The organism is Halostella limicola (assembly GCF_003675875.1).
GTDB classification, from domain to species: domain Archaea; phylum Halobacteriota; class Halobacteria; order Halobacteriales; family Natronoarchaeaceae; genus Halostella; species Halostella limicola.
Map to the genome: position 1 here is coordinate 1 of NZ_RCDI01000008.1, position 53952 is coordinate 53952.

A 53952-nucleotide genomic window follows, 5' to 3' on the forward strand; every position below is an offset into this window, starting at 1 on the left:
CGAGACCGAGGAACTCCGCGACCGGATCATCGAGGGCGTCGAGGACGCCATCGGCCCGATCGCTCGTCCCGAACAGGTGATCTTCACGCCCGAACTCCCCAAGACCCGCTCGGGCAAGATCATGCGCCGGCTGCTGGAGGACATCGCCAACGAGGACGAACTCGGCGACACCTCCACCCTCCGCAACCCCGACGTCGTCAGCGACATCCAGAACAAGGTCCAGAGCGACTGACCGGCCGCGACGACCGCGGAACCGCGGTCCACCCTCCGTCCGGTCAAGCGTCCGGATAGCGGTCCGAGACCAACGCCATGAGAAGCAGGATGACTCCGAGCGAGAGGCCGACCATGACGGCGCCGTAGACGGCGAAGTTCAGTGGTGTGATCTCGAAGACGAACGGGCCGAACCCGGCGTTGTCCGGAACGCCCTCTTTCACCGGTAAGACGAGGCCGACCATCGCGCCGAACAGGGCGGCCAGTCCGACGATGGCGGCGTAGAGACCGAGCACCATCCGACGACCGCCGATGCGACCGCGCACGGACGTTTCCATGGCCGGCGCTAGGGCGGGGAACGGTTAGGCTTTTGCGCTCTCCGTCCGAAACGCGCCCATGAGCGAGAAGGAACTCCTCGGGATCGTGCTCGGCGTGATCGCCGTACTGATGTTCGCGATGGGGATCATCCTGGTCCTCGGCTGACCCGCGCTCGAACCGGTCGAGCGCGCTGGCGGTGCCTCGGCGAAAAAAGCGGCGGTGCCCGACGGCCCGCGGCGCCGTCAGCGCTGCAGGACGAACGAGACGTCGACGGTCGTCCTGTAACTCTGGATCTGTCCGTCCTCTACCTCGGCCGTCTGCGAGGTGATCTCGATGCCGCTTATCTCCTCGAGCGTCTCGTCCGCGTCGTCCAGTGCGCTCTGCGCCGCGTCCTCCCACGACTCGGTCGAGTTACCGACCAGTTCGATGACCTTGACTGTGTCTCCCATGGTGCCCGCGGAGGTTCAACGTTGGTCGTGATGTATCTACGGTCCCCTCCGTCAGCTGACCTCTCGGGTTGCGTCAGCGGTCCCGTTCGTCGTTCTCGTCGCCGCCCTCCGACGCCCGGGGAAAATGGTCAGCGAGGAACGTTCGCACTGTCCGGGTGAAGAACTCGGGGTTGTCGAGGTTGGAGGCGTGCCCCGCGTCCGGCACCGTTCGGAGGACGGCATCGGGGATCTCGTCGCGCAATTTCTCCGCGTGTCGGCGGAGAAACGGCGCTTCGTGCTCGCCGCGGAGGACCAGCGTCGGCACCGCGACGGCGGACAGGTCGACCTCCGTCTCGTGAAAGGCGGCGACCGCGCGGATCACCTTGGCGAACTCGTCGGTCTCCATCTTCGGACCCTCGGCCCGGAGCCGCTCGATCTCTCCGTAATCGCCGCTGACGCCCCGCCCCGAGATACGCTCCTGAAGCCACACCATGGCTTTCTCGACCCGCTCGTACCCGACGAGTCGCACCGGCGGGATCGCGGCTCGCAGCATGACTACCCGCTGCAACCACTCCCGCCGGTCGAGCAGTTCCGGCGCGAAGGTGTCGGCGAGGACGAGGCCGGCGAGCCGGTCGGAGTGGCGGGCCGCGTACGCCTGCGCGATGCACCCGCCGGTCGAGAGCCCGCAGAGGACGAACCGGTCGAGGTCGAGGGCGTCGACGAGCGCGGCGAGGTCGTCAGCGAACAGGTCGACCGAGTAGGCCTCCCTGGCGGAGCCGCCGGTCCGGCCGTGCCCGCGAACGTCGTAGGCGATCGCGGTGTAGTCGTCGCTCAGAGCGTCCACCTGCGGCCGCCACTGTGAGTGATCGAGGACAGCGCCGTGGGCGAACACGACCGGCGGACCGGTGCCGCGTCGCTCGTAGTACGTGTCGATGTCGTTCGTTCGGACGGTCGGCATGCGTCGCCTACGCGCCCGGAGAGGATAACGTCACCCGTGTGTGAAAGGAGCGAATCGCGCGGAGAGAAACTACGCGGGGAGAACTAGTTCTCGTCGGCGTCGGAGCGGACCTCGCCGCCGTCAGTCAGCGCTTCCTCCTCCTCGCCGCCGTCGGTGGCGATGGAGGTCTCCAGCTTCCGTTCGAACCAGTCCCACTCGCGACCCTTCATACCGTCCTCTTCGAGGTTCCACGGGTCGCCGGTCTCGACTTTCGGCCCGTCGTAGTAGGAACTGGCCATGTTCCAGAGCCAGATGACCTGTCCGACCAGCAGCAGGACCGCGCCGGCGGTGGCGGCCTGGTGTAGCAGGGTGATGACCTCGACCGGACCGACCGAGAGCCCGCTGTAGGTGGCGTAGCGCCGGGTGAAGCCGGCGTAGCCGAGCAGGATCATGGCGAAGAACGTGACGTTCGTGCCGATCATCGAGAGCCAGAAGTGCCACTTCGCGAGCGTCCGCTGGTACCAGCGGCCGGCGTACATCGGGTACCAGTAGTAGAGGCCGGCGAAGCCGGCGAACGCGATGGCGCCCATGACGATGTAGTGGAAGTGCCCGACGACGTAGTAGGTGTCGTGGAGCACGAGGTCGACGGGGATGGCGGCGAGGAACACGCCGGTGACGCCGCCGATGATGAAGTTCGAGACGAACCCGATGCAGAACAGCATCGGCGTGGTGAGCCTGAGGTTGCCGTTCCACATCGTCGTGATCCAATTGAACGTCTTCACGGCGCTCGGGATGGCGATGGCCAGCGAGACGGCCATGAAGCTGGCGCGGAGCCGCGGGTCGATGCCCGTCGTGAACATGTGGTGGGCCCAGACGCCGAAGCTCAGCACGCCGATGGCCAGCGTCGAGTAGACGACGAACTTGAACCCGAACAGCTTCCGGCCCGCGAAGCGCGGCAGGACGTAGCTGATGATCCCCATCGGCGGGAGGACGAGGATGTACACCTCGGGGTGGCCGAAGAACCAGAACAGGTGCTGCCAGAGGATGGTGCCCCCGCCCTCCGCGGCGAAGAAGGTCGTCCCGAAGTTCCGGTCCAGCAGCAGCATGATGATCGCGCTACCCAGCAGCGGGAACGCGAAGAGGATGAGCCCCGACTGGGTGAGGATCGTCCACGAGAAGATGTCGAGGTTGCTCCAGCCGACGTCCTCGCCGCGCTCGGTGAAGATGGTCGCGATGAAGTTGATCGCGCCCATCGTCGCCGAGACGCCGGTGAGGTGCAGACCGAGCAGCATCAGGTCGTTCGCGGGGTTCGTCTGCTCGGCCGACAGCGGCGGGTACATCGTCCAGCTCATCGCGGAGCCGCCCGTGATGGCGTCGGCGAAGGGCGCGAGGAAAAAGCCCGCCCAGATGAGCAGCGCGCCGGGCGGCAGCAGCCAGAACGCGATGGCGTTGATCCGCGGGAACGCCATGTCGTCCGCGTCGATGAACAGCGGGACGAAGTAGTTCGCGAACGCCGCGAGGATCGGCGTCCCGAACAGGAACAGCATCGTGATGCCGTGACTCGTCAGCAGGGCGTTGTACGTCTGCGTGCCCGGGAGGACGGCGATGTCCGCCGTCACGAGCTCGGCTCGCATCAGGAACGCGGCGAGGCCACCCCAAGCGAACGCGATGACGGCGTAGGTGCCGTAGAGAATGCCGATGTCCTTGTGGTCGACGGTCGTGAACCAGCGGATGATCCCCCCTGGTTTCTCGTGGTGTGCGTGTCCAGTTTCGTCGCCGACGGCTCCGCCGCCCGCGAGCGGCGTGTACGAGCGCCAGTCCTCGAGGCGCGTGAGCCACACGGCGACCCCGAGAAGCAAGGCGCCCATCAGCACCGTCAGCGCTATCTGCCCTTCCATTGCCATAAGCGACCGTGAGGCTTCGAGGATTAAGAAAGGGTCGGTTCCACCTTTGGCGGGCGATTAGTCTCCAACCGTTACGAGTGTCTTCCCGTACACGTTCGGTCGCCGCGAGCGGCGGAGTCGGACGTCGCTTCGGACCGCCTGTGGCGATTCAGAATCGGAGAGCCTCGGACTGACTGGGGTACCGTCGTAAAACGATAGACGCGAACGCGAGCCGAAACGCAGCGCTACGAAGAGGAACGAAGGGAGGAAAGGAGTGCTACGACCGGCCGTCGTCGGGAGTCACTCGCCGTGCTCGTCGCCTTCGCGCTCCAGCTCGTCGGTCGCGATGAGCTTGCCCGAGTAGTACGTCAGGAAGGACAGGCTCACCATCATCGTGACGACGATGCCGAGCTGGAGCAGCGAGTAGGTGCTGTCCCAGCCGAAGGGGTTGAAAAGCGTGAACGCGCCGAGGAAGAACACGAGGATGCCGAGGGGGATCACGTTCACGGTCAGGTCGAGGATCGTCTCCCGGTCGAAGACGTTGCGTGACATGTTGCCGGACGTTCGAGTCCGAGCGCAAATAGATTATCGATCTAATACCGGGGATCGGCGTTCGCGGTGGTCCAGTACTTGCCGACCACGGCGCCGACCACGGCGAGCCCGCCGGCGATGGCGATCGAGACGCCGCGCAGTCCGATGCTCCCGGCCGAACGCGTGCTCTCCGCGACGCTGTTGAGCGCGAACGCGCCGCCGCTGTACGAGAAGAGGGCCGCGCCGATGAGCACGAGCGCGACGCCGAACCCCGCGAGCAGCGGCCAGGGGCTCTCGACGTACCCCGTTTCGCGGATGATTCCGACGAGGCTCCCGACGAGCAGGAGCAGGCCGCCGACGGCGACGGGCGCGAGCGGCCAGAAGATACCCACTTCGGCGATGGCGATGCCGAACGCGACGAGCATCGGCCACGGGCTCGACATCCGATACTGGTCGCTGAGACCGGGCTGTTCGTCCATGGCGGCAGTAAGGCGCGGCCCTTTAGAAACCCCACGGAACGGGTCGCGGGCGGCAGCCTTTACCCGCTCCGTCGTCTATGAATTTCCATGACAGAAGTACGAGTGGCCGGCGTCGGCGTCACCGAGTTCGGGACCGTTCCCGAGCGAACGGGGAGAGACCTGTTCGGGGCCGCGAGCGACGAGGCGTTCGCGGACGCGGACGTTTCCCGGTCCGACGTGGAGTCGCTCCGATACGGGAACTTCATGGGCGAACTCGCGGAACGACAGGGACATCAGGGACCGCTGATGGCCGAAGCGGCCGGGGTGAGGGCGCCGGCAACCCGATACGAGAGCGCCTGCGCGTCCTCCAGCGCGGCGCTCCGGTCGGCGGTACGCGATATCCGGAACGGCGAGGAGGACGTGGTCCTCGTCGGCGGCGCGGAGCGAATGACGAACCTCGGGACGGCGGGCGCGACGGAGGCGCTCGCCATCGCGGCCGACGAGCTGTGGGAGGTCCGGCAGGGCGTGACGTTCCCCGGCGCGTACGCGCTGATGGCGCAGGCCTACTTCGACGAGTACGGCGGCGACCGGGAGGACCTGGCGCACGTCGCGGTGAAGAACCACGACCACGCCGTCGGCAACGAACTCGCGCACTACCAGGACCCGATCGACGTCGAGGACGTGCTGGAGGCGCCGCCGGTGTCGGAGCCGCTGGGACTGTACGACTCCTGTCCGATCAGCGACGGCGCGAGCGCGCTGGTGCTCGTCAGCGAGGACTACGCCGAGGCGAACGGCGTGGACGCCCCCGTCGCGATCACCGGGTCGGGGCAGGGCGGCGACGACATGGCCCTGCAGGACCGCGAGTACCTCGCCCGAACGCCGGCGACCGACCGCGCCGCCGAGGAGGCGTACGACGACGCGGGGATCACGGCCGACGACGTGGACTTCGTCGAGGTCCACGACTGCTTCACCATCGCCGAGGTGCTCGCGCTGGAGTCGCTCGGCTTCTACGAGGTCGGCGAGGGCATCGGCGCGGCGCGGCGCGGCGAGACGACCGCGGACGGCGACCTCCCCGTCAACCTCTCGGGCGGCCTGAAGGCGAAGGGCCACCCCGTCGGCGCGACGGGCACCGCGCAGGTGGCCGAGATAACGAAACTCCTCCGGGGCGATCACGTCAACAGCGATGCCGTGGCAGGCGGCTCCGTCGGCCTCGCGCACAACGCGGGCGGCACGGTGGCGAGCTGTCTTGTTCACGTCGTCGAGGAGGTCGGAGCATGAGCGCCGACCCCACTGGCGCGCGCGACGAGGGGTTCGACGACTTCGTCGACGCCGTCGCGGCGGGCGAGGGCTACTACCTGCAGTGCGAGAACGGCCACGGGTCGGTGCCGCCGCGGCAGGTCTGTCCCGACTGCGGGAGTTCGGCCCTGTCGGAGACGCCGCTGCCCGATGCCGGCGAACTACAGACCTACACCGTCACGCACGTCGCCACGCCGGCGTTCAGCGAGGACACGCCGTACGTCACGGCCATCGCGTCGTTCGGTCCGGTCCGGATCACCGGGCAGTTGCGGGACGCCGAACCGGAGGAACTGGAGCGCGGGATGCCGGTCGAGCTGACGACCGCGCAGTCGGCGACGACGGGGCGGCGTCTACTCGCGTTCGATCCGCGGTAGCGCCGCCCGGACGGCGTCGAGGAACTGGTCGGGGTGCTCGGCGTGGGGCAGCAGGCGCGCGTAGTCGACCACGACGAGCCGGGCGTCCGCGGCCTCTGCGAGGTCGCGTCCCGCCGAGAGCGGGTTGACCTCCGCCTCCCGCCCCCAGACGAGCGTCACGGGGACGTCGAGGGCGGCGAGTTCGGCTTCGAGGTCCATCTCGGGACCGAGGAAGCCGCTGAGGAACGACGCCGGCGCGTAGCGCGCCCCCGGCTGGTGGGCGCTCTGCCACTGGTACTCGATCTCCTCCTCGGGGACGTTCGACGCGTCGTAGTAGCCGTGGTCGGCGCCGAAGTACCGTATCGAGGGCTTGCTCGCGAGGAGGTTGAACGCGGCGGTGCCGACGAGCGGCAGCCGGAAGAGCAAGCGCCGACCCGCGTCGCGGTCGCCCATCGAGTCCGCGCTGGGGCAGACGAGCACGAGCCGGGAGACGTCTGTCCGACCGGCGGCGCGGACGGCGTACGCCCCGGTCAGCGACGAGGCGACGACCGTCGCGTCCGCGGTCAGGTCCGCGAGGAAGTCGGCGACGAACGACTCGTACAGCGACGCCGAGTAAAGCAGCGGCGGGCGGTCGGACCGGCCGAACCCTGGCAGGTCGGGCGCGAGGACGTGGTGGTTCTCGGCGAGGCGGTCGAAGACGGCGTCGAACTCCCTGCTCGACCCGGCGAGGTTGACGCCGTGGAAAAGCGCCACGTCGGGGTCCTCGGGGTCTCCCGCCTCCGTGTAGGCCACGTCGATACCCCGCCAGCGGTAGGTGCCCTGGTCACCCGGAAGCGGCGGATCGAGCGGGTCGGCCCGCCGGGCGAGCGCTGCGTTCGCGAGAGCCGTCGCGCCAAGACCGCCCGCGGCAGCCGCGGCGAGTCGTCGGAGCTTCATACGCTGTCATACTACTGCCAGAAACTTAAGCGGACGCTCACCGGCGCTCGTCGAGACAGTCCTCGATGGGAGCGACGACGTCGTCGGCGATGGCGTACGGGTCCGTCTCGCCGGCGCGGACGGACTCGACCAGCGCGTCGATGCCGCCGCGGCGGTCGAGTTCGCGTTCGAGCAGGCCGCTTGCGTCCTCCCGCAGGAGCAGCCGGATCTCCTCGGCGGTGCGCGTGCGCGCCTTCTCGTCCAGACGACCGCTCTCGGACATGTACTCGCGGTGAGCGGCGAGCGCGTCGATCAGGTCGTCGACGCCCGTCGCGTCCGTGGCGACCGTCTCGACGACGCTCGGCGTCCAACCGGCCTCGTCGTCCTCATCGTCGTCGGCTCCGGCCTCCGCGTCGCCGAGCGCGTGCTGGTCGGGGCCGTGGTGGCCGCCCCCGCTCGCCGGCGACCCCGTGTCGCCAGCTAGCTGGATCATCTCCTTCAGCTCCTGCACCGTGCGGTCCGACCCGGGCAGGTCGGCCTTGTTCACGACGAACACGTCGCCGATCTCCAGGATGCCGGCCTTCAGCGTCTGGACCTCGTCGCCGGAGCCGGGCGGGACGAGGACGGCGACGGTGTCGGCGGTCCGGACGATGTCGATCTCGTTCTGTCCGGCCCCGACCGTCTCGACGATGATCTTGTCCTTGCCGAACGCGTCGAGCGCCTTGACGGCGTCCGCGGTCGCCGTGGAGATGCCGCCGAGGTTGCCGCGGGCGCTCATCGACCGGAAGAACACGTCCATGTCGCCGACGTTCGACGCCATGCGGATGCGGTCGCCGAGCACCGCGCCGCCGGTGTACGGCGAGGACGGGTCGACGGCGATGACGCCGACGGTGTGGCCGCGGTCCCGATACGTCTCGGTCAGCTTGTCGACGAGCGTCGACTTCCCGGCGCCGGGACTGCCGGTGACGCCGATCACCTCGGCGTTCCCGGTGTGTTCGTACAGCGCGGAGACGAGGTCCCGGTAGCCGGGCTCGCGGTTCTCGATCTTCGTGATGGTGCGCGCCAGCGCCCGCTGGTGCCCGTCCAGCAGGTCGTCGACGAGTCCGCGTACGTCGGCGCTCATCGTTCGGGGACGTTTTCGCGGACGAACTGGATAGTCTCTTCCATCTTCGTGCCGGGACCGAACACCTCCGCGACGCCCATCTCCTTGAGATCCGCCTTGTCCTCGTCCGGGATGACGCCGCCGACGAGGATCAGGGTGTCCTCGAACGCGTCGTACTCCTTCAGCCCCTCGATCACCTTGGGGACGAGCGTGTTGTGCGCCCCCGAGAGGATGGAGATGCCGAGGACGTCGACGTCCTCCTGAACCGCCGCCTGCACGATGTCCTCGGGCGCCTTGTGGAGCCCGGAGTAGATCACTTCGAAGCCGGCGTCGCGGAACGCCCGCGCGATGACGTGCGCGCCGCGGTCGTGACCGTCGAGACCGACTTTGGCGACGAGACATCGGATGGACCGCTGCGTCTGGTCGACGCTCATGGGCGTGGCTTCCACGCCCGACAGTTTGACTCTAACGGTAATTCCTGATGGACGTTTGCCCGGCCTCGTTCTCTCCGCGTCCGCGGATCGACGCGTCGTGAAAACGGGAGGTGATCGTGCTTCACGCGTCCGTTCCGGGGTGAACCTCTCATCAACCATTAACGAACGCGGTCGGCGAAACAGTCACTGTTATTACTGTGTGGTCGCTGCAGTCCGGTAAGCGCGGGGATCCGACGGAAGGGTGGTACGCGGACGGTCGCCGCCGAATCGCGCGACGGAGAAAACCATGTCAACCGAAGCCACAACGGAGTTGATCTCCGAGGCAAGTGAAGTCGCGGCGGGAGTCGCCGACGAGACCGTGCTGTACGAAGTTCTCAGCGATCCCCAGCGGCGCCACGCGCTGGCGGCGCTGCGAAGGTGCGGCGGAACGCTCGCCCTCGCGGACCTCGCGATGGAGGTCGCTCGGATGGAGGCAGACGACGAGACGGCGTTCTCGAAGGAGTACGCCCAGCGTGTCGAGATAGCGCTGTATCACAACCACGTTCCGCGGATGACCGACGCCGGGGTCGTGGAGTTCGACGAGGAGCGACGCGTCGTGCGCCTGCACGAGGACGTGCTGGCGTAGCCCTTTTTCAGTCCGTCCGCGGGATCGCGTACGCGCCGACGACGAAGCTGACCAGCGCGAGCGCCGCGAGTATGGCCGTGTCGGTCGCGGGCGAGGCGCCCGAGAACGTCGCCGCGCGGACGCCGCGCGAGAAGTACGTCAGCGGTAGGAGGTCGATCAGCGGCAGCGCGTACGACGGCAGGAGGTCGGGGGTGACGAACGTCTCGGCGAGAAACAGCATCGGGAGCGCGATGGTGTTGCTCGCGGCGACGACGCCGTCCTGCGAGTCGGCGGCGCGGCCGAGCATCGCGCCGATGCCGCAAAACAGCGCCACGCCGAGCGCGACCAGCGGGACGAGCCACGGCGAGAGGGCGAACTCGGCGTCGGTGATGAGCGCGATGACGCCCAGAAGCAGCGCGCTCGCGATGCCGATGATGACCGCGTTGACCAGCGTGTGCGCGGCGAGCCACTCCGCGCGGGTCAGCGGCGTCGTGGCGAGCTTCTCGAAGCGGTTGCCCTCGCGGTGGCGCGCGACGGTGCTCCCGACCCTGGAAAGCGGCGTGAACAGCACGACGACGGCGAGGTAGCCCGGCACGTAGTAGCCCGCCGGCTCGGTGAACAGGCCGGCGCCGGTCGGGTCGGTCCGCACGAGCGCGCCGAAGATGACGATGAGGATAACGGGGAAGAAGAAGGTGAAGAACACGGCGGTGCGCCGGCGGACGAACGAGCGCCACGCGGCTCCCGCCTCGGCGCCGACCCGCGCGAGCGCCCCCATCAGCGCTCACCTCCGGTCTCCGCCGCCGCTTCGCGGTCGGTCGCCGCCTCCGCTCTCGTTCCGCTCGCCGCCTCCGCGGGCGCGGCTCCGGGCCGGCGCGCGTACCGGTCGCCGGTGAGTTCGAGGTACACGTCCTCCAGGTCGGGCTGGGTCCACGTGAGTTCGCTGTAGCCGACGCCGGCCTCGTCCAGCGCGCGCACGACGCCGCCGATGTCGGCCGGCTCGACGCCGCGGACGACGAGTTCGCCGTCGCGGGACTCCGTCCGGAAATCGATGCCGGAGAGCGCGTCGGCGCCCGCGTCCGTCGCGATCACGAGGCGGCGCTCGCCGCCGTGCTCCCGGACGAGGTCGGTGGGGGTCCCGACGGCGACGAGTTCGCCGTCCGCGAGAAAGCCCACGCGGTCGGCGACGCGCTCCGCCTCGGTCATGTCGTGGGTCGTGAGAAACACCGTCGCGCCGCCGGCGGCCAGGTCGCCGATCTGCTCCTGGACGGTGCGCCGGCCCGCGGGGTCGATGCCGGTCGTCGGCTCGTCGAGGAACAGCGCGTCGGGGTCGTTGACCAGCGCGACGCCGAGGCAGGTCCGGCGCTGCTGGCCGCCGGAGAGGTTCTCGTACCACGCGTCGGCGTCGTCGACCATCCCGACGGTTTCGAGCACGTCGTCGGTGGCGCGGGCGTCGTCGTAGAGGCCGGCGTAGTAGTCGACGAGCTCCCGCGCGGTCAGGCGGGCGGGCGGCGAGAACGACTGCGGGAGCACGCCGAGCCGGGACTCGTCGACCGCCGCGGGCGACTCGCCGAACACCGACGCCTCACCCGCGTCCGGTCGGGTCGTGCCGGTGAGCGCGCGGACGAGCGTCGTCTTCCCCGCGCCGTTCGGCCCGACGAGCGCGAACACCTCCCCCTCGGCCACCGACAGCGAGACGCCGCGCAGCGCGGCGGTCTCGCCGTACCGTTTCTCCACGTCGTCAGCGACGAGCGCGTCCATACCCGGAGGCTGTTCCGGACCGGAAGTAAGCGGTTCGATCGCCGGATGCGAGGCGGCGGGAGCACGGCCGACGCTCGCCGCGTCACTCGGCGCGGTCGTCGGCGCCATTGCCGTCGAGATCCGGGTCGAAGAGGTCCTCGACGCGGCAGTCGAAGTAGTCGGCGAGTTCGAACGCCAGTTCGAGCGACGGGTCGTACCGGTCGCGCTCGATGGCGTTGATGGTCTGGCGGGAGACGCCGACGGCCGCCGCGAGGTCGGCCTGGCTCATGTCGGCGCGGTCCCGCCGGTCGCGGAGGTCGTTGTTCATGGTCGGTATCGCACCCAGAGGTACGCGACGGCGAAGGCGGCGAACAGCCCGACGTACCCGTAGAGCGCGCCCCAGACGACCGTCGGGACGGCGTACGACGTTGCTTCCGTGAGGAGCCTCGCGGCCGACGCGCCGAGGACCAGGACGACCGCGGCCACGGTGAGGGTGAGCTGGCTCGCTCGCCGTTCGAGCGCCCGGTCCCGTTCGTCGAACAGCGAGACCGGGGAGCCCCACCAGACCGCGAGGAAGGCGAGGATGCCGACCCAGTACACCCCCTCGCTGAGGAGCGGGTAGCCGAGGTTTCTGAGCGCGAGCGCGGAAACGACCGCGGCGGCGATACTACCGAACATCAGCCGCCGGTAGCGGCGGCGGCTGGAGAGCCGATCCGTCGTCGGGGATTCCGTGGACGTCATGGGTGATGTAAAGCGTGGTTTCCGGAAAGGACGCTTTACAGTAAAGGATGCTTTACGATCTCACTTAATTCTTTCCCCGGTCTGCAGCGAGGAGAGAACCCCGAACGCCCGGCCTCACGCCAGCCCGGCGTCGCGGAGCAGGTCGGCGACGACGTGGACGTAGAGCACGACGGCGGTGAACAGCCCGACCGGCACCGACGCCGCCGCAAGCCCCGCGGTCAGCGCGCCCCCGATCAGGGCGTGGCTCAGCAGTCGCTCGGTCCGGATCTGCCCCTCGGGGACGCCAGCGAACACCTCGTCCTGCTCGGTGAACGCGAACACCGGGTCGCGGACGCAGGCCCGCAGGTGCGACCAGTCGCCCGCGTGTCGGCGCGCGACGACGAAGTGGTCGAGGTCGATGAACACCGAGAGCAACACGCCGTAGGCGAACAGCGCGGCGAGCGCGGGAAGCGAGAACGTCCCCCGGAGGGCGGCGACGCCGATGGCGGAGACGACTGCGCCGAGGAGCGCGTGTTCCCGTGAGTACATCCTACCGGCCGAACGGACGCCAGTGCAATAACGCGACCGTGGCGACGAACACCACGGTCGACAGTTCGTGGGACCACGTCGTCACCGCGAGCGCGAGCGCGGAGGAGCCGCCGAGCAGGCCCGTCGCCAGCGACGCCAGCACCGGCCAGGTGCAGCTCACGCAGGAGAGCAGGCCGAGGACGCCGGAGACGGCCGCGCCCGCCGCGTCCAGCACCGTCGCGTACACGAGGTACGCGAGCGCGAGGTAGCCGACCACCCGGTACGGCAGGAGCGCGACGGTGACGAGGTCGCCGACGTACGTCACCGCGGGGCCCCACCCGGGGATCAGCCAGGCGATCCGCGGGCCGGTCGCCGGGAGATCGACCGGGCTGAACAGGTCGCCGACGGACACCAGGCCGCCGACGGCGGCCAGCAGGACGAAGTAGCCCGCGGCGACGCCCAGCGCGATCCGCCGCTGGCGAGGCGACGCGGGCGGCGGGTCAGTGCGCAGGATCGCCCACGCGCCGACGTTGATCCAGATCAGGGCGTACGCGACGTTGAGCCATCCGTCGAGCGTGAGCCGCTGGATCTCCGGGTAGAACAGGATCGCGAGGAACTCCGTGTTCAGCACCAGCGCACCGTAGAGCAGCGTTCTCCCGTCGGGCAGCGCCGGGCGGAGCGTTCGCGTGCTCATAGGGCCAGCGAGTCGACGACGACGGCGAGCAGGAGCAGGCCGAGGTAGGCGTTCGACGCGTGGAACGAGCGCATGGCCGCGGCCTCGGTCCGCTCGCGGTGGAGGCGGATCACCGCCCAGAGGAAGACGGCGCCGAGGGCGACGCTCGTCAGCGCGTACAGCAGGCCGAGGTCGCTCACGGCCGACAGCCCCGTCGCGCCGACGAGCGTCGCGGCGAGGTAGTAGACGATCTGCTTGCGCGTCTCCGCCTCCCCGCGGACGACCGGCATCATCGGGAAGCCGCCGCGGGCGTAGTCCTCCTTGTACGCCAGCGCGAGGTTGTAGAAGTGCGCCGGCGTCCACAGGAAGATGACGCCCGCGAGCGCGAGGCCCGGGACGCCGACGGAGCCGGTCACCGCGGCCCAGCCGATGACCGCCGGCAGCGCGCCGGCCGCGCCGCCGATCACCGTGTTCTGGACCGTGTTCGGCTTCAGCACCAGCGTGTAGACGACGCTGTAGAACATGATCGCTGCGAGGCCGAGCGCGGCCGCGAGCAGGTTCACCTGCAGGAACGCCGCCAGCGAGGCGAGCGTGAGCAGCCCGCCGAACGAGAGCGCGTTCCGGACGGAGACGACGTCGGTCGCCAGCGGCCGGTCGGCGGTGCGGTTCATCTTCCGGTCGATGTCGCGTTCGAGGACGTGGTTGAACGTCCCGCTCGCGCCGATGGAGAGGACGCCTCCGAGGAGCGTCCAGACGACGGTCTCGACGGTGAGCGCCGGGCCGGCGGCCAGCGCCATCCCGGCGGCGGCGACGAGACAGAGCAGCCACATCAGCCGTGGTTTCATCAGGCGCAGGTACGCGCTCCCGTACGCCTTTGCGCGTGCGACGGGGTCGTCGGGGAGCGACGGCCGCCGCGGTTCCGGGACCGGTTCGTCGTCGACGGTCTCGGCGACGTCGACCGGCGTCCGGTCCTCCGGGGTCGCGGTCTGGGCTTCGAGCAGCCACGCGACGGCGACGACGAGGCTCCCGAACAGGGCGGTGCCGAGCAGCAGGTGGACGCCGGACAGGAGCGGCGTCGGTCCGTCGACAGCGGCGACAGCACCGAGGCCGACCTGCACCGGGTAGGCCAGGACGGCGGCGGTCACGGCGGCGCGCACGCGCCGGGGCGGATCGCCCAGCCAGGCCGCGGCGCCCGTCGCGAGCACGAGGACGCCGACGACGAGCGCCGCGAGGCGGTGACCCCAGGCGATGGCCAGGTCCGGGTCGCTCCCGTCAACGACCCACTGGCCGTGACAGGCGGGCCACGTCGAGCAGGCGGCGGCCGCGTCGGTGATGGCGGTCGTCGCGCCGACGATGATGAGCAGGTAGACGCCCATCGCCGTCGCGGCGACGAGGCCGGTGAACCGGTCGCCGGTCCGAACGGGACGGGGGTAGTTCTCTGATTCCACGTCGTGGTCCCTCTCTCCGTGAGTGTTCGTTTCCGCGCACTTAGACCCGCCGTTTCTCCGGCGCGGGCGGTCGTCTCGGCCCCGCCCTCGCCCGGAATTTCAGCAGCTATTTAACCGTGAGTTCCTAAACGTCCGGCTGTCATGAAGAGAAAGCGGATTGCCGCCGTGACGCTTTTCGGGGTGGCGTTGCTGGCGCTGGCCGCCCAGCCCGCCGCGGCCCAGGAGTCCACGACGGACAGGCTGATCAGCAACCTCAACCAGGAACTCCTGTTCGTCGCGGTGCCGATCACGCTTCTGGTCGAGGGGATCCTCATCTACACCGTGGTCCGGTTCAAGGACAACGACGACCCCAAGCCGACGCGGGAGAACCGCCGGCTGGAGATCACGTGGACGATCGCGACGGCAGTCATCCTGCTGTTCGTCGGCGTCGGCGCGTACAACGTCATGGGGGCGCAGGACGTGGTCACGACCGACCAGGCCGAACCGCAACCGGAAGACACGGAGATCAACGTCACCGCCCAGAAGTACTTCTGGACCTTCGAGTACGAGGGCGAGAACGTCACCGTCAACTCCAACCAGGGGCAGCTGGTGATCCCCGCCAACGAGAAGGTGTACTTCGAGATCGGAACGGCCGACTGGCTCCACGCGTTCCACGTGCCGGACCTCGGGCTGAAACAGGACGCCGTGCCCGGACAGCAGAACGTGATCCGGACCGAGGCGACGAACCCCGGTAACACCTATCAGGGGTACTGCGCGGAGTACTGCGGCGAGGGGCACTCCCAGATGATGTTCGAGGTTCAGGTCGTCACGCAGGAAGAGTTCGAGGAGTGGCTGGAAGAGCAGCGCTCCGAGGACTCCTAAGCGCCGCTGCACGCGCCTGAACGCGCAGCGCGCTTTCTTCTCGCTTCTCCGACGCTAGCGCCGCGGCGGCTCCCGGCGGCTCCGACGCAGTTGGATGGATTTTTGGTAGTCCAAACGAAACCTGCCGGGTATGACCGTAGCGGACGATACGACAGAGGATCACGGGCATCACTTGCCGGCAGTGGAGGACTGGCCCCAGGGGTTCGGCGAGGCCAGCTGGTGGCCGTTCGTCACCGCCATCGGCGCCGCCGGGTTCTACGTCGCCGCGGCGCTGTACCTGCTCGCCGGCGACTCGGGGCTCGTCCCCGCGAGCGCCGGCCCGGCCGCGTTCGTCGGGACCACCTTCGTCTTCCTGCTCGGCCTGTACGGCTGGGTGTACCACGCGTTCGTGAAGACGTTCTGGGAGCGCGGGGCCGACCACCAGAGCGAGAGCAAACTCCGCTGGGGGATGATCGCCTTCCTCGGCTCCGAGATCGCGACGTTCGGCGCCGGGTTCGTCTACTACTTCTTCATTCGCGTCGGCGAATGGCCGCCGGGCGAACTCCCGGGCCTGACCGGACTCGTCCTCGCTAACACGATCATCCTGATCGCGAGCAGCGTCACCATCCACTACGCGCACGTCGCCCTGCGGAAGAACAACCGCGGGCGGTTCCTCGGCCTGCTTGGCGCGACGCTCCTGCTCGGCCTGATCTTCATCGGCGGACAGGTGTACGAGTACTACGAGTTCATCGTCGTCGAGGGGCACACGCTGACCGAGAGCATCTACTGGAACGCCTTCTACGGGCTGACGGGCCTGCACGGCCTGCACGTCTCTCTGGGCGCCGTGATGCTCGGCATCGTGTTCGCCCGCGGCCTGACGGGGCAGTACTCCGCCGAGCGCCACGTCTCCGTCAGCACCGTCTCGATGTACTGGCACTTCGTCGACGTCGTCTGGGTGTTCCTCGTCGTCGTCCTGTACGCCGGCGCGACCGTCTGACGGTCGCCCGTCCCCGTTCTCACCATGGATGCAACCACGCGCCGCCGCTACCGGAGCGTCGCGGCGGCGACCGTCGTCGCGCTCGTCGCGTTCTCCGGCCGGGCGCTCGCCCACGGCGGCGCCCTCCGCGAGTCCTCCGGCGACCTGTCCGTCCCGACGTGGCTGTTCCTCGCGACCGGTGGCGGGGCGGTCGGCGCCTCGTTCCTGCTCGCCAGCCTCGTCACCGACCGGGCCCTGATCCGCCGCATCGACGAGTACGGCTCGACGCTCGGCGTCTCCCGATCTCGGGTGCTCTCCGCGCTCGGGAGCGTCGTCGGCGTCGTCGGCCTCACCGCAGTCCTGTGGTTCGGGTTCCGCGGCCCGGTCGACCCGTTTCGCAACCTCGCGGTGCTCGTCGTGTGGGTCGGCTGGTGGGCGGGCTACGTGATGTCCGTCTACCTCGTCGGTGACACCTGGCCGGCGGTGAACCCGTTCCGCACGGTCGTCGAACTCCTGCCGTCGCTCGGTCTGGACTACCCGGAGCGCCTGGGCGCGTGGCCGAGCGTCGCCGGGCTGGTCGCGCTCATCTGGGTCGAGGTCGTGAGCCCGCTTGCAGACGAGCCGCGACTGCTCGCGCGCGTCGTCGCCGCCTATACCGTCGTGACTGTCGTCGGCGGCGTCCTGTTCGGCGCGGAGCGGTGGTTCTCGACGGTCGACCCCGTCTCGCGCGTGTTCGACTACTACGGCCGCGTCGCCCCGGTCGCGCGCACCGACGACGGCCTCGAACTCCGCCTGCCCGGCATGGCCCTGACGGAGGCTCGCGGCGTCACCGGCGCCGACGAGGTGGCGTTCGTCGTCGCCGTCCTGTGGGTGACCACGTACGACGGCCTCGTCACGACACCGGCCTGGGGCGACGCGGCGCGGTGGCTGGTCGAGGCCGGACTCCCGCCGATGGCGGTCTACGTCGTCGCGCTGCTCGGCGGGTTCGGGCTATTCTACGGCAGCTACGTCGCCGCCTCCCGGGCGTCACGGGGGATCGCGGACACGTATCTCACCGCGGGCATGCTCGCCCGGCGGTTCGCCCCGCCGCTGTTGGCCATCGCCGCCGGCTACCACCTCGCGCACTTCCTCGGGTACTTCGTCCGCCTCTCGCTGCCGCTCGCGAGCGCGCTCGCCGCGCCGTTCTCGCCGCCGGACGCGCAGCTGTTCGTCCTGCCGAGCTGGTTCGGCGGCGTCGAACTCGCGTTCGTCCTGATCGGCCACCTCGTCGCCATCTGGGTCGCCCACGCGACCGCCTACGACGTCTTCCCGAGCCGCCTCCAGGCCGTCCGGAGTCAGTACCCCTTCATCCTCGTCATGGTCGTCTACACCATGGTCAGCATGTGGATAGTCGCGGAACCGAGCGCCACGCCCCCGTACCTATGAGCACCGACACGCACCCCGACGCACCGGCCGACGACGCCGACGCGACGACGGCGGTCCCGCCCGGCGAGACCACCCACGACTGCCCGTACTGCGGCCGCCCGTTCAGCGACCCGGAGTACCGGACGCTCCACGTCGGCCTCGACCACCACGAGGAGTGCACCGAGGCGGAGCTGGAGGCGTTTCAGGACGCCTACCGAGAGGAGGGAGAGGAGATACGGCTGTTCAGGCTGAAGGCGATCGGCGCGCTCGTCCTGCTTTACTTCGGGTTCCTGTTCACGTACTCGTTCGTGACGTGACGGCCCGCGCGGACGCTTCGCCCGTCAGTAGCTATTTACCGTCGCTGGCCGCAGGCTCTGCACGATGAGGGGCGCGCCCGATCACTGCACGTCCTGCGGCGGGGCGCTCTCCGGCGTCGACCCGCCGACCGTCTTCCGGTGCGACGCCTGCGGGGAGTACGCGTTCCGCAACCCCACGCCGAACGCCCGGGTCGTCGTCCTCGACGGCGACAGCGTCCTGCTCGTCGAGATAGCCGACGAGGCACGCATCGAGGACCCGCCGTACGACGCCGAGAGCGAGTGGATGACCCCGGGCGGCGCGGTGGAGGTCGGTGAGCACCCCGACGAGGCGGCCGCGCGGGAACTGGCCGAGGAGACGGGACTGGTCGCCGACCCGGACGCGCTGGAACTGTTCGACGCCGTCACCCGAGAGGTGGTCGAGGACACACACGCGCTGGTGCTCCTGTACGCTGCGGACCGCGCGGACGTCGCCGGGACGCCCGCCGCAGCCTCGGACGCCGCCGACGCCTGGTTCTGGCACCCGGACGAACTCGCGGCCGCGGACGCGACGTTCCGCGACCTCCACGACGAACCACGTCGCTACCGGGATCTGGAAGGGTTCGTCGCGGCGGCACGGGCGGCGTTAGAGGCCGACGAGTGACGAACGAAAACGGCCGGGAGCGCGGCGCGAGGCCGAGCGCCGAGCGCCGTGCGACTCGGGGAAGGGCAGGTGCGCTGCAAGCAGTGTACCCGCGAGTGAGCGGAGCGAACGAGCGTTCGAAAATCGCTCCGCGATTTTCGCAGCCCACGAGAAGTGCTCCGCACTTCTCGGGACGGTCCGAGGAACCCTCGAAGGAGCGAAGCGACTGAGGGGGTGACGACACGTCTTCACGAGCGAAGCGAGTGAAGGCTCGGAAGGCGCTCTCGCCTCCCGGTGATTTTGGTCGAGCTTTTGCCGAGCCTCGCGAGCGTGTCCGCCATCGGCGGACCGCTCGCGTCGCGTGATTCGAGACGGCGAAGCCGTCTCGTCATCTCGGAAGACCTGCGGTCTTCCGACGAGTCCGCAGGAGCGAAGCTCCTGCGAGATCACGGAAATCGCTTCGCGATTTCCGAACGACAGCGCAAAAGCTCGTCTCACATCCCGAGGTCGCCCGCGCCCTCCGGAATCGGCAGGTCGTTCACGCCGACGCCCAGCAGCTCCGCGGCGTGGTCGAGCGCCATGTCGAACCCGTAGTAGCGTTCGAGTTCGTCGCCGTCGGCCTCGGGCCGGACCTTCAGCATGGCGTACCCCTCGACGTTCTGGGCGACGGCAGCGGTCCGCCCGTCGCGCTCGAACTCCAGGACGCGCTCGGTCTCCGTCTCGTAGTAGCGGGCGGTGACGCCGTTCGCGGTCGCCGTCTCGGTCATACCCCCGCTAGGGACCCCCGCCAATCGAAACTATCGGTTTCGGTCACGCGGGGGCGCGGTCTTTGGGAACCGTTTTCTCCTGCGCGTTCCGTCGCGTCCGTATGAGCAAGTGGTTGCAAAGCGGGATGCGACGAGACCTGTGCGTGCTGCTGTACGGGGAGAGGCGGCGCGGCCAGCAGCTGAAGGCCGACGTCGAAGCGCACTACGACGGCCGGCTGGACCCCGACCGGTTCTACGGGGCGATGCAGAAGCTCGTCAGGGCGGGGTACGTGGAAAAGGGACGGGAGGGACTTCACGACGTGTACGCGCTCACCGACGCGGGCGAGCGGGCCGTCGAGGACCACGCGGCGTGGATCCGTGACGAGGTCGCGTAGCTCAGTCGAGCAGCTGGTCGCCGATGGTGTTTCGCAGCACCTCGCTGGTGCCTTCGTAGATCTCGTTGAGCTTCGCGTCCCGGTAGAACCGCTCGGCGGGGAAGTCCTTCGTGTAGCCGTAGCCGCCGTGGATCTGGATGCCCTCGTTCGCGACTTCGCGGCTGATCTCGCTGGCGTACAGCTTCGCCTGCGCGGCCTCCTTGACGAAGTTCTCGCCGCGGATCTTCTTGTCCGCCGCCTTGTGCATGAGCATCTTCGCGGCCTGGAGCTTGGTGTCCATGTCCGCGAGCTTGTGCTTTATCGACTGGAACTCCGCGATGGGCTGGTCGAACTGCTCGCGCTGCTGGGCGTAGTCGAGCGCCTCGTCGAGCGCGGCGCGGGCGATGCCGACGCCGCGGGCCGCGATGGTGATGCGGCCGCCGTTGAGCGTCTTGAGCGCGTGGACGAACCCCTCGCCCTCCTCGCCGAGCAGGCGGTCCTCTGGGATCCGCAGGTCGTCGAAGCGGAGTTCGGCGGTGGGACAGCCCTTGTCGCCGAGCTTCTCCTCCGTCCCCTCGACGACGAACCCGTCGTCCTCCTCCGGGCGGACGATGAAGGAGGAGATGCCCTTGTTCCCGGCTTCGGGATCCGTCTTGGCGAACACGGTGACGGTCTCGGCGACGGAACCGTTCGAGATCCAGAGCTTGCCGCCGTTCAGCACGTACTCGTCGCCCTCCTTCTCCGCGGTCGTCTCCATCGCGGGCACGTCGCTGCCCGCGCCGGGCTCCGAGAGTGCGAACGCGCCGACGTCCTCGCCGGCGGCGAGCGGCGTCAGGTACTCCTCTTTCTGGTCCTCGTCGCCGAAGGCGTACAGCATGTTGCCGGCGAGGCTGGTGTGAGCGGCGACGATCGTGCCGAGGCCGCCGCTCCCGCGGCTGATCTGTTCGAGCCCGATCGCGTAGGAGTGGTAGTCAAGCCCCGCGCCGCCGTACTCCTCGGGGAAGGGCATCCCCATCAGCCCGAGGTCGGCCATCTCGTCCACGAGGTCGGCCGGGAACTCGTCCTCGTGGTCGATCTCGGCGGCCCGCGGCGCGATCTCCTCGTCGACGAACTCGGCGACCATGTCGCGGATCTGCCTCTGTTCCGCTGACAGGCTGAAATCCATACCGTGATCTTTGAGGGTCGTTGCTTTAGTTTTCCTCATTCCCGCGCGGGTGCGCCGCTCGGGTCCGTCCCCGGGTGCTTTTACTACGGCGGTCCCTTATGAGGATCGAGTGGAATGCATTCGGGCCGTAGCACGCGGACGGTGACCGAGGACCTCGAATGGTGTCACGACGCCGTTCAGGGGGTTTCCCGGACGTTCGCGATCACGATCGACGCGCTAGAAGAGCCAATGGCCTCGCGGATCTGCGTCGGCTACCTGCTGTGCCGGATCGCCGATACCGTCGAGGACGCCGGCCACATCCCGGCGGACGAGAAAGCAGCGCTGCTGCGTCGGTACGACCGTGCGCTCGACCCTGACGACGCGACGACCGTTCAGGAGTTCCGCGACGCGGTCGGGCCCTGGATCCCTGACGAGCCCAACGACGACTGGGACGTCGTCGCCGCGACGCCGCGCGTCACGGGGACGTTCGCCGCCCTCCCGGCGCCCACCCGGACCGCGCTTCTGGGGCCGGTGAGCGAGCTGGTCACGGGGATGGCGACGTTCGTCGACAGGTACGCCGACGTCGGCGGACTCCGCATCGAGTCGATCGAGGAACTGGAGGAGTACTGCTGGTACGCCGCAGGGACGGTCGGGAACCTAATCACGAACCTGCTCACGGAGGAGACGGGGCCGGAGCGGACCGAGCGACTGGAGTCGAACGCCCGCTCGTTCGCCCTGCTGCTCCAGCTCGTCAACGTGGCGAAAGATGTCGCCGCCGACTACCGCGAGGAGGACAACGTCTACCTGCCGGCGACGTGGCTCGCCGACGAGGGGCTGACGGCCGAGGACGTGGCGGACCCCGAGCGCGCCGGGGACGTGGCCCGCGTCGTCGAGCGCGTTACCGACCACGCCGCGGGCTACCTCGACGACGCGCAGGAGTACCTGGAGGCGTTGCCGGAGACGCAGGGCAACACGCTCGCCGCGTGGGCCATCCCCTACCTGCTCGCGGTGGCGACCATCCGCGAACTCCGCGACCGACCGCGGGACGTGGTGACGGAGGGGTCCGTGAAGGTGCCCCGGAGCGAGGTGTTCGCGCTCATCGGGCGCTTCGAGGAGGGCGTCGACCGGTCGGCGATCGGCGACTTGCGCGTCCGGATGGCCGAGCGGCCGCTCGACTAGTCGTACTCGTAGAACCCGTTTCCGGACTTCTTCCCGAGGTCGCCCGCGTCGACCTTCCGCTTCAGGAGATACGCGGGCTTGTACCGGTCGCCCAGTTCCTCGTGGAGCGTCTCGGTCGCGTCGAGACAGACGTCCAGCCCGATGTGGTCCGCGAGTTCGAGCGGCCCCATCGGGACGTTCGTCCCGAGTTTCATCCCGCGGTCGATGTCCTCCTTCGTCGCGACGCCCTCGTCGAACGCGCGGATCCCCTCGTTGATCCACGGCATCAGGATGCGGTTGGAGACGAACCCGGGCTTGTCGTCGGACTCCCAGGTCGTCTTGCCGAGCGATTCGGCGAAGTCGTGGGCGAGTTCGACCGCGGCGTCCGCCGTCTTCTCGCCGGTGACGACCTCGACGCCTTCCATCACCGGCACCGGGTTCATGAAGTGGACGCCGACGACCTGCTCGGGCCGCTCCGTCGCGCTCGCGATGGTCGTGATCGAGAGCGTCGACGTGTTCGTCCCCAGCACGACGTCCTCGTCGGTGACCTCGTCGAGGTCCGCGAAGATGTCCTGCTTGATCTCCATGTCCTCGATAGCGGCCTCGACGATGAGGTCACAGTCGGCGAGGTCGTCGAGGTCGGTGGTGCCGGTGACCCGTTCGCGGACCTCGTCGGCCTCGCTCTCGTCCATCTTTCCCTTCCCCACGATCCGCCCGAGGCTGTCGTCGATCGAGTCGAACCCGCGTTCGACGAAGTCCTCCTCCACGTCGCGCATCACGACGTCGTACCCGGCGGTCGCGGCGACCTGTGCGATGCCGCTGCCCATCGTCCCCGCGCCGACGACGCCGACGCGCTCGATCGAGTCGAGTTCGCGTACCATGGGAGGCAATTCTTGCGACCCCAACCTAAGTTTGCCGACTCGCTGCGTCGCGGCGCCGAGACGCACGTTGATGAAAGCGCAGTTATCAATCGGGTGGACGGGGCACCGAACAGTCCGCAAACTGGGAAGTACAGCGCGCCGGCGATCGAACGACGATCGCGGTCGGATGCCGCTTTAAGCGGTGACCGGCCGAGCGCCCTCCCGGAACGTACCAGCTGGTCAACCGCTGTCGGACATTGGTACAACGACCGAGCGGTCAGCAACAACCTTCAAGAGGGCCGGGTGACAGGTACGGATAGAGCGGTGAGGGCACGTGACTGAGCACGAAAACCCGGCCGACGAGGCCGATACGGACGATCTGACGGACCTGCAGTTCATCGGCGACGCGACGGCGTCGGTGCTCGAAGAGATGGGCGTGACCGCGACGGACGTCAGACGGAAGACGGTGTCGTACCGACAGCTCGTCGACGCCGGGGTCAACCCCGGCGTGGCGACGAAGATACGCCGGGAACACTCCCTCTCCTGGAACCTGGACGGCGGCGGGAAGGACCTGGACAACCGGTCGAACACCGTCCGGGGGCTCCGCGACGGCGAGCGGAGCTGGGTCGCCGCGAGCCAGAGCGACTGGCAGGACGACGGGGACGACTCGCCGGTGCGGGACGGCGACTGGACGCCGACTAGCGGCGAGGGCTCGGAAGCCGACGGCGAGGCGGCGGACGAGGCCGACGGCACTCCTGTACGGAACGGCGACTGGTCGCCGTCCGCGACCGACGATGACGGCGCGGTCACCGCCGAGGCCGACGGGAGCGGCACCGCGGCCGCAGCGGAGTCCGCGTGGCGCGACCGCAGTCGCCCGGACCCGGTGACCGACCTGGACTGCGTCGACGAGGCCGACGCCGAACTCCTCGCGGACGCCGGCGTCACGTCCGTCCGACGTCTCGCAACGTCCGACCCGTACCACGTGGCGGACGTCCTGCTCATCGATGAGGAGCGGGTCGTCGAGTGGCGCGACGCCGCCGCCGACCGGATCGCGGACTGAATTTACTATCTCAGTAGTAAGTATTCTTCCCCACCGGTTCGGCGTTTCACTGTCGCTATAGGTTTTCTAAAACCATCTCGACGCGTCGCTTCGGATTGCGTCCTATCCGCTAACTATATATGTGAGTTCATGGGAACTCGTAATAGATGATCCCGCTGACCGATTCAGATATCACCCGGGACGGGAACGTACTCATTCTGGCGATGGACCACGGCCTCGAGCACGGGCCGACCGACTTCGAGGCCGTGCCGGAGTCGCTCGATCCGGAGACGGTGTTCGACATCGCGACGCACGACGCGGTGACGGCGATGGCCGTCCAGAAGGGGGTCGCGGAGACGTACTACCCGTCGTACGACGACGAGGTGAACCTGCTCGCGAAGCTGAACGGGACGAGCAACCTCTGGATGGGCGAGCCGTACTCGCCGAAGAACTGGACGGTCGACAACGCCCTCGAACTGGGCGCGAGCGCGGTCGGGTACACCGTCTACTCCGGGTCGAATCACGAGCCCAAGATGTACGAGGACTTCCGTGACGTACAGGAGGCGGCCCACGACGAGGACCTGCCGGTCGTCATGTGGTCGTACCCGCGCGGACAGGGCCTCAAGAACGACACGAAAGACGAGGTGATCGCCTACGGCTCCCGCATCGCGCTGGAGCTCGGCGCCGACGTGGCGAAGGTGAAATACCCCGGCAGCAAGGAGGCGATGGAGTGGGCCGTCGACGCCGCCGGCGACCTGAAAGTCGTCATGAGCGGCGGCTCGAAGGTGTCGGACTACGAGTTCCTCTCCAGCGTCGAGGCTGTCATGGACGCCGGCGGCTCGGGACTCGCGGTCGGCCGAAACGTCTGGCAGCGCGACGACCCCGAGGAGATCCTCGACGCGCTCGAACAGGTCATCTACGAGGGAGCCACCGCCGACGCCGCCCTGGACCGATGAGCACCGTCCAGCGCGAGGACGTCGCGGAGGCGGTGTTCGACGCGGTCGCCGCGACCGCGCCGGAGATCCGCGACGGCCTCCGCGGGCGGCGCGAGACGGTCGGGTCGGAGAACGCGAGCGGCGAGGAGCAACTCGCCGCGGACCTGTGGGCCGACAAGGTGCTCGCCCACACTATCACCGGCATCGACGGCGTCGGCCAGTTCGTCAGCGAGGAGCGCGACGAGGTCGAGGACTGCGGTACGGGCCTCTCGGTGGCGCTCGACCCGCTCGACGGCTCCTCGAACCTGGAGACGAACAACCTGATGGGGACCATCGTCGGCGTGTACGACGCCGACCTCCCCGCGAAGGGGCGCGACATGGTCGCCGCGGCGTACGTCCTCTACGGACCGATCTCGACGATGGTGACCGCCGTCGAGGGGACCGTCACGGAGTACGAGATCGTCGACGGCGAGCGCCAGCCGATCGAGCGGGACCTGACGCTGCCCGAGGACCCAATCGTGTACGGCTTCGGCGGCGGCGTCGACAAGTGGACGGACGCGTTCGAGTCGTTCGCCGAGGAGATCGCGGAGGAGCTGAAGCTGCGCTACGGCGGCGCGCTGGTCGGCGACGTGAACCAGGTCGTCGGCTACGGCGGGATGTTCTCCTACCCCGCGCTCCAGTCCCGCTCCGAGGGGAAGCTCCGCCTCCAGTTCGAGGGGAACCCCATCGGCTACATCGTCGAGTCCGCGGGCGGACGGTCCTCCGACGGCGAGCGGTCGCTGCTGGACGTGGAGCCGGATCGGCTCCACCAGCGCGTACCGGTCCACGTCGGCAACGTCGAGTTGATCGACCGGCTGGAAGCGGCGCTGGACTGACCGGTCGCCGGAAGCGGCGCCGAACTGACGTTTCCCTTTTATAACGCCGCGGAGGCCTCCGGACAGGTAAACCGCTGGCCCTCGTACGGAGCGTACCTCATGGCGACACCAGACTACGAACTCCGCGAGCGGATCGAGCGGGTCCGGTCGGTCGAGAGCGATCACACCGACCTCCTCACGCTCGCCGTGCCGCCGGAGCGGCCGCTCGGCGAGGTCCGCGAGGAGATAGAGGAGGACCACGCGGAGGCCGAGTACCTCGACGCCGACCACGCGACGCAGGGCGACCGCGACGCGCTCGACAGCGTCCGCCACACCTTGCTCGACTACGAGTCGGTCCCGGAGAACGGCCTCGTCGTCTACGCCGGCGACGTCGACGGGGAGACCGTCTCGTACGTCTTCGACGACCTCCCCCACCCGGTCACGGAGTGGACCTACGAGTTCGACAACGAGTTCGACGCCGACCCCCTTCGGGGGGCCACGGAGGCGGAGACGGTAGACGGTCTGGTCGTCGTCGAGCGCGGCGGGGCGGTGCTCGGACGCCTGCGCGGGGACGACCTCACCGTCGAGGAGACGCTCGACAGCCAGGTGATGGGCAAGACGAAGGCGGGCGGCCAGTCGGCCCAGCGCTTCGAGCGCGAGCGCGAGCGCCAGAAACACGAGTTCTTCGAGGAGGTCGCCGAGGAGGCCGAGCGAGCGTTTCTCGGCGAGAACGAGGTCGACCGGGTCCTCGTCGGCGGGTCGGAGGTCACCGCCGACGAGTTCCTGGAGGAGGAGTACCTCGACCACCGGCTCCGGGACAAGGTCGCGGGCGGCGCGTTTTCGGTCGAGTACGCCTCCGAACAGGGCCTGCGACAGCTGGTCGACCGGGCGGAGCAGGAGCTGCTCGACCCCGACCAGCGCGCGACGCGGGACACCCTCGAAGCGTTCTTCGAGCGGGTGAAGGAGGGCGACGGCGAGGCGGTGTACGGCCGCGAGGCGACCGAGGAGGCGCTCGACTACGGTGCCGTCGACACCCTGATCGTCGCCGAGACGCAGGATGTCGAGGCGATAACCCAACTGGAGGAGGAGACCGACGAGGAGGGCGGCGACGCGGTCGTCGTCTCGACGGACTTCGAGGACGGCCGGCGGTTCGACGAGGCGTTCGGCGGGGTCGGGGCGCTGCTTCGCTTCCCGATCGAGTGACGCGTGCCCGTCTGGCGACGCTCACGGCGGGCGTGTTCCGGTCGCCGCAAATATTGTAAATGGAAAAGCGTTTCAGATGACCCGTCGGAGAAACGATTATGAAGGTCCGAATCGGCGAGGCGGCCAGCGACGAGGAGGCCTCGGCCATCGCGGCGGCGCTCGCTGAACACGTCGGCGACGAGGTGGAGGTGTACGTCGGCCAGAGCGACGAACCGACGGCCACGCACGCCGTCGCGGCCGACGGGAACGCCGCGGCGGCCGAGGACGACCTCGGCCCGACCGAGCGCGAGGAGAAGCTCCGCGAGGAGATCGCGGACATCGAGGCTGGCGGCCCGGAGAAGTACCGCGACCGCCTGAAGGAACAGGGGAAGCTGTTCGTCCGTGACCGCCTCGACCTCTGGTTCGGCGAGGACGGCATCGGGTTCGAGGACGGCAAGTTCGCCAACTTCGACGCCTGGCACCCCGACGGCACGGAGGGGAGCGAGGACGACGGCGAGCGCCTCCCCGGCGACGGCCTGCTGACCGGCGCGGCGGAGTTCGAGGGCCGCGACGTCCACTTCATGGCCAACGACTTCACCGTCAAGGCCGGCAGCATGGCGGAGAAGGGCGTCGAGAAGTTCCTCAGGATGCAGCAGCGCGCCCTGAAGAGCGGCCGTCCAGTGCTGTACCTGATGGACTCCTCGGGCGCCCGCATCGACCAGCAGAGCGGCTTCTTCGCCAACCGCGAGGGGATCGGGAAGTACTACTACAACCACTCAATGCTCTCGGGGCGCGTCCCGCAGATCTGCGTCCTCTACGGCCCCTGCATCGCCGGCGCGGCGTACACCCCCGTCTTCTCCGACTTCACCGTCATGGTCGAGGGGATCAGCGCGATGGCCATCGCCAGCCCCCGGATGGTGAAGATGGTCACCGGTGAGGACATCGACATGCAGGACCTCGGCGGCGCGACGGTCCACGCGGAGCACTCCGGGAGCGCCGACCTCGTCGCCCGCGACGAGGAGCACGCCCGCGAACTCGTCGCGCAGCTGATCACGTACCTGCCGGACAGCGCCGACGACGACCCGCCGCGGGGCGAGCCGCGTGCCCCCGCGAAGTCGCCCGAAGGCATCGACGCCGTCGTCCCCGAGAGCCCGAACAAGGGGTACGACATGGCGGACCTGATCGAGCGCGTCGTCGACGCGGGGTCGTACTTCCCGCTGCAGGAACGCTACGGTCCGGAGATCATCACCGCCTTCGCGCGGATCGACGGCCGGCCGATCGGCATCGTCGCCAACCAGCCGGCCCAGCGCGCCGGCGCGATCTTCCCGGACGCGGCCGAGAAGGCGGCGGAGTTCATCTGGAAGTGCGACGCCTACGACATCCCCCTGCTGTATCTCTGCGACACGCCGGGCTTCATGGCCGGCTCGCAGGTCGAGAAGGACGCCATCCTCGAGAAGGGCAAGAAGTTCATCTACGCGACCTCCTCGGCGACCGTGCCGAAACAGACCGTGATCGCCCGGAAGGCCTACGGCGCGGGGATCTACGCGATGGGCGGTCCCGCCTACGACCCCGAGGCCACGATCGCGCTCCCGAGCGGCGAGATCGGCGTCATGGGTCCGGAGGCCGCGATCAACGCGGTCTACCGCCGCAAGATCGACGATATCGATGACGAGGCGGAGCGCGAGCGCTTCGTCGAGGAGAAACGGGAGGAGTACCGCCGCGACATCGATGTCCACCGCATGGCGAGCGAGGTCGTCATCGACGAGATCGTACCGCCGAGCACCCTCCGCGACGAACTGGAAGCGCGCTTCGCGTTCTACGAGGACGTGGAGAAGGACCTGCCCGACAAGAAACACGGCACCATCCTGTAGGCTACTCCGTCGCGCCTCCGTTCTCGGCGCCGTCGCCGCTCCCGTCGGTCGCGCTCTCGACGTCCGCAGTCCCGGCTTCGGCCGACCCGTCGGTCTCGTCCTCCTCGACGGACGACGTGTCGCCCTGAACGTTGACCGTGTCGTGGCGCACGACGAACGGTCCCGCGCCCAGCGTCCGGCGGGCGACGACCGTGCTCCGGATCAGGAAGGAGGTGAACACGATATACGGCGCGAGCGCGACGGTGTAGGCGAAGATGACGTACACTAGCAGCGCGTCGATGCTGAAGATCCGCACGTCCGGGATCTGAGCGGCGTCCAACGCGAGCAGGACGTACGACATGAAGACGATGGCCGGCAGCGAGACGTACAGCAGCGCGGTCGAGAGGTTCGCGAACTCCTGCTCGTAGTACAGCGTCTTGAAGTAGCCCCGACCGGTCGCGAACTGCTTGAGCAGGTCCAGCAGTTCGTCGACGGTCTCCGACGCGGCCGGGGGGAACGCGTCCTCGTGTTCGGCGCGGATCTGACGGATCGCGTACAGCTGCCAGGAGTAGTCGTAGCTCAGCCCCGCGAGCAGGATGTCGGCCGTTCCGGACGCTTCCCCTTCGAGGCGGGTCTCGACCTCGTCCACGTGCGTTTGCACCTTCTGGGCGAACGCGTCGACGTCGGCGCGGAGCGCGTCGTCGGGCACGTCCGAACACGCAGCCTGCAGTTCGTCGACCCGCTCGGAGACGGCGTCCAACAGCACCTCCAGAAACGCCGGGGGCGTCGTCGGCGCGACGCCCTCGCTGACGTACTTCCCGATCGATCGGCGGAACTCCATCGACGACTCGATGCGGCCCTGCTGCTGTTCGATCGACGTGAGTTCCTGCGACAGCACGATGGAGTTGACCGAGACGACGATGGAGACGAGCAGGATGATGCCGGAAAGCAGCGTGGTGAACAGCGTCTGTATGGTCGTGGTCTCGGTCAGCAGCGTCCGCATCTCCAGGGTGCGGACGCTCCCCAGCGCGACCAGCGCGACGGCGACGGCGACGAGCATCGCGAGCGCAACGACCATCCTGTTGCCGGTGACGAGGAACCACTGCCTGGGCCCCCCTTCGCTGAGACGTTCGAACAGCGGCACGTGCTCCTCGACGTCGACGTCGCGTATCACTCGCCGCTCCTCCGCGAACGGTTCGTCGTCCATCGTTACGAGTACGGCTGCCAGCGAGAAAAGCGAGGGGTTCCGAAGCGTCCGCGGCAGTTCAACGGGTTCAAAATTTATAGTGCTGGGCTACGAGTCGGGTTCTATGCGACTCGATGGCAAGACTGTGTTTATCACCGGCGCCGGGTCGGGTATCGGGCAGGCGACCGCCGAGCGCTGTGCCGAGGAGGGCGCGACGGTCGTCGCGACGGACATCGACGGCGACGCCGCCGCGGAGACGGCGGGGGGGATAGAGGACGCCGGCGGCACGGCGGTCTCGTCCGAACTCGACGTGCGCGAGGCGGACGCGTTCACCGCCGCCGTGGACGAGACGGCCGCGGAGTACGGCCTCGACGTCCTGTTCAACAACGCCGGCGTCGGGCACCCGCCCTCCCGCGTCGAGGACACCGACGACACCGCGCTGGAGTACGTGATCGACGTTAACCTGAAGGGGACCTGGTACGGATGTCAGGCGGCCCTGCCGGTCATGCGCGAGCAGGGGTCGGGCGCGATCGTCAACATGGCGTCGCTGGGCGGCCAGATCGGCTTCCCCTACCAGTCGGTGTACTCGCTGACCAAGTCCGCCGTGATCAGCCTCACGCGGACCGTCGCGACCGAGGCGGGCCCCGACGGCGTGCGAGCGAACGCCATCTGCCCCGGGTTCGTCGAGACCCAGCTCGCCGACGCGTTCTTCGCCGGCCACGACGACCCCGAGGAGGCCCGCGAACAGATGGAGGAGGAGTACCCCCTGCGCCGCATCGGGAAGCCCGAGGAGATCGCGGACTGCGTGACCTTCCTCGCCAGCGACGACGCGTCGTTCGTCACCGGCCACGCCCTGACGGCCGACGGCGGCTACTCGACCAGCTGAGTCGCCGCCGACACGTTCTTTATCGCGTCCCGCGTCTCACCGGACGTGCTCTCAGAGGGAGGAACGGCGCCCGACTTCTCGCTCCCGGGCGTCGACGGCCGCGACCCGTCGTACTACGACCTGCACCGGCGGATCGGCGACGTCGACGCGGCGGTGCTCGCGTTCGTCCCGTCGGCCCACGCGCCGGTCTGTCGTGACGACCTGCGCGCGCTCGGCACGTCGGCGTGGGCCGACGACGAGGACGTGCTCGTCTGGCCGATGACCGGCGACACCGTCTTCGCAAACGCCAGCGCGGTCGAGCGCGACGGCCTCCGGACGCCCCTGCTCAGCGACTACCACGCGAGCATCGCGGACGCCTACGGCGTCGCGCTCGACGACTGGCACGCCCACCGGAACATCCCCGGCCGCGCCCTGTTCGTCGTCGACCCGGAGTGGACCGTCCGCCACGCGTGGTCGCCCGCGGACCCGTTCGACGTGCCGGAGGCGTCCCCGTTCGAGGCGGTCGCCGCGGCGCTGTCGGAGTTGGGCGTCGACGCGCCGGCCCCCGACGTAGAGTACCGCGTCTAGCCGTCGGGGCGCTTCTTCGACAGCACGGTCCGCTCGAACTCACAGACCAGCTCGTCGTCCCGGTTGACGGCGAACGCCTCGACGCGCATGGTGACGACGCCCCGCTCGCCGTCGCTGGTCTCGCGCTTGTCCGTCACCGTCGACTGCGCGCGGATCGTGTCGCCGTGAAACACCGGCGACGGGTGCTCGACCTCGTCGTACGAGAGGTTCGCGACGATGGTGCCGTCGGTCGTCTCGGGGATCGTGAGGCCGACGGCGAGGCTCATCGTGTAGAGGCCGTTGGCGAGGCGCTCGCCGAACTGGGTGTCCTCGGCGAACTCGGCGTCGAGGTGGAGCGGCTGCTGGTTCATCGTCATGTCGCAGAACGCCTGGTTGTCGCGTTCGCTCACGGTTCGGCGCTTCTCGTGTTCGATCGTCTCGCCGACCTCGAACTCCTCGTAGTACAGACCGGGCATGCGTGGACCGACACCGACCGGGAAAAAAAGCGCGGCGACTCTCAGTCGGCGGTTATCTCGACGCGGTTGACGCTCATGTGCAGGTGGGTGACTCGGGGGATGGTCTCCTCCGCCGGGAGCGGGTCGACGCCGCGCAGGGCCTCGTCGAAGTGGATGGAGCCCTGGCGGACGCGCGTCGTGCCGCCGACGATCCCGCCGTAGATCTCCGCGTGGCCGTCCACGGTGACGCTGCCCGCGCCGGAGTTAGTGCTGGGAGCGTACACGACGCCTTTGAACACTGCGCTGTTCCCGTTGCCGTTGCCGTCGAACATGACGTCTGTCTCCGGCGTCCCGTACACCCACATCTGGGTGGCGTTGTCGTCCGGGACGTGGACCTGCGCCTGATCGTCCATCGTGAAGTCGTCCAGGATGAAGATCCGTGCGGTGTTGTCCCCCTTTACGGAGATGTTCGCCGACCCGTCCATGTCGATGCCCTCCTGAACCGCGACGTAGACGTTGCCGCCCGTCGTGTCCAGCGTGATGTTCTGGTCGGTGAGCGAGAGGGAGCCGTTGATGTAGTACCTCCCGGCGGGAAGCGTGACGTGGTCGTTGGGACTGCTCGCGCCCCAGGCTATCTGGTCGTCGTCACTGATGTTGTCGGCCGCATCGTTGTCGTTGTTCGAGTCGTTGCCGTAGCGCTCGATGCGCCCCTCGACGTACGCCCGGATCGGCGGCGTACTGTTCACGGAGGCGTTGTTCGCCATCCAGCCGACGATCTCGGCGTTCTGGTGGGTGTCGTTGTTGCGCCCGTACGAGATGTTCCCGCCGACGTACGCCGAGGAGGCCGAGACGTCGATGTCACCGCCCACCTCGATGTTGCCGTTCACCTCGCCGTTGCTCGAAACCTCGATGTTGCCGGCGGTCGCGATCGTCCCGTTGTTGCCGGCATCGGACTGGTTGTACGGCCCCTCCGACGAGTTGTAGCTGTCGGTCGTCGCCGACCCGCCGCCGGCGCCGATGACGAGGTTGGTGTCCGTCCCGGTCTGGAACAGGCCCTGGTGGACGTTCTTCCGGTCGCGCGGCGAGACGAGGACGATACTGACCTCGTTCTCGTCGTGGTCGTACTCGGCGATGCCGCCGGTCAGCTGCTCCAGGTAGTCCCCCCAGGCGAGGTAGTACTCGCTCTGGACGGTCATGTTGATCCGCCCCTCGTAGATCGGGTTCGACGTCTCGTCGTCGCCGTCGTTCCGGATCGGGAACCGGAGCTCGGTGCCGTTGTCGGAGATAGTGAGGGTGTCGCCCGAGGAGTTCCGGCCCTCGATCAGGGTCAGCGGGATGGTCGCGGTCGGCGACTCCTGTCCGTCCGCGCGGTAGTGCACGTCGGGGCGAGAGACCATCCGGCTCCCGGAGTCGGTGGCGCGCCAGACGCCGCCGCCCTGGAAGGCGAGTCGCTCGCCGTCGATCTCGTAGACGACCTGCCCGAGCGACTCGTTGAGCAGGACCCGCTTGACCTCGCCGGTGGTCTCGTTCTCCATGGTGATGTTGACGGCACCGGCGTCGGGTTCGACGCGCGTCTCACCGTCGCCGGAGTCAGCCACCGTGAGCACCTCCGTGTTGTTCGACCCCGCCGCGACGCGGCTCGCCTTCGCGTCGATCTGGGAGAGCGCGTTCTCCGCGCTGTCCACGTTCGCGCCGCGCTGGGTCTCCGAGAGGGCGTCCGAGCCGACGACGAGGACGGCGGTCGCTCCGGTGACCGTCAGCCCGATCAGCAGGACCACCGCGATGACCGACGACTGCCCGCGCGTCGCGTCGCCGAAGGGTGACGACCACCTCCCCTCCCGCGTCGCTTCCTGCTCCGCGCGCTTCGCCCGTCCGACAGTCGTCTGATCAGATTTCGTCATGTTCGATTTCAGTACGGGGGAAGGGCCCGTCTGCGCCTAACCACGACGCTCGCGCCGGTCGCGTCGATTCTCCCCCCGAAGTTGGTAGTGCAGACGACCCCCGAGCACCTAAGTATATCCCATCAGTAAAGTAAATATTCGGTTAATTAATTGGATCTTGACTGTTGTCTTCGCCTCGAAAGCGGCGTATTTTTGACGCGTTCGCCGGCGGGAAACGACGGAGGTCGGATAGTTTGAAACCGTTGCCGAACGGACGGCGAGTATGGCACGCAGAAGCGTTCTGTTCAGCCCGGGGGACCAGCCGGAATTGCTCCGCAAGGCGCCGACGAGCGGCGCCGACGTGGTCGTGTTCGATCTGGAAGACGCGGTCGCGCCCGGACGGAAACCGGCCGGGAGAGAGGCGGTCCGAGACGTGCTCGCGGACCCCTCGTTCGACCCCGACTGCGAGGTCTGCGTTCGGGTCAACCCGGTCGGCGTCGCCGCGGACGCGGACCTGGACGTTGTCCTCGACGGCGACGCCGGCGGCGCTGTCGACGGCGTGGTCCTCCCGAAGACGTCGGACGCCGACGACGTACGGACGCTCGACCGACTCGTCGGCGAACACGGCCGATCCCTCCCGGTCCTCGCGCTGGTCGAGACCGCCGGCGGCGTGTTGCGGGCCGAGGAGATCGCCGCAGCGGACGCGACGGACGCGCTCGTGTTCGGGGCCGAGGACCTCGCCGCGGACCTCGGCGCGTCCCGCACGGACGAGGGGACGGAGGTACTCTACGCGCGCGAGCACGTCGTCCTCGCTGCCAGCGCCGCGGACGTGGACGCGATCGACACCGTGTACACCGACTTCGAGGACGGGGCGGGGCTCCGCGAGGAGACGGCCTTCGCCGCCGAACTGGGCTACGACGGGAAGATGGCGATCCACCCCGCACAGGTCGACCCGATCAACGAGGCGTTCACGCCCGACGAGGACCGCATCGAGTGGGCGAAGGAGGTGCTCGCGGCGAAGGAAGAGGCCGACGCGGCGGACGCGGGGGTCTTCCGCGTCGACGGGGAGATGATCGACGCGCCGCTGGTCGCGCAGGCCGAGCGCGTCGTCGAGCGGGCACGGGCGGCGGGAGCGCTCGACGAGTGAGCCGTCAGGGCCAGAGCCCGCGCTTCTGGTGGGACTTCGCGACGCGGGATAGCGCGACGACGTAGGCCGCGTCGCGCCAGGGGATCTCACGGTCCTCGACTTCCTCCCGGACCGCGTCCCAGGCGTCGAGCATCTCGGTTTCCAGTTCCTCGTTGACGCGGTCGAGCGACCAGGACCGGCGGTTGATGTCCTGCAGCCACTCGAAGTACGAGACGGTGACCCCGCCCGCGTTCGCGAGGATGTCCGGGATGACGGGGATGCCCCGCTCCGTCAGGATCGAGTCGGCGGCGAACGTCGTCGGGCCGTTAGCTCCCTCGACCACCAGGTCGGCGCTCACGTCGGCGGCGTTGTCCTCGGTGATGACGTTGCCGATCGCCGCCGGGATCAGGACGTCCACGTCGAGTTCGAGCAGCTCTTCGTTGGTCAGGTCCTCCTCGCCGTACGAGGTGACGGCGCCGGGCTCCTCCTCGTGAGTCGGGACCTCGCGCGTGTCGATCCCGTCGGCGTCGTAGACGGCCCCGTTCACGTCGCTGATGGCGACGACCGTCGCACCCCAGTCGTCGAGCAGGCGGGCGGCGTTCGCCCCGACGCTCCCGAAGCCCTGCACGGCGACGGTCGTCTCCGAGAGGTCCTTGTCGTAGTACTCGACGGCCTCGCGGGCGACGATAGCGACGCTGCGACCGGGGGCCTCCTCGCGGCCGTAGCTCCCGCCGACGACCGGCGGCTTCCCCGTGACGACGCCCGGGATCGTCTCGCCTTCCTGCATGCTGTAGGCGTCCATGAACCAGGACATCGTCTGCGCGTCGGTCCCCATGTCCGGCGCGGGGATGTCGCGCTTCGGGCCGATGACGCTGCGCAGTTCCTGCGCGAACCGGCGGGTGAGTCGCTCCTTCTCGTCGCCGCTGAGCGACTTCGGATCGACGACGACGCCACCCTTCGCGCCGCCGAAGGGGATGTCCATCACCGCGCATTTCCAGGTCATCCACATCGACAGCCCGATGCACTCCTCCTCGGTCACGCCGGGGTGAAAGCGGAGGCCGCCCTTGAACGGCCCCCGGACGCTGTCGTGCTGGGCGCGGTACCCCGTGAACACGTCGAGCGAGCCGTCGTCGCGCTCCAGCGGGACCGCGACCCGGTGCACACCCGCGGGGTGTTTGAGGCGCTCGACGACGTTCGAGTCGATATCGAGGTGCGCGGCGGCGCGCGATAGCTGCCGCCGGGCCGTCTCCAGGGCGGACTCGGCCTCGTCGTGTTCCTCCGCGTCCGTCGCTTCGACAGCCGTGTCAGCAGTGCCAGAAGACATATCGATCACTCGATCGCAGCGGTTCGCCGCGTTCGATCGCCGTCGCGATTCGAGCCAGTCGACAGCGGTACGGACGAGCCGGCCGTCCTCCACCGAAAACGTTCGAACTTCGACGAGTCGACTCCGTCGGCACCAGTGTCTTGCATCGTTCGTGGGCAAACTCTACGTGTATATAGTATTTATTCTATTACGATATATTAACACATAATACTCTCTCGTTCGCTCCGTTTCGATTTGAGCGATGTCAGTGCGATATTGGCGTATTATACCACTGGAGTTCGGTATTCTGGGCGATCAAACCGATCGTCCGATCTGGCATTTCAGAGCTACATCCGTAACCCTCCCACAATATTGTCACATAAAACGCGTTATTATCAGCATTATACGAGAACCAGTACGTTTAACCACTGCTGCTGGCGTCTTCTAATACATGTCCGAAGGGGTCAATCCGTTCGAGAGTCTGCAAGAGCAGGTAGACGACGCCGCGGCGTTTCTCGACGTGGACGAGGGCGTCCTCACCCGTCTGAAGAATCCCGAGCGCGTGCTCGAAACCAACCTCTCAGTGGAGATGGACGACGGGTCCATGGAGGTGTTCCGCGCCTACCGCTCGCAGTTCAACGGCGACCGGGGCCCGTACAAGGGCGGCATCCGCTACCACCCGGGCGTCAACCGCGACGAGGTGAAGGCCCTGTCCGGCTGGATGGTGTACAAGTGCGCCACCGTCGGCATCCCGTACGGCGGCGGCAAGGGCGGTATCGAGATCGACCCGTCCGACTACAGCGAGGACGAACTCGAACGGCTCACCCGGTCGTTCGCGAAGGAGCTGCGCCCACTCATCGGCGAGGACCGCGACATCCCCGCGCCGGACGTCAACACTGGGCAGCGCGAGATGAACTGGATCAAAGACACCTACGAGACTCTGGAAAACACCACGGCCCCCGGCGTCATCACGGGCAAGGACATCTCCAGCGGCGGCAGCGCCGGCCGCGTCGAGGCGACGGGGCGCTCGACGGTCATCGCCGCCCGCGAGGCGTTCGACTACCTCGGCCGCGACATCGCGGACGCGACCGTCGCCGTCCAGGGCTACGGTAACGCCGGCTGGATCACGGCCAAGCTGGCCGACGAACTCGGCGCGACGGTCGTCGCCGTCTCCGACTCCAGCGGCGGCATCTACAGCGAGGACGGGTTCGACCCCGTCGCCGTCAAGGACCACAAGAACGAGACCGGCAGCGTCGTCGACTACTCCGAGGCCGACAAGGAGGTCACCAACGACGAACTGCTCACGCTCGACGTGGATCTTCTCGTGCCCGCGGCGCTCGAAAACGCTATCGACGCCGACCTCGCGGCGGACGTCAGCGCGGACGTCATCTCCGAGGCCGCGAACGGCCCGATCACGCCCGACGGCGACGACGTGCTGACCGAGAAGGACGTCGTCGTCGTTCCGGACATCCTCGCGAACGCGGGCGGCGTCACCGTCTCGTACTTCGAGTGGGTCCAGAACCGCCAGCGCTTCTACTGGTCCGAGGAGAAGGTCAACGACGAGCTCGAATCGATCATCGTCGACGCCTTCGACGACCTGACCGACGCGTACGACGAGCACGACCTCCCGAACATGCGGACCGCGGCCTACGTCGTCGCCATCCGCCGCGTGCTGGACGCGTACGAGCAGTCCGGCAACTGGCCCTGACGAGACTCGGCACTAAACGACGTCGTCGAAACGGCAGAACCGGCGACGAGCCGGTCAGTCGGCCGTCGCGTTCGGCTGCGACGCGTCCGGACCGTCGCTCGCCTCGGTCCCGTCCGCGACGGCTTTCGTCGCCGTCAGGGGGCTCCGCCGGTCTATCGCGCAGTCGAACGCGGGGTGTTCGGCGAAGTGTCTGACCATCATGTGCCTGCGCGACCCCGTGATGCCCGTGCGTTCGACGTCCTCCGCGGAGAACGTCTCGGGCAGGCGCTCGTACAGGCGCCTGACGGCGTCGAAGCTCTCGAACACCTTCGAGTTGCCCGCGGAGTCGGCGCCGCGGCGGGTCACCTCGTAGGAGCCGTCCTCGCGGTACGCGCCCGCCGTGCGGAAGAACTCGCGCGTCTCGGTGACGGCGTCGCTGATGGCCTCGCGCAGCGCGACCGCGTCGCTACGGGGTAACTCGTGTTCGTCGTCGTCGACTTCGATTACGATCGACTCGCCGCCGTCCGTCGTCGATACCGATACCTCACCGCCGGAGAAGAACTCGATCAGGAGCGTGGGTACTCCGTGTCATGCGAGTGGTACTGGTGGAGGCAGCACTAAAACTCTGTCGCCGGCGTCAGGTCCCGCCGACGGTCCGCACGTCGTCGTTATCGCGCGTCGGCAACGCTATCTTGCGGCGGCGGCCGCGGTCACGTTCTTGCTCGCGGTCCCGTTTCCGCCCGCCGACCCGTTCTCGCTGCCGAGGATGTCGGTCTCGATAGTCTCCTCGTGGGTGAGTTCGTTCATCGGGAGCCGGAGCGACAGCGTCCGGCCGGTGAGCGACGTGGGGTCCTCGGCCTCGACGGTCGCCGCGAACTCGATCCGGAGGGTCGTCACCTCGTCGTTGCGGAGGTGGGTGACCCACCAGTCGTCGAGGCGCTCGTTCCGGATCGCCGTCCGCGCCTCGATGGTCTCGGACGACCGCGGCTCGATGACGTACTCGCGCCCGCTCGTCCCCTCGCCCACGACCACGCCGTTCATGGTGATCTCGTAGCGCATCTCGGTGACGACGTAGGGGACGGACTTCGGGTTGTACGCGACGAAGGTCGCGTCCATCGGCGTCTCCTCGGCGGTGACGGTCCCCCACTCGCCCCGCGTCTCGTTGACGTACAGCATCGGGTCGTCGAACACCCGGCTGTCGGCCTCGACCGGACGCGTCTCGTTCGAGTCGAACCGCTCGATCATGCTGGTGTTTATCGTCTCGGTCCGCTCGACGGGGACGCTCCGACCGACCGCGTCCGAGCGAATGCGCGCGTCGATGGCGACCTCGGTCCGCTCGCCGTTCCGGACGTGGGTGACCCACCAGTCGGGGATGCGCCGGTTGTCCATGTGCGTCCGGAGGCGCACGTCGTTTCGCCCCGGGTCGAGGTCCAGGTCCTCCTTCGAGCCGTTCGCCATCGGCACGCCGTTCATCCGCACGGTGTACTCGGCCGACGCGCCGAGAAAGCCAGTTCCGAACGGGTTGGGGTTGTCCACCGCGAGGTCGGTGACGATCACCGTCGTCGTCTCGTCGACCTCGCCGAACTCGTTGTCGACGCTCTCGACGCTTGGCACGCCGAGCAGTCCCGCTGCGACCGCCGCGCCGACCGCGAGGCCGATGACGCCGAGGGTCGTCGCCGCGACGCGAAGCTTGCTACCGAGCAGTCCGGACCTGATCCGTTCCCCGTCCATCGTGCCGGGAGAGTTCTGGGACCGGCATAGGCTTTCCTAATGAACTAAGTCCCCGCCGCGGGAAGGGGCGACCATGACGACAGACTCCGTCGCGTCGGACAAGGGAATCGGGTTCGCGATGCTGTTCTCGCTACTCGCCGCCGTCGGTGCCGTCGGCGCGTTCGTCGGCGCCCCCGAGCAGGCAGCCGCCTGGGGGTTCGGCGCGGCGATGCTCTTCGCCTCGCTGACGGTCGCGTACATCCACGTCTACTGGTGAGTGCCGCCGGATCACGGAAATGGTTATACGTATCAGCGCCGTATACGGGCGTGTAGACGATGACTGAGTACACCGAAGAGGAACGACGCATCCTCGCGTATCTGCGCGAGAGCGTCTCCCGGGGAGAGCAGTACTTCCGGGCGAAGAACATCGCCGACGCCATCGAGCTCTCGGCGAAGCAGGTCGGCGTGCGCCTCCCGCGGCTCGCCGAGAAGAGCGACGAGGTCGACATCGAGAAGTGGGGGCGTGCGCGGTCGACGACCTGGAAGGTCACTCAGAGCTAACGTTCCAGCGGACTTTTACCATCTCGGGCTGGAAGGACTATCATGACTGTCCGGGTTGAGCGGACGTTCGAGTTCACGGTGCCGCCGGAGCGCGTCTGGGAGTTCATCGCCGACCCGGAGAAGCGCGCCCGGTCGATCAGCGTCGTCACCGACTTCGAACTCAAAGACGGAAACGGCCGGGAGGCCATCTGGCACGTGAACCTCCCCATCCCGCTTCTCGACACGTCGGCGCAAGTGAGGACCGAGGAGGTCGAGCGCGACCCGCCCCGCTACGTGAAGTTCGTCGGTCGGTCGAAGGTGATGCGCGTCACCGGCGAGCACGAGGTCGTCCCCACCGACGAGGGCTGCGAACTGGTCAACTCTTTCGTCGTGGACGGCCGCCTCCCGGGGGTCGAGCGGTTCTTCCGACGGAACCTCGACAAGGAGCTCGACAACCTCGAAGCCGCGCTCAGGGCCGACCTGGGGGTCGAAGCGTGAAGGTCGCGCTCGCCCAGATCGAGATCGAGGCCGGCGAGGTCGAGGCGAACGTCGACCGCGCGGTCGACGCCGTCGCCGCCGCGGCCGGCGAGGGGGCGGATCTCGTCGCCCTCCCTGAGATCTTCAACGTCGGTTACTTCGCGTTCGATCTGTACCACCGCCGCGCCGAACCGCTGGAGGGCGAGACGCTCACCCGGATCGCCGAGGCGGCGGCCGAGCACGGCGTCGGCGTCCTCGCCGGCAGCATCGTCGAGGACCTCGCGGCGACGAAGACCGCGTACACCCCCGCCGACGAGGGCCTCGCCAACACCGCCGTCCTGTTCGACCGCGAAGGGGAGCGGCGCCTCGTCTACCGCAAGCATCACCTGTTCGGCTACGAGTCCGCCGAGAACGAACTGCTCGTCCCCGGCGAGCGCATTCAGGTCGCCTCGTTCGAGGACCACACGGTCGCCGTCACCACCTGCTACGACCTCCGATTCCCCGAACTGTATCGCGAGTTCGCCGACGACGTGACGCTGACGCTGGTCCCGAGCGCGTGGCCGTACCCCCGCGTCGAGCACTGGCAGACCCTCTCGCGGGCCCGCGCCGTCGAGAACCAGTTCTACGTCGCGACGATCAACGGCAGCGGCGCCTTCGACGACGCCGAACTGCTCGGCCGATCGACGGTCTACGACCCCTGGGGGACGCCGATAGCGAGCAGCGACGACGACCCCGCGCTCGTCACCGCGACGGCCGACCCGGACGCCGTCACCGAGGTCCGCGACGAGTTCCCGGCCCTTCGGGACCGGCGGCTGTAAGCCCTACCCTTTATACCGTTCCGCACCTTATCCCCCAGTGCCGGCAGTCGACGCTTTTCACGTCGAGCCGGCAAGCCCGTCGCGCTCGCGTCCGCGTCCACACCCGGAACCGCCCGGGCGGTTCCGATTCGGGACGTCCCACCGCGTCTTCCGTCCTCGTCCTCTTTCAGTACCTCGCTACTTCTACCGGCCTGAGATCGCACAGCGGCGGCTTCTCGCACTCGAAAACGCGGCCGAAAAATCGCTCGTTCGCGACCCCGAGACTACTGTTCGGCCATGGAGGCCTCACCGATCAGTCGTCGGTTTCGTTGAGGGCGAGATTACGGCTCGCACCCGCTCCGCGGTGCTCGCCGGTTAATCGTCGTCCTTCTTCGAAGGGGCGATCGCTGTTCGGACACGGCCTGCGGCCGGTCCTCTCCGTTCAATCGTCCCCTTCGGTCTTGATGTCCGCGGACAGCCCCTGCGCCATCTCGATGTCCTTCGAGTTGTTGAGCGTCCAAGCGGTGCGCTCGGTGACGGCCTCGATGACCTCGCGGGCGCTGGGGTAGCCGTTGCCGGACTTCTTCACGCCGCCGAACGGCAGCTGGACCTCCGCGCCGATGCAGGGCAGGTTGCCGTACGCCAGCCCGACTTCCGCGTTGTCGCGGTAGTAGTTGATCTGCCGGTAGTCCTCGGAGATGATCGCTCCGGCGAGACCGTACGGCGTGTCGTTGTGGATGTCGACCGCGCGCTCGATGTCGCCCTCGTACTCGACAAGGGCGACGTGGGGGCCGAACACCTCTTCCTTGAGACAGCGCAGGTCGGTGTCGTAGTCGATCTCGTAGACGAACGGACCGACCCAGTGGCCGTCCTCGTGGCCGTCCGGGATCTCCTCGTCGCCGAGCTCAGCGCGGTCGACGAGCACGTTCGCGCCCTCCTTGCGCGCGAGCTCGTTGTGCTTGTGGATCTTCTCGACGTGCTGTGCCTCGATGGCGGGACCCATGAACGTGTCCTCGTCGATCGGGTCGCCGACCGCGACCTGCTCCGCGATCTCGACGAAGCGCTCCTTGAACTCGTCGTAGACGTCGGTGTGGACGATGAGGCGCTCGGAGGAGACGCAGCGCTGGCCCGTCGTCTTGAACGAGGACATCACCGCGGAGTGGACGGCGACGTCGAGGTCGGCCTCCTCGGTGATCACGATGCCGTTCTTGCCGCCCATCTCGCAGGCCGCGAGCTTACCGGGCTCGCCGCCGACCTTGTCCGCGATGCCGTGGCCGACTTCCGCGGAGCCGGTGAAGAGGACGGTGTCGGTGCGGTCGTCCTCGACGATGGCGTTGCCGGCGTCGCCGAAGCCCTGCACCATGTTGAACACGCCGTCCGGGATGCCGGCGTCCTCGAACATCTCGGCGATGATCTGGCCGCACCACGGCGTCTGCTCGGCGGGCTTCCAGACGACGGTATTGCCTTCGACCAGCGAGACGGCCATGTGCCAGAACGGGATGGCGACGGGGAAGTTCCAGGGGGTGATGCAGCCGACGACGCCGCGGGGCTTGCGCCGCATGTAGGCGTCTTTGGCGGGAATCTCGCTCGGGACCACGTCGCCTTTCGGATGCCGGGCGTCGCCGGCGGCCCACTCGACCATGTGCCAGGCCTCGGTGACGTCGGCTTTCCCCTCGCTTATCTCCTTGCCGCACTCCTTCGTGACGACCTCGCCGAGCTCCTCGTGGCGGTCGCGGAGCTCGTGGTAGATGTCCCACAGGTACTCCGCCCGGTCGATGCGGGAGAGTTCGCGCCACTCCTCGAACGCGTCGTTGGCGGCAGCCATCGCACGGTCGACGTCGGCCTCGGTGCCGCGCTGGAACTCGCCGAGGCTCTCGCCCGTCGCCGGGTTCTCGCTCTCGAACGTCTCCATGCTCTCGCCGTCCGTCCACTCGCCGCCGATGTAGTGCTGGTAGACCTCGCCGGTCGTCTGTTGACTCATGCTTGGCAAATATTGGAACATCCACAATTATAAAATCATCTAGTTCGAACTGGATAGGGTCGGCGAGGGCGCGGGGATCTGGAGGGTACTCGGTAGCACGCCGCGCGGATCGACGCGCGAGTCCGTCCGCGCCGCGGCTACCGCCGGAGCGAGCGAAACGCGGGCCGCAAGGCAAATAGTCGTGGGACGCATCCGTATCGCTGATACGATTGACCGGGACGCCACTCGAACCTCAGCCGCCCGACGGCGGCGATATCGACGTCCTGATCGTCGGCGACGAGAGCGACGCCGACGAGGCGACGCCCCCGCTCGAACGGCGCAGCGAGAGCATCGCCGTCCGTGCGGCGACGACCCCCGCCGCCGGGCGAGAACTGCTTTCCTCCGGCGGGATCGACTGCGTCGTCGTGGGGTCGGGGCTGCCGGACGCCGCCGCGACGGAATTCCTGCGATCGGTACGCGACAGACACCCGCGCCTTCCCTTGTTCCTTATCGGCGGGGACGACGACGCCAACGCCGAGGCGCTGTCGGTCGGCGTCACGGACTACGTTCCGAAGGCGGTCGTCGCCGAGCGCCCCGAGGTCCTGGTAGATCGAGTCGAACGCGCCGTTCGAGACGCCGCACGCCGCGGGACGGAGCGCCGGCGCCAGGAGCTGTTCGCGAAGGCCCAGGACATCGCGGACGTGGGCGCCTGGGAGTACGACGCCGAGGCGGACACGCTGTGGTGGAGCGAGCAGGTCCGGCGCATCCACGGCCTGCCGGTCGACGACCAGTCGACCCTCGCGGAGAGTTTCGACCTCTACGAGCCCGAGGACAGGGAGGCGATCGAAGCGGCGTTCGGTGAGGCGATCCGCGACGGCGTCCCGTACGACGTCGAACTCAGGCTCGGCGACCCGACAGACGAGACGCGGTGGATCCGGACGCGTGGCGAGCCGGAGTTCGACGGCGACGCGGTCGTTCGCGTCAGAGGGAGCTATCAGGACGTCACCGACCTGAAGCGCCGCAAGCTGCAGTTCGAATCCCTCCACGACGCCAGCAGGGACCTGATGGAGGCGAAGACCCGCATGGACGTGGCCCGGATCGTCACCACCGCCTCGAAGCACATCCTCGGCTACGTCATGACGACCGTGCGCCTCGCCGACGAGGACGGGGAGATGCTGCGCACGTTCGCGGCCAACGACCAGGCCGTCACGGAGGCGGGCAAGCGACCGAGCTACCGGATCGACGGGGAGACGCCCGCGGCGCGCACCTACCGCGAGGGCGAGCCCCAGATCTTCGACGACCTGAACCGAACCGAGGACGACTACGACCGCGGCGCGCTGCGATCGGGCGTCTACGTCCCCATCGGCGACCACGGCGTCCTCAGTACGGGCGACACGGAGCCCAACGCGTTCGACGAACCCGACGTCGAGATCCTCGGCGTGCTGACGAAGCTCGCGGCCGGGGCCCTCACCCGGATCCGCTCCGAGCAGGCGCTCCAGCGTCAGAACGAGCGGCTGGAGGAGTTCGCGAGCATCGTCGCTCACGACCTCCGGAACCCGCTGAACGTCGCCCGCGGGGAGCTGTCGCTGCTGGAACCGTCGACGCCGACCGATCGGGTGGAGTCGATCGAGCGCAGCCTCGACCGGATGGAGTCGCTCATCGAGGACGTCCTCTCGCTCGCGCGCCAGGGGCGCGTCGTCGGCGACACGGCGCCCGTGAGCCTCGCCGCCGTCGCCCGGAAGGTGTGGTCGAACGTCGAGACGGGGGCGGCGACGCTGGCGGTCGACGCCGAGGGGACCGAGGTCGTCGCCGACGAGTTCCGCCTCCAGGAGCTGTTCGAGAACCTCTTCAGGAACGCGGTCGAGCACGCCGGCGACGACGTGACGATCGCCGTCGGTCCGATCGAAGTCGACGACCGGGACGACGGCCCGGAGTCCGCCGCCGAGGAGGGCGACGCCGTCGGCTTCTTCGTCGAGGACGACGGCCCCGGGATCCCGGACGACGAGAAAGGAGACGTGTTCGAGGCCGGTCACACCACGACCGCCGACGGGACCGGCTACGGCCTGTACATCGTCAGCGAGATCGCCGCCGCCCACGGCTGGGAGGTCGCGGTCGTCGACGGGGGCGACGGCGGCGCTCGGTTCGAGATCACCGGCGTCGAGGCGGAGTGAGCGCGAGTCACGCCGCGACCTTCTCTATCTCGCCTTTGAGGCGTTCGCCGTCGAAGTCGTGGTCCGGCCGGACGTTGACGAAATCGAGGAACTCCAGGGCGTCGAGGAGGTCCGAGAGGGAGTACGCTTCACGCGCCAGATCGACGACGTCGGCCGACCCGAGGACCGGTTCGAGCGTCGCCAGCGCGCAGGCGAGGTCGTAGGCGCGCGCGTCGGCGATCCCGTCCTCGCGGACGCTCGTCGCGTCGATGAAAAACACCTCGCCGTCCCTGACGAGGACGTTCTCGCCGCGCAGGTCGCCGTGGGCGAGGCCGTCGTCGTGGAGCCGACGGAGGTTCTCGAAGAGGTCGGGCACGAGGCGGCGCGCCTCCCCGGCGTCGAGGTCCTCGAACGTCCGGAAGTCGTCGAGGAACTCCAGCACGAGGACGCCGAGGCCGTCCACCTCGAACGCCTCGACCGGCTCGGGGGCGTTCACTCCGATCTCTCGCATCCGCTCCGTGGCGGCGAGCTCCCGCTCGGCCATCTCGACGGGGCTGCCGACGTGGTCGAAAAAGCCCCCGCGGCCGCTCGTGACCGCGCCGAGGTTGCGGCCAGTGGTAAACAGCGCGTGCACGAGCGAGTTCTGCGGCGAGATGACCTTCACGAACCACTCCTCGTCGACGACGCAGGGCGTCGAGAGCCAGTTGTCCGCCTCCAGAAACGTCACCCTGACAGCGTCTCGACCGGTCCGGTCGGCGAGCTCCCGCGCGACCGCCTCCATGTCGCTCCAGTCGACGGTCCCCCGAACCAGGTCGCGCACTTCCATGTCGGTTAGAGAAGGACGCGGGTGCATAAATGCCTTGGCGGCCGCGAGGGAGTTGCGCCGTCGGGAGGTCTCCGCAGGGACGAGTCCCGCGGTGGCCGCGCGTAACGTCAGCGTCCGTTACTTGCCGCGAGCCGTTCCCCGGCCGCGGCCGCGTCCGTTGCCCTGACCGTCGCCGCGGCCGCGACCGTTGCCGCGGCCGGCCGAGCCGTCAGCGCCGTCGTACGCCGAGAACATCTTGAACCGGCGGTTGAACGCGGTCGTCGTCGGGACCGACGGGTCGTCGTTCACGTTCGACGACGGGTCCGTGACGCCGCCCCCGCCGACGCGGAGGTCCGTGCCGAGACCGTCCGCCAGGGCGTTCAGGTTCTCGCGGGCCGCGGTCGGCGCGGCGGAACTGCCGAGCAGGACGACGGCCCCGCCGTCGGCGGCGAACGACCGCAGTTCCTCGATAGTCGCCGCGCCGAACGCCTCCGCGGGCGTCGTGATCACGATGGCGCGGGCGTCGTCGAGGCGGTCGCCCGTCACCTCGTTCACCTGCTCGAAGCCGAGGCCGACGCCCTCCAGATAGCGCTGGTAGTAGGCGGCGTCCTCGTTCGAGAGGGCGTAGCCGGCGGCGAACTGGCCGTGACCGCCCTCGATCAGCACCTGGTCGTCGGTCCGGTCGGCCAGCGCGTCGATCAGGTTGGTGAGGAAGACGAAGTTCTCGTACCCCGACGTGTCGACGGGGTAGTCCTCGGCGGCCTCGTAGGACTCATCGATCAGCGGCCCGGCGACGAGGCCGACGCGGGCGTCCTCGTCGACGGCCGCGAGCGGGACGCGGCCGTTCGTCACGGCGCTCGCGCCCTCGGCGGTGTCCTCGGCGAACACCGGGACCCGGTTCGGCGTGACGTGGCGGTCGCTCGTCGTGATCGTGACGGGGTCGGGGACGAACAGGTCGTCGACGTCGCGGTTCCGGATCGGCTCGCTGTTCTCCGGGTCGCTCTCGGCCCAGAGGCCGACGCCGTCGGCCCGCGCCGCCGCTTCGGCCCGCCAGAACTCGTCGTGGCGACCGAACCCGGACCCGTACACGCGGGCGAGGCCGCGGGCGATAAGCTCCCGGTTGTACGTCGTGTCCCTACTCGCGTCGCCCGAGGCGTCGTAGTCGACGTACGCGAGCACCCGGTTGAACTCGTCCCGGACGCCCTCGCTCGGGTCGAACGAGACGGTGACGGTCTCGCCGAGCAGTTCGTCCTCGGCGAACGCCGTCGCCTCGGCGGCCCACTCCTGCAGGTACGTCAGGTCCTCGATCCCCTCCCACTCTTCGAGGCGTACGAACTGCGCGTTGCCCGCCGACTCGGGGGTGTCGACGCCGAGCACGCGGATGCTCTCCTGGTTCCCCTCCTCGAACGCGACGGTGACGGTGTCGCCGTCCGCGACCTCCGTCACCTCGACGTCGTACGTCTCGGTCGGGTCGATCTCGAACCCGAGGCCGTCGCGGTCCTCGAAGTAGGGGAACGAGTCGTTGAAGTTGCTCGTGACGGGGTTGAACTCCGGTCCTGCGTTCGAGTCATCGTCCATCACTTGGTCGTCGTTGAACCGGAAGTCCAGATTCAGTGCGTCAGCGAGGGCGTTCAGGTTGGCCGTCTCGTCGAAGTCCCGGAAGTCGGACTGGTGGACGAGAAAGAGCGCGCCGCCCTCGTCGACGAACGACCGCAGCGCAGCCGCCTCCTCGTCGGTGAACGCGCGGCTGGGGGAGGTGACGACGACGCCGTCCGCGTCGGAGAGCGAGTCCGTCAGCGAGTCCGTTCCCTCGATCTCGTACCCGTTCTCGGCGGCGTAATCGACGAACACGTCGTACTCCGAGCGGTCGTAGAACTGGTCGTGGCTCTCGTCCCAGACGATCCGGTCGCCGTCGACGTGCTCGTCCCAGAGGTTGAGGACGAACTCCTCGTTCCCGAGGTCGAAGTTCGCGTCGTCGTTGGCGAGCGGCGCGCCGTAGCCGACCGCGTCGGCGTCGCGGTCGACGGCCACGAGCGGGATCGCGACGTCGTCGGGGTAGTCGACGGCGTCGCCGTTCCCGTCCTCGTCGACGTTGTACGCGGACGACTCCGCCCACACGGCGACCACCTCGTCGTCGGTCAGCGGCGTCTCGTCGGGCGCGAGGAGGCTCGCTGTCGAGTAAAACGACAGCGCGTCGATCGTCGACGCCTGCGCGAGCGAGCGCGTGTCGGCGGCGATACCCCGTCGTGTCCCGGCGCTGACTCCGACGGCCGTCGTCGCCAGCGCGGCGATGAAGTTGCGTCGTCGCACGACCGCAGTGACACCTTTCGATTGGATAAAATTTACGGAAATTAGTTATAAATACAACAATAGACGAACCGATGATTCCGTAGTCGGTCGTTCACCGCCGGGAGGAGTCGGACGGATCGGATCTCCCATGTTTTTATCTTCGGTTCGGCAAGTATTGCATATGGAGTTCACCCTGTCCGACGAACACCGGATGATCCGGGACAGCGTCCGGGAGTTCTGCGAGGAGGAGATCGCTCCGATCGCTCAGGAGATCGAGGACGAGCACCGGTTCCCGCAGGAGGTCTTCGACCAGCTGGCGGAACTGGACATGATGGGCGTCCCCGTCGCCGAGGAGTACGGCGGTCTCGGCGGCGACCAGCTCATGTACGCGCTCGTCGCGGAGGAGCTCGGGCGCGTCTCGGGCTCCGTCGGGCTCTCCTATGCCGCCCACGTCAGCCTCGCCACGAAGCCCATCGAGCTGTTCGGCACGGAGGAGCAGAAGGAGCGCTGGCTCCGGCCGTTGGCCGAGGGCGAGTACGTCGGCGGGTGGGCGCTCACCGAACCCGAGAGCGGTAGCGACGCGAGCGACATGGACACCCGCGCGGTGAAGGAGGGCGACGAGTACGTCCTCAACGGGACGAAGCAGTTCATCACGAACGCCAGCGAGGCCGGGAGCGTCCTCGTGAAGGCCGTCACGGACCCCGGCGCGGGCTACGACGGGATCTCGACGTTCATCGTCGACCCGCGCGAGGACGACGGGTTCGAGGTGACGACGATCTGGGACAAGATGGGGCTGAACGCCTCGCCCACCTGCGAGATCCAGTTAGACGACGTCCGCCTGCCGGAGGACCGCCTGCTCGGCGAGGAGGGCGACGGCTGGGACCAGACCAAGAAGACGCTGGACGGCGGGCGAATCTCCATCGCCGCGCTCTCGGTCGGCCTCGCGCAGGGCGCGTACGAGGCGGCGAAGCAGTACTCGACGGAGCGCGAGCAGTTCGGCCAGCCCATCAGCAAGTTCGACGCCATCCGGGACAAGGTCGTCGAGATGGAGCGCAAGACCGAGCGCGCACGCCTGCTCACGCACAAGGCCGCATGGAAGTACGACAAGGGCGAGCCCGTCACGAAGGCGAGCGCGCTCGCCAAGCTCGACGCGAGCGAGGCCGCACGGGAGGTCGCCGAGGAGGCCGTCCAGACGCTCGGCGGCTACGGCTACACCACCGACTTCGCTCCCCAGCGGTTCTACCGCGACGCGAAGCTCATGGAGATCGGCGAGGGCACGAGCGAGATCCAGCACCTCGTCATCGGCCGGGAACTCGGCCTGTAGCGAGAGACTGCGGCTATCCGTCCTGCGGCACCGCGCCGTTCTCCTCTTCGGGCCGGTCGCGGACGGCCGGCATGCTGGGGTCGCGGAACGGCGATCGCCCGAGCGCCGCGCCGTCGAGGTCCTGCTCCTCGAGCTGGTCGCGGAGCGTCCGGGTGAGGCGGTTGACCGCGGTGACGTCGAGGCCGTGTTCCTCCATCAGGTCCTCGAACCGGGGGTCGTCCGTGAGCGACTCGAAGCGCTCCGAGAGCTCCGCGAGCGCCTCGGGGTCCTGCTCGCGCACCCACTCGTCGTCGTGGAGGCCGAGCCGGCGCTTTCGCTCCTCGTCGACGACGTACTGGACGACGACCAGCGCTACCTTCTGGATGGCGCGCTGGCTGCCGAACGCCGTCAGGTCGAGGTCGGTCATGATGCCGAGCGCGCGGTCGCGCTCCCAGGCGGTGAGCGACAGCGTGTTGCAGAGGGCGTGGGTGATCCTGGCCTTCTCCAGTCGGTGCATCCGGGCGCTGTGGCCCTCCATCGCCGGGTGCTGCTCGTCGTGGAGGCGGCGGAGGTTCTCGCCCACGTCCTCGTCGGGCCCGTCGGCGCGGCCGATGAGCGTCGCGCTCGGGGTCACGACGTCCCATCGCCGGAACCGCTCGTCCTTGACCGCGTCGACGCGGGAGAGCGCGCCGTCGCCCGGGCCGCTGCTCACTTCGCGGCGCAGCCACGCTCGTTCGATGTTCGACGGCGGTCCCGCAGGCGCGGGGGTGCGACCGCTGGTCATCTCGTACGGTCTTCGTGCTCGTGCGTATATAAAGTCGGGGCTGCAGGGGAAGCGCCGTCGCAGGAACAGGTCCGAGCCGCGCGCGTCCTCGTCACTACGAACCCTTGTCGCGAGAAGAACTTAAACGAAGTGCGAGTATCACCTTCGCCCGCTGCCGGCGTACCTGTCTCACCTCTTTGATAAGGAATTTTCCGGTCGGACCCGAACGCTTGGCTAACGCATGACGGACCCCTCTACGGCCGAGCGGGTGCGGGCGAACGCGACCGAGATAGCGTCGACGCTCGTCACCGGCATCTGGCTCGCGGCGCTTTTCACGGGACAGGACTGGTGGCTCGCCGCGCTGCTGTTCGGCTACGTGGTCGTGGTGCCGATCGTCTCGCTCCTGTACGGCGACGAGAGCGACCGCGAGGAGTGGTGGGACGACTGGACCGGCGAGAAGGCCGTCGACGAACCGGCGGAGAGAGAGCGGGCCCCCGACCCCGACGAGACGGCGCTCGAACGACTCCGCCGCCGGTACGCCGAGGGCGAACTGACGGACGAGCAGTTCGAGCGCAAGCTGGAGCGTCTGCTGGAGACGGAGACGCTGGAGGACGTCGAGGACGAGCGACGCTCGCGCGGGATAGAGCGCGAGACCGAACGGAACTGACCCCCGCTGAATCGCCCCGTCGGTCGCCGTCAGATCACCCGCCCGTGAGTCGGTCCCAGAGGGACTTCATCTCCGACGCGGACGACATGCCTTCGAGTTTCTTCAGTGTCTCCTTCTCCTCCTCGCGGTTCGACTCGAGCGGGTCGGTCACGTCGTCGTCGAGGTCGAGTTTGTCCGCGACAGTCAGGGCGCTGTCGTAGCTGGTGATCTCGATGCGCTCGGTCTTCATCGCCGCGCCGAGGAAGTAGAGGTTCTTCAGGTCGGCGTCCTGCACCATCCCCTCGAACTGCTGGCGGTCCTGCTCCAGCGCGTCGACGACGGGGTCGTCGCGCTGTCGCGGCTCGACGCCGTACGCGTCGAAGGCCCGTTCGACGCGCTCGACGTGGTTCTCCGTCTCCTCGCGGTGCGTACTGAAGCCGTTTTTCAGGTGGTCGTTCGTCGCCGCCATCGCCATCTCGTCGAGGGCGCTGACGAGTTCTTGCTCCATGTAGTAGATGCCCTCGAGTTCGTACTCGAACATCCCCTCTAACGACTCGATGTGCTGATCGGTGCTCATGATCCGTTCGATGGACGACGAGAGAGTCAATAACGGCGGGGATCCGTCGGATCAGCCCGCATACTCCGGGATGTGGTGTTACCGAGAAGGGGAAACGTCGAGGGTGTCAGCGGAGACCGACATTACCACCTGGCCGCGCTCGGCGGCGCGAACGAATGTGAGCGCGCCGAGCGCACGGGGAAGGGAAGGCGCTCGGAGCGTGCGCTGACGACCGTCAGCGCTCGCGCAGACTGGCGAGCCTGGAACGAGTGCCGAGGGCACTCGTTGGAGGACATAAAAAGGGCGAAGCGACCGACGCCAGTCGGTCGCGAGGGCTTTTTAGTTGATAGTGGTGTGCTCGCTCTCCTCGTTCAGCGCGAGGTTGGCGGCGATCTCGGCGTTCCGCATGGCGAACTCCGCGGTCTGCTGGAGGCTGACCAGCACCTCGCGCACTTCGAGCAGGGAGTCGTTCTCCATCTCGGGCAGGTCCGAGAGGATCTCCTCCTGTCGGTCGCCGATGTCGTGGAACTTCTCGCGGACCTCGATGGTGAGGTCGTAGTCCCGTTTGACCGCGGACTCGACGGCGAAGGCGGTGATCTCGTCCACGTCGTCGGTGAACTCACGGATGCGCCGCATAGTGCCGGCGTCGACGTCGAGGCTGTGGCCCTCCGAGTCGAGGACGATCTCGGCGATGTCCTCGGCGTTGTCGGCGGTGAGTTCGAGGTTCTTCGCGATCGAGCGGTAGCCGATGAGCGGGAAGCCGTCGCCGAGGCCGACCGCGCGGGCGAGGTTCGGGTTCTGGTAGGCCGTGAAGATCAGCCGCAGCAGGAGGACGAAGATCTTGTTGGCCTGGCGCTCCCGGTTGAGGGCGCGCTGGGCGAGGTCGGGATTGCCGTGGGCGAGGGCCTTGATGGCCTCGCCGCGCATCGTCGAGCCCGTCGACTCCAGGCGTTCGAGCAGGTTGTCGAGCGTGAAGTCCTCGGGGTCGACGGAGCAGCGGATGGAGATGCTCTCCGGGGTCTCCTCGATGACGCCGAGGCCCATCAGCTGGGTTTCGGCCTTGTAGACCGCGTTGATGTGGTCCGAGTCGAGCGCGCCGTCGGACTGCTCGACGCGGATGACCCGCCGCCCGAGCACGTACTGCGCGAGGATCGCCCGTTCGACCGCGTCGGCGTCGAGGTCGTCGGCGTGGATGATCGCTTCCGACTCGCCCGTGCTGGCGGATTCGGGCATCACGGTGAGCGTTCCCTTGCCGCCCATCCGGAGCGAGACTTCGTCGCCCTTCTCGACGTCGTGTTCCTGCGCCCACTCGGCGGGGAGCGTCATCGCCAGCGTGGACGGGCCGAGCCGCTGCACTTTACGCGTTTCCATACCGAATCGAAGCGCTCCGATCACCTTAACCTTGACTATACTACCCTTAAGACTTTGACCAATATTATAATGTTAGTCGTTACCTCGACGATCAGACCACTTGGAGCATGCGGCGCTCGAACCGACCGACGCGGACCTTCCGCCAGCCCCGCAGCGACTCGTCGACGGCCTCGTCGTCCGTGTCGACGCGGAGGACGCCGACGCCGTCGAGTTTCGCCCGCGAGGCGACGACCTCGACCTCGGAGCGCTCGATGACCGCCGGCGATATCTGGTCGTTGCCGCGCCCGAAGATGAACCCCTGGCCGCCGATGGGCGAAACCACGATCACGTTGCGCTCCCCGAGGGAGTCGAGGATCTCGTCCTCCGCAGCGTCGCGGGCCAGCACCTCGCCATCCTGCCAGACGTCGACGCCGAGCGGCGACCCGTCGAACCCGAGTTCCGCCTTGATCGCGCCGACCGTGCTGCCGGGGCCGAGGACGTAGGTCACGTCGGGCTCGACGTCCGCAGCGAACCCCGCGGCGAGCGACTCGACGGAGCCGCCGCCGAGTTGCTTGCTCGACTGCAGGTCCTCGGCGACGGGCACCGGCCGCACCGCCTTCAGGTCCGTCTCCACCTCGCCGCCGCGGTAGGCGTCCTCGTCGAT

The 53952-nt window shown here is 68.4% G+C and carries 59 protein-coding genes (1 of these 59 only partly in view); 27 read left to right on the forward strand and 32 right to left on the reverse strand.

Annotated features, from left to right (window positions below):
• A partial coding sequence (locus D8670_RS19835; RefSeq protein WP_449272254.1) for an AMP-binding enzyme occupies positions 1–232 on the forward strand: 232 nt, incomplete at its 5' end.
• A gap of 43 nt (positions 233–275) precedes the next feature.
• Here D8670_RS19835 and D8670_RS19840 read toward each other — a convergent pair.
• From D8670_RS19840 to D8670_RS19865, 6 genes are all read right to left on the reverse strand, one after another.
• Positions 276–548 carry a DUF7520 family protein gene (locus tag D8670_RS19840; protein ID WP_121819856.1) on the reverse strand — a complete coding sequence of 91 codons (273 nt, stop codon included), beginning with the start codon at positions 546–548 and terminating at the stop codon, positions 276–278.
• Positions 549–770: 222 nt separating this feature from the next.
• On the reverse strand, positions 771–977 hold the full coding sequence (locus tag D8670_RS19845) for a dodecin family protein (protein WP_121819857.1): 207 nt from the start codon (positions 975–977) through the stop codon (positions 771–773).
• A 73-nt stretch (positions 978–1050) separates the two neighbouring features.
• Complete coding sequence (locus D8670_RS19850; RefSeq protein WP_121819858.1) at positions 1051–1914, reverse strand: alpha/beta fold hydrolase; 864 nt, start codon at positions 1912–1914, stop codon at positions 1051–1053.
• A gap of 83 nt (positions 1915–1997) precedes the next feature.
• Complete coding sequence (locus tag D8670_RS19855) at positions 1998–3797, reverse strand: cbb3-type cytochrome c oxidase subunit I (protein WP_121819859.1); 1800 nt, start codon at positions 3795–3797, stop codon at positions 1998–2000.
• Between the two features lie 279 nt (positions 3798–4076).
• Positions 4077–4328, reverse strand: coding sequence for a DUF6684 family protein (locus D8670_RS19860; protein WP_121819860.1), 252 nt, complete (start codon positions 4326–4328; stop codon positions 4077–4079).
• Positions 4329–4369: 41 nt separating this feature from the next.
• On the reverse strand, positions 4370–4786 hold the full coding sequence (locus D8670_RS19865) for a DUF7541 family protein (protein ID WP_121819861.1): 417 nt from the start codon (positions 4784–4786) through the stop codon (positions 4370–4372).
• A gap of 87 nt (positions 4787–4873) precedes the next feature.
• Here D8670_RS19865 and D8670_RS19870 point away from each other — a divergent pair, with 87 nt between their 5' ends.
• Together D8670_RS19870 and D8670_RS19875 are read left to right on the forward strand one after the other, a co-directional pair.
• Positions 4874–6043: a thiolase domain-containing protein gene (locus tag D8670_RS19870; protein WP_121819862.1), complete on the forward strand. Its 1170-nt coding sequence runs from the start codon at positions 4874–4876 to the stop codon at positions 6041–6043.
• Positions 6040–6435 carry a Zn-ribbon domain-containing OB-fold protein gene (locus tag D8670_RS19875; RefSeq protein ID WP_121819863.1) on the forward strand — a complete coding sequence of 132 codons (396 nt, stop codon included), beginning with the start codon at positions 6040–6042 and terminating at the stop codon, positions 6433–6435. The genes D8670_RS19870 and D8670_RS19875 overlap by 4 nt, the downstream gene beginning before the upstream one ends.
• Here D8670_RS19875 and D8670_RS19880 read toward each other — a convergent pair.
• The 3 genes from D8670_RS19880 to D8670_RS19890 are packed head-to-tail and all read right to left on the reverse strand — an operon-like array spanning position 6412 to position 8865.
• On the reverse strand, positions 6412–7350 hold the full coding sequence (locus D8670_RS19880; RefSeq protein WP_121819864.1) for an alpha/beta fold hydrolase: 939 nt from the start codon (positions 7348–7350) through the stop codon (positions 6412–6414). The genes D8670_RS19875 and D8670_RS19880 overlap by 24 nt on opposite strands.
• Before the next feature lie 37 nt (positions 7351–7387).
• Positions 7388–8452, reverse strand: a complete 1065-nt coding sequence (gene meaB, locus D8670_RS19885; RefSeq protein WP_121819865.1) for a methylmalonyl Co-A mutase-associated GTPase MeaB — start codon at positions 8450–8452, stop codon at positions 7388–7390.
• A complete protein-coding gene (locus D8670_RS19890) occupies positions 8449–8865 on the reverse strand; it encodes a cobalamin B12-binding domain-containing protein (RefSeq protein ID WP_121819866.1) in 417 nt (138 codons plus the stop codon). Before D8670_RS19890 ends, meaB begins: the two co-directional genes overlap by 4 nt.
• Positions 8866–9151: 286 nt before the next feature.
• On the opposite strand from D8670_RS19890, the gene D8670_RS19895 reads away from it, so the two are divergent.
• Positions 9152–9490, forward strand: a complete 339-nt coding sequence (locus D8670_RS19895) for a DUF7344 domain-containing protein (RefSeq protein WP_162994387.1) — start codon at positions 9152–9154, stop codon at positions 9488–9490.
• A gap of 7 nt (positions 9491–9497) precedes the next feature.
• Here D8670_RS19895 and D8670_RS19900 read toward each other — a convergent pair whose 3' ends face one another.
• The 7 genes from D8670_RS19900 to D8670_RS19930 form a co-directional block, all read right to left on the reverse strand.
• A complete protein-coding gene (locus tag D8670_RS19900; protein ID WP_121819868.1) occupies positions 9498–10244 on the reverse strand; it encodes an ABC transporter permease in 747 nt (248 codons plus the stop codon).
• Complete coding sequence (locus D8670_RS19905; RefSeq protein ID WP_121819869.1) at positions 10244–11227, reverse strand: ABC transporter ATP-binding protein; 984 nt, start codon at positions 11225–11227, stop codon at positions 10244–10246. The genes D8670_RS19900 and D8670_RS19905 overlap by 1 nt, the downstream gene beginning before the upstream one ends.
• Positions 11228–11309: 82 nt before the next feature.
• Positions 11310–11534, reverse strand: coding sequence for a helix-turn-helix transcriptional regulator (locus tag D8670_RS19910; RefSeq protein ID WP_121819870.1), 225 nt, complete (start codon positions 11532–11534; stop codon positions 11310–11312).
• A complete protein-coding gene (locus D8670_RS19915; RefSeq protein ID WP_121819871.1) occupies positions 11531–11947 on the reverse strand; it encodes a DUF2178 domain-containing protein in 417 nt (138 codons plus the stop codon). Before D8670_RS19915 ends, D8670_RS19910 begins: the two co-directional genes overlap by 4 nt.
• Before the next feature lie 114 nt (positions 11948–12061).
• Positions 12062–12475, reverse strand: a complete 414-nt coding sequence (locus D8670_RS19920; protein ID WP_121819872.1) for a hypothetical protein — start codon at positions 12473–12475, stop codon at positions 12062–12064.
• A gap of 1 nt (position 12476) precedes the next feature.
• Positions 12477–13148: a DUF7546 family protein gene (locus D8670_RS19925; RefSeq protein ID WP_121819873.1), complete on the reverse strand. Its 672-nt coding sequence runs from the start codon at positions 13146–13148 to the stop codon at positions 12477–12479.
• A complete protein-coding gene (locus tag D8670_RS19930; protein WP_375137288.1) occupies positions 13145–14575 on the reverse strand; it encodes a heme o synthase in 1431 nt (476 codons plus the stop codon). Before D8670_RS19930 ends, D8670_RS19925 begins: the two co-directional genes overlap by 4 nt.
• A 141-nt stretch (positions 14576–14716) precedes the next feature.
• On the opposite strand from D8670_RS19930, the gene coxB reads away from it, so the two are divergent.
• From coxB to D8670_RS19955, 5 genes are all read left to right on the forward strand, one after another.
• A complete protein-coding gene (coxB, locus tag D8670_RS19935) occupies positions 14717–15436 on the forward strand; it encodes a cytochrome c oxidase subunit II (protein WP_121819874.1) in 720 nt (239 codons plus the stop codon).
• 130 nt (positions 15437–15566) lie between these two features.
• Complete coding sequence (locus tag D8670_RS19940; protein WP_121819875.1) at positions 15567–16412, forward strand: cytochrome c oxidase subunit 3; 846 nt, start codon at positions 15567–15569, stop codon at positions 16410–16412.
• 24 nt (positions 16413–16436) lie between these two features.
• Positions 16437–17816 carry a hypothetical protein gene (locus D8670_RS19945; RefSeq protein WP_121819876.1) on the forward strand — a complete coding sequence of 460 codons (1380 nt, stop codon included), beginning with the start codon at positions 16437–16439 and terminating at the stop codon, positions 17814–17816.
• Positions 17813–18112 (forward strand): DUF7410 domain-containing protein, encoded by a 300-nt coding sequence (locus tag D8670_RS19950; RefSeq protein ID WP_121819877.1) that lies wholly within the window; start codon positions 17813–17815, stop codon positions 18110–18112. Before D8670_RS19945 ends, D8670_RS19950 begins: the two co-directional genes overlap by 4 nt.
• 64 nt (positions 18113–18176) lie before the next feature.
• Positions 18177–18752, forward strand: coding sequence for an NUDIX domain-containing protein (locus tag D8670_RS19955; RefSeq protein WP_121819878.1), 576 nt, complete (start codon positions 18177–18179; stop codon positions 18750–18752).
• A 473-nt stretch (positions 18753–19225) separates the two neighbouring features.
• Here D8670_RS19955 and D8670_RS19960 read toward each other — a convergent pair whose 3' ends face one another.
• Positions 19226–19498: a DUF7111 family protein gene (locus D8670_RS19960; RefSeq protein ID WP_121819879.1), complete on the reverse strand. Its 273-nt coding sequence runs from the start codon at positions 19496–19498 to the stop codon at positions 19226–19228.
• Between the two features lie 101 nt (positions 19499–19599).
• Between D8670_RS19960 and D8670_RS19965 the strand changes: the two genes are divergently transcribed.
• Entirely contained in the window at positions 19600–19872 is a 273-nt protein-coding gene (locus D8670_RS19965) for a PadR family transcriptional regulator (protein ID WP_121819880.1), read from the forward strand.
• Between the two features lies 1 nt (position 19873).
• Here the strand turns inward: D8670_RS19965 and D8670_RS19970 are convergent, their stop codons facing one another.
• On the reverse strand, positions 19874–21016 hold the full coding sequence (locus D8670_RS19970; RefSeq protein ID WP_121819881.1) for an acyl-CoA dehydrogenase: 1143 nt from the start codon (positions 21014–21016) through the stop codon (positions 19874–19876).
• A 114-nt stretch (positions 21017–21130) separates the two neighbouring features.
• On the opposite strand from D8670_RS19970, the gene D8670_RS19975 reads away from it, so the two are divergent.
• Positions 21131–22174, forward strand: coding sequence for a phytoene/squalene synthase family protein (locus D8670_RS19975; RefSeq protein WP_121819882.1), 1044 nt, complete (start codon positions 21131–21133; stop codon positions 22172–22174).
• Here the strand turns inward: D8670_RS19975 and D8670_RS19980 are convergent.
• The gene (locus D8670_RS19980; RefSeq protein WP_121819883.1) at positions 22171–23034 is read right to left on the reverse strand and encodes a 3-hydroxyacyl-CoA dehydrogenase family protein; all 864 of its coding nucleotides are present in this window, start codon (positions 23032–23034) and stop codon (positions 22171–22173) included. The genes D8670_RS19975 and D8670_RS19980 overlap by 4 nt on opposite strands.
• Positions 23035–23347: 313 nt before the next feature.
• Here D8670_RS19980 and D8670_RS19985 point away from each other — a divergent pair, with 313 nt between their 5' ends.
• From D8670_RS19985 to D8670_RS20005, 5 genes are all read left to right on the forward strand, one after another.
• The gene (locus tag D8670_RS19985) at positions 23348–24073 is read left to right on the forward strand and encodes a DUF7409 domain-containing protein (protein WP_121819884.1); all 726 of its coding nucleotides are present in this window, start codon (positions 23348–23350) and stop codon (positions 24071–24073) included.
• Positions 24074–24219: 146 nt separating this feature from the next.
• Positions 24220–25008, forward strand: coding sequence for a class I fructose-bisphosphate aldolase (locus tag D8670_RS19990; protein ID WP_121819885.1), 789 nt, complete (start codon positions 24220–24222; stop codon positions 25006–25008).
• Positions 25005–25862, forward strand: coding sequence for a class 1 fructose-bisphosphatase (locus D8670_RS19995; RefSeq protein WP_121819886.1), 858 nt, complete (start codon positions 25005–25007; stop codon positions 25860–25862). The genes D8670_RS19990 and D8670_RS19995 overlap by 4 nt, the downstream gene beginning before the upstream one ends.
• A 99-nt stretch (positions 25863–25961) precedes the next feature.
• Entirely contained in the window at positions 25962–27044 is a 1083-nt protein-coding gene (gene prf1, locus D8670_RS20000) for a peptide chain release factor aRF-1 (RefSeq protein WP_121819887.1), read from the forward strand.
• A 98-nt stretch (positions 27045–27142) separates the two neighbouring features.
• Positions 27143–28894 (forward strand): acyl-CoA carboxylase subunit beta, encoded by a 1752-nt coding sequence (locus tag D8670_RS20005; RefSeq protein ID WP_121819888.1) that lies wholly within the window; start codon positions 27143–27145, stop codon positions 28892–28894.
• A gap of 1 nt (position 28895) precedes the next feature.
• Here the strand turns inward: D8670_RS20005 and D8670_RS20010 are convergent, their stop codons facing one another.
• Positions 28896–30080, reverse strand: coding sequence for a DUF7972 family membrane protein (locus tag D8670_RS20010; RefSeq protein ID WP_121819889.1), 1185 nt, complete (start codon positions 30078–30080; stop codon positions 28896–28898).
• 103 nt (positions 30081–30183) lie between these two features.
• On the opposite strand from D8670_RS20010, the gene D8670_RS20015 reads away from it, so the two are divergent.
• Both D8670_RS20015 and D8670_RS20020 read left to right on the forward strand, forming a co-directional pair.
• Positions 30184–30945 carry an SDR family NAD(P)-dependent oxidoreductase gene (locus tag D8670_RS20015; RefSeq protein WP_121819890.1) on the forward strand — a complete coding sequence of 254 codons (762 nt, stop codon included), beginning with the start codon at positions 30184–30186 and terminating at the stop codon, positions 30943–30945.
• Positions 30946–30990: 45 nt separating this feature from the next.
• A complete protein-coding gene (locus D8670_RS20020; protein ID WP_162994388.1) occupies positions 30991–31512 on the forward strand; it encodes a redoxin domain-containing protein in 522 nt (173 codons plus the stop codon).
• Here D8670_RS20020 and D8670_RS20025 read toward each other — a convergent pair.
• Both D8670_RS20025 and D8670_RS20030 read right to left on the reverse strand, forming a co-directional pair.
• Positions 31509–31967 (reverse strand): MaoC family dehydratase, encoded by a 459-nt coding sequence (locus D8670_RS20025; RefSeq protein WP_121819892.1) that lies wholly within the window; start codon positions 31965–31967, stop codon positions 31509–31511. The two genes, D8670_RS20020 and D8670_RS20025, sit on opposite strands and share 4 nt — an antisense overlap.
• A 41-nt stretch (positions 31968–32008) precedes the next feature.
• Positions 32009–33847 carry a polymer-forming cytoskeletal protein gene (locus tag D8670_RS20030; RefSeq protein WP_121819893.1) on the reverse strand — a complete coding sequence of 613 codons (1839 nt, stop codon included), beginning with the start codon at positions 33845–33847 and terminating at the stop codon, positions 32009–32011.
• Between the two features lie 262 nt (positions 33848–34109).
• Between D8670_RS20030 and D8670_RS20035 the strand changes: the two genes are divergently transcribed.
• Positions 34110–34973 carry an HpcH/HpaI aldolase/citrate lyase family protein gene (locus tag D8670_RS20035; protein ID WP_121819894.1) on the forward strand — a complete coding sequence of 288 codons (864 nt, stop codon included), beginning with the start codon at positions 34110–34112 and terminating at the stop codon, positions 34971–34973.
• A 4-nt stretch (positions 34974–34977) separates the two neighbouring features.
• Here the strand turns inward: D8670_RS20035 and gdhB are convergent, their stop codons facing one another.
• Positions 34978–36276 carry a glutamate dehydrogenase GdhB gene (gene gdhB, locus D8670_RS20040; protein ID WP_121819920.1) on the reverse strand — a complete coding sequence of 433 codons (1299 nt, stop codon included), beginning with the start codon at positions 36274–36276 and terminating at the stop codon, positions 34978–34980.
• A gap of 430 nt (positions 36277–36706) precedes the next feature.
• Between gdhB and D8670_RS20045 the strand changes: the two genes are divergently transcribed.
• The gene (locus tag D8670_RS20045) at positions 36707–37963 is read left to right on the forward strand and encodes a Glu/Leu/Phe/Val family dehydrogenase (protein WP_121819895.1); all 1257 of its coding nucleotides are present in this window, start codon (positions 36707–36709) and stop codon (positions 37961–37963) included.
• Between the two features lie 54 nt (positions 37964–38017).
• Here the strand turns inward: D8670_RS20045 and D8670_RS20050 are convergent, their stop codons facing one another.
• Positions 38018–38446: a DUF7528 family protein gene (locus D8670_RS20050; RefSeq protein WP_121819896.1), complete on the reverse strand. Its 429-nt coding sequence runs from the start codon at positions 38444–38446 to the stop codon at positions 38018–38020.
• Between the two features lie 183 nt (positions 38447–38629).
• The gene (locus tag D8670_RS20055; protein WP_205254134.1) at positions 38630–39673 is read right to left on the reverse strand and encodes an LEA/WHy family protein; all 1044 of its coding nucleotides are present in this window, start codon (positions 39671–39673) and stop codon (positions 38630–38632) included.
• Between the two features lie 73 nt (positions 39674–39746).
• Between D8670_RS20055 and D8670_RS20060 the strand changes: the two genes are divergently transcribed.
• The 4 genes from D8670_RS20060 to D8670_RS20075 are packed head-to-tail and all read left to right on the forward strand — an operon-like array spanning position 39747 to position 41487.
• On the forward strand, positions 39747–39929 hold the full coding sequence (locus D8670_RS20060; RefSeq protein ID WP_121819897.1) for a DUF7525 family protein: 183 nt from the start codon (positions 39747–39749) through the stop codon (positions 39927–39929).
• 59 nt (positions 39930–39988) lie between these two features.
• Entirely contained in the window at positions 39989–40213 is a 225-nt protein-coding gene (locus D8670_RS20065) for a DUF7123 family protein (RefSeq protein WP_121819898.1), read from the forward strand.
• Positions 40214–40255: 42 nt separating this feature from the next.
• Positions 40256–40690, forward strand: coding sequence for an SRPBCC family protein (locus D8670_RS20070; protein ID WP_121819899.1), 435 nt, complete (start codon positions 40256–40258; stop codon positions 40688–40690).
• Positions 40687–41487 (forward strand): nitrilase-related carbon-nitrogen hydrolase, encoded by an 801-nt coding sequence (locus D8670_RS20075; RefSeq protein ID WP_121819900.1) that lies wholly within the window; start codon positions 40687–40689, stop codon positions 41485–41487. Before D8670_RS20070 ends, D8670_RS20075 begins: the two co-directional genes overlap by 4 nt.
• A gap of 421 nt (positions 41488–41908) precedes the next feature.
• Here D8670_RS20075 and D8670_RS20080 read toward each other — a convergent pair whose 3' ends face one another.
• Entirely contained in the window at positions 41909–43447 is a 1539-nt protein-coding gene (locus D8670_RS20080; RefSeq protein WP_121819901.1) for an aldehyde dehydrogenase family protein, read from the reverse strand.
• 209 nt (positions 43448–43656) lie between these two features.
• Between D8670_RS20080 and D8670_RS20085 the strand changes: the two genes are divergently transcribed.
• Positions 43657–45597, forward strand: a complete 1941-nt coding sequence (locus D8670_RS20085) for a hybrid sensor histidine kinase/response regulator (protein WP_121819902.1) — start codon at positions 43657–43659, stop codon at positions 45595–45597.
• A 7-nt stretch (positions 45598–45604) separates the two neighbouring features.
• Here the strand turns inward: D8670_RS20085 and D8670_RS20090 are convergent, their stop codons facing one another.
• Positions 45605–46402, reverse strand: a complete 798-nt coding sequence (locus D8670_RS20090) for an RIO1 family regulatory kinase/ATPase domain-containing protein (RefSeq protein ID WP_121819903.1) — start codon at positions 46400–46402, stop codon at positions 45605–45607.
• A gap of 117 nt (positions 46403–46519) precedes the next feature.
• Positions 46520–48691: a DUF4350 domain-containing protein gene (locus D8670_RS20095; RefSeq protein WP_233752291.1), complete on the reverse strand. Its 2172-nt coding sequence runs from the start codon at positions 48689–48691 to the stop codon at positions 46520–46522.
• Between the two features lie 160 nt (positions 48692–48851).
• Between D8670_RS20095 and D8670_RS20100 the strand changes: the two genes are divergently transcribed.
• A complete protein-coding gene (locus D8670_RS20100; protein WP_121819904.1) occupies positions 48852–49994 on the forward strand; it encodes an acyl-CoA dehydrogenase family protein in 1143 nt (380 codons plus the stop codon).
• Positions 49995–50007: 13 nt separating this feature from the next.
• Here D8670_RS20100 and D8670_RS20105 read toward each other — a convergent pair whose 3' ends face one another.
• Positions 50008–50757 (reverse strand): DNA-directed RNA polymerase subunit epsilon, encoded by a 750-nt coding sequence (locus D8670_RS20105; RefSeq protein WP_121819905.1) that lies wholly within the window; start codon positions 50755–50757, stop codon positions 50008–50010.
• A gap of 220 nt (positions 50758–50977) precedes the next feature.
• Between D8670_RS20105 and D8670_RS20110 the strand changes: the two genes are divergently transcribed.
• Positions 50978–51403 carry an SHOCT domain-containing protein gene (locus D8670_RS20110; RefSeq protein ID WP_121819906.1) on the forward strand — a complete coding sequence of 142 codons (426 nt, stop codon included), beginning with the start codon at positions 50978–50980 and terminating at the stop codon, positions 51401–51403.
• 34 nt (positions 51404–51437) lie between these two features.
• Here the strand turns inward: D8670_RS20110 and D8670_RS20115 are convergent, their stop codons facing one another.
• From D8670_RS20115 to D8670_RS20125, 3 genes are all read right to left on the reverse strand, one after another.
• On the reverse strand, positions 51438–51959 hold the full coding sequence (locus D8670_RS20115; RefSeq protein ID WP_121819907.1) for a YciE/YciF ferroxidase family protein: 522 nt from the start codon (positions 51957–51959) through the stop codon (positions 51438–51440).
• A 318-nt stretch (positions 51960–52277) separates the two neighbouring features.
• Entirely contained in the window at positions 52278–53309 is a 1032-nt protein-coding gene (locus D8670_RS20120) for a phosphate signaling complex PhoU family protein (protein WP_121819908.1), read from the reverse strand.
• 91 nt (positions 53310–53400) lie between these two features.
• Positions 53401–53952 carry the 3' portion of an ATP-NAD kinase family protein gene (locus D8670_RS20125; RefSeq protein WP_121819909.1) on the reverse strand. It continues 513 nt past the right edge of the window, so 552 of the gene's 1065 nt are visible here — the last part of the coding sequence; its start codon lies off the right edge, out of view — the gene reads right to left on this strand; its stop codon occupies positions 53401–53403.

What these genes read in the sequence shown, in the direction of transcription:
- D8670_RS20060 (WP_121819897.1), top strand. Translation starts at nt 39,747, where the DNA reads ATGACGACAGACTCCGTCGCGTCGGACAAGGGAATCGGGTTCGCGATG.
- D8670_RS20100 (WP_121819904.1), top strand. Translation starts at nt 48,852, where the DNA reads ATGGAGTTCACCCTGTCCGACGAACACCGGATGATCCGGGACAGCGTC.
- D8670_RS19915 (WP_121819871.1), bottom strand. Translation starts at nt 11,947, where the DNA reads ATGACGTCCACGGAATCCCCGACGACGGATCGGCTCTCCAGCCGCCGC.
- D8670_RS19975 (WP_121819882.1), top strand. Translation starts at nt 21,131, where the DNA reads ATGCATTCGGGCCGTAGCACGCGGACGGTGACCGAGGACCTCGAATGG.
- D8670_RS19950 (WP_121819877.1), top strand. Translation starts at nt 17,813, where the DNA reads ATGAGCACCGACACGCACCCCGACGCACCGGCCGACGACGCCGACGCG.
- D8670_RS19905 (WP_121819869.1), bottom strand. Translation starts at nt 11,227, where the DNA reads ATGGACGCGCTCGTCGCTGACGACGTGGAGAAACGGTACGGCGAGACC.
- D8670_RS19860 (WP_121819860.1), bottom strand. Translation starts at nt 4,328, where the DNA reads ATGTCACGCAACGTCTTCGACCGGGAGACGATCCTCGACCTGACCGTG.
- D8670_RS19990 (WP_121819885.1), top strand. Translation starts at nt 24,220, where the DNA reads ATGATCCCGCTGACCGATTCAGATATCACCCGGGACGGGAACGTACTC.
- D8670_RS20045 (WP_121819895.1), top strand. Translation starts at nt 36,707, where the DNA reads ATGTCCGAAGGGGTCAATCCGTTCGAGAGTCTGCAAGAGCAGGTAGAC.
- D8670_RS19880 (WP_121819864.1), bottom strand. Translation starts at nt 7,350, where the DNA reads ATGAAGCTCCGACGACTCGCCGCGGCTGCCGCGGGCGGTCTTGGCGCG.
- D8670_RS19870 (WP_121819862.1), top strand. Translation starts at nt 4,874, where the DNA reads ATGACAGAAGTACGAGTGGCCGGCGTCGGCGTCACCGAGTTCGGGACC.
- D8670_RS19890 (WP_121819866.1), bottom strand. Translation starts at nt 8,865, where the DNA reads ATGAGCGTCGACCAGACGCAGCGGTCCATCCGATGTCTCGTCGCCAAA.
- D8670_RS19900 (WP_121819868.1), bottom strand. Translation starts at nt 10,244, where the DNA reads ATGGGGGCGCTCGCGCGGGTCGGCGCCGAGGCGGGAGCCGCGTGGCGC.
- D8670_RS19955 (WP_121819878.1), top strand. Translation starts at nt 18,177, where the DNA reads ATGAGGGGCGCGCCCGATCACTGCACGTCCTGCGGCGGGGCGCTCTCC.
- D8670_RS20120 (WP_121819908.1), bottom strand. Translation starts at nt 53,309, where the DNA reads ATGGAAACGCGTAAAGTGCAGCGGCTCGGCCCGTCCACGCTGGCGATG.
- D8670_RS19845 (WP_121819857.1), bottom strand. Translation starts at nt 977, where the DNA reads ATGGGAGACACAGTCAAGGTCATCGAACTGGTCGGTAACTCGACCGAG.
- D8670_RS19925 (WP_121819873.1), bottom strand. Translation starts at nt 13,148, where the DNA reads ATGAGCACGCGAACGCTCCGCCCGGCGCTGCCCGACGGGAGAACGCTG.
- D8670_RS20010 (WP_121819889.1), bottom strand. Translation starts at nt 30,080, where the DNA reads ATGGACGACGAACCGTTCGCGGAGGAGCGGCGAGTGATACGCGACGTC.
- D8670_RS20055 (WP_205254134.1), bottom strand. Translation starts at nt 39,673, where the DNA reads ATGGACGGGGAACGGATCAGGTCCGGACTGCTCGGTAGCAAGCTTCGC.
- prf1 (WP_121819887.1), top strand. Translation starts at nt 25,962, where the DNA reads ATGGCGACACCAGACTACGAACTCCGCGAGCGGATCGAGCGGGTCCGG.
- D8670_RS19940 (WP_121819875.1), top strand. Translation starts at nt 15,567, where the DNA reads ATGACCGTAGCGGACGATACGACAGAGGATCACGGGCATCACTTGCCG.
- D8670_RS20035 (WP_121819894.1), top strand. Translation starts at nt 34,110, where the DNA reads ATGGCACGCAGAAGCGTTCTGTTCAGCCCGGGGGACCAGCCGGAATTG.
- D8670_RS20080 (WP_121819901.1), bottom strand. Translation starts at nt 43,447, where the DNA reads ATGAGTCAACAGACGACCGGCGAGGTCTACCAGCACTACATCGGCGGC.
- D8670_RS19840 (WP_121819856.1), bottom strand. Translation starts at nt 548, where the DNA reads ATGGAAACGTCCGTGCGCGGTCGCATCGGCGGTCGTCGGATGGTGCTC.
- D8670_RS20070 (WP_121819899.1), top strand. Translation starts at nt 40,256, where the DNA reads ATGACTGTCCGGGTTGAGCGGACGTTCGAGTTCACGGTGCCGCCGGAG.
- D8670_RS20015 (WP_121819890.1), top strand. Translation starts at nt 30,184, where the DNA reads ATGCGACTCGATGGCAAGACTGTGTTTATCACCGGCGCCGGGTCGGGT.
- D8670_RS19945 (WP_121819876.1), top strand. Translation starts at nt 16,437, where the DNA reads ATGGATGCAACCACGCGCCGCCGCTACCGGAGCGTCGCGGCGGCGACC.
- D8670_RS19920 (WP_121819872.1), bottom strand. Translation starts at nt 12,475, where the DNA reads ATGTACTCACGGGAACACGCGCTCCTCGGCGCAGTCGTCTCCGCCATC.
- coxB (WP_121819874.1), top strand. Translation starts at nt 14,717, where the DNA reads ATGAAGAGAAAGCGGATTGCCGCCGTGACGCTTTTCGGGGTGGCGTTG.
- meaB (WP_121819865.1), bottom strand. Translation starts at nt 8,452, where the DNA reads ATGAGCGCCGACGTACGCGGACTCGTCGACGACCTGCTGGACGGGCAC.
- D8670_RS19895 (WP_162994387.1), top strand. Translation starts at nt 9,152, where the DNA reads ATGTCAACCGAAGCCACAACGGAGTTGATCTCCGAGGCAAGTGAAGTC.
- D8670_RS20090 (WP_121819903.1), bottom strand. Translation starts at nt 46,402, where the DNA reads ATGGAAGTGCGCGACCTGGTTCGGGGGACCGTCGACTGGAGCGACATG.
- D8670_RS19980 (WP_121819883.1), bottom strand. Translation starts at nt 23,034, where the DNA reads ATGGTACGCGAACTCGACTCGATCGAGCGCGTCGGCGTCGTCGGCGCG.
- D8670_RS20105 (WP_121819905.1), bottom strand. Translation starts at nt 50,757, where the DNA reads ATGACCAGCGGTCGCACCCCCGCGCCTGCGGGACCGCCGTCGAACATC.
- D8670_RS19995 (WP_121819886.1), top strand. Translation starts at nt 25,005, where the DNA reads ATGAGCACCGTCCAGCGCGAGGACGTCGCGGAGGCGGTGTTCGACGCG.
- D8670_RS19960 (WP_121819879.1), bottom strand. Translation starts at nt 19,498, where the DNA reads ATGACCGAGACGGCGACCGCGAACGGCGTCACCGCCCGCTACTACGAG.
- D8670_RS20005 (WP_121819888.1), top strand. Translation starts at nt 27,143, where the DNA reads ATGAAGGTCCGAATCGGCGAGGCGGCCAGCGACGAGGAGGCCTCGGCC.
- D8670_RS19855 (WP_121819859.1), bottom strand. Translation starts at nt 3,797, where the DNA reads ATGGCAATGGAAGGGCAGATAGCGCTGACGGTGCTGATGGGCGCCTTG.
- D8670_RS20065 (WP_121819898.1), top strand. Translation starts at nt 39,989, where the DNA reads ATGACTGAGTACACCGAAGAGGAACGACGCATCCTCGCGTATCTGCGC.
- D8670_RS19970 (WP_121819881.1), bottom strand. Translation starts at nt 21,016, where the DNA reads ATGGATTTCAGCCTGTCAGCGGAACAGAGGCAGATCCGCGACATGGTC.
- D8670_RS20110 (WP_121819906.1), top strand. Translation starts at nt 50,978, where the DNA reads ATGACGGACCCCTCTACGGCCGAGCGGGTGCGGGCGAACGCGACCGAG.
- D8670_RS20115 (WP_121819907.1), bottom strand. Translation starts at nt 51,959, where the DNA reads ATGAGCACCGATCAGCACATCGAGTCGTTAGAGGGGATGTTCGAGTAC.
- D8670_RS19875 (WP_121819863.1), top strand. Translation starts at nt 6,040, where the DNA reads ATGAGCGCCGACCCCACTGGCGCGCGCGACGAGGGGTTCGACGACTTC.
- D8670_RS19850 (WP_121819858.1), bottom strand. Translation starts at nt 1,914, where the DNA reads ATGCCGACCGTCCGAACGAACGACATCGACACGTACTACGAGCGACGC.
- D8670_RS19865 (WP_121819861.1), bottom strand. Translation starts at nt 4,786, where the DNA reads ATGGACGAACAGCCCGGTCTCAGCGACCAGTATCGGATGTCGAGCCCG.
- D8670_RS19910 (WP_121819870.1), bottom strand. Translation starts at nt 11,534, where the DNA reads ATGAACAACGACCTCCGCGACCGGCGGGACCGCGCCGACATGAGCCAG.
- gdhB (WP_121819920.1), bottom strand. Translation starts at nt 36,276, where the DNA reads ATGTCTTCTGGCACTGCTGACACGGCTGTCGAAGCGACGGACGCGGAG.
- D8670_RS19965 (WP_121819880.1), top strand. Translation starts at nt 19,600, where the DNA reads ATGAGCAAGTGGTTGCAAAGCGGGATGCGACGAGACCTGTGCGTGCTG.
- D8670_RS20025 (WP_121819892.1), bottom strand. Translation starts at nt 31,967, where the DNA reads ATGCCCGGTCTGTACTACGAGGAGTTCGAGGTCGGCGAGACGATCGAA.
- D8670_RS20030 (WP_121819893.1), bottom strand. Translation starts at nt 33,847, where the DNA reads ATGACGAAATCTGATCAGACGACTGTCGGACGGGCGAAGCGCGCGGAG.